The organism is uncultured Porphyromonas sp. (genome assembly GCF_938046015.1).
Classification (GTDB): Bacteria; Bacteroidota; Bacteroidia; order Bacteroidales; family Porphyromonadaceae; genus Porphyromonas.
Genome location: NZ_CALIXW010000038.1, coordinates 1 through 57,671, shown reverse-complemented (window position 1 = coordinate 57,671; position 57,671 = coordinate 1). Strand labels below are relative to the sequence as shown.

Genomic DNA, 57,671 nt, shown 5'->3' with positions numbered 1-57,671 from the left:
GCGCCAACCAGGGGGTAATCACCGACATCGAAGGGCACTTCGAGATCCAGGCCGCACCTGGCGATCAGCTCTTCGTCTCCTCGGTAGGCTATACCTCCAAGACCATCCGTGTCGAGAAGACGACCATCCTCTCCATCACCCTCTCCGAGGACGCCAAGACGCTGCAGAACGTCGTCGTCACCGCCTTCGGTACGGGGCAGAAGAAGGAGTCCGTCACGGGGTCGATCCAGACGGTACGCCCTATGGAGCTCAAGATCCCCTCGGCTAACCTCTCCAATGCCTTCGCCGGACGTCTGGCGGGGGTCATCGCCTACCAGCGTAGTGGGGAGCCTGGCTCCAACGGCTCTGACTTCTTCATCCGTGGGGTCGCCTCGATGAACTCGCAGGCGCCACTTATCGTCCTCGACGGGGTAGAGATCAGCCGCGCTGACCTCAACGCCCTCGACCCCGAGGTCATCGAAAGCTTCTCCGTCCTCAAGGATGCTACCGCCTCTGCCATGTACGGTACGCGTGGGGCTAACGGGGTGCTCATCATCAAGACCAAGAGTGGTGCCGACCTCGACCGCCCCGTCATCGGTGTGCGTATCGAGAACTACATCAACATGCCCGTCCAGCTGCCCAAGCTCGCCAACGCCGAGACCTATATGCGTCTCTACAACGAGGCTGTGACGAACCAGGGCACGGGCTCGCTGCTCTACAGCGAGGACCGCATCCGCAAGACGCTCTCCGGGGAGGACCGCTACCTCTATCCTAATGTAGACTGGTACAAGGAGCTCTTCAACGACGTCACCTACAACCAGCGTGCGAACTTCAACGTACGTGGGGGGACAAGCAAGATCACCTACTTCCTCAACGCCAACGTCAACCATGAGACGGGGATGCTGAAGGGGCGAAGCAAGGACTTCTTCTCCTACGACAACAACATTAACCTGATGAAGTACGCCTTCCAGAATAATGTTGACTTCCACCTCTCGCCCTCGGCGACCATCGCCATGCAGCTCAACGCGCAGCTCTCCAACTTCCACGGGCCCGTCACTGCGAGCAACGGGGGTGGTAGCACCAGCGCGATCTACCAGAGCATCATGGACATCAACCCCGTCGACTTCCCCGTGATGTGGCCGCAGAACGACAGTCAGTGGGTACGCTGGGGGGGCTATCGCCTGGGCTCGAACAATGCCTGGAACCCCGTAGCTGAGGCTTCGAGCGGGTACAAGGATACCTTCGAGAGCACCGTCATCGCCAACCTGAACTACACGCAGAAGCTGGACTTCATCACCAAGGGCCTTAGCTTTAAGGGGCTTGCCTCCTTCAAGAACTGGAGCACCTCGACCACCTTCCGCCACCAGGGCTACAATATCTATCAGAACAAGAGTGATAATAAGCTCCCCGATGGAGACTACGACCTCAAGATGGCTAATGGTGGGGACCCCTCGCGTCCTGTCCTCGGTACTGGTGGGTGGTCAGATGGGGACCGTCGCTTCTACCTCCAGGCCTTCCTGAACTACGACCGTACCTTCGGTAAGCACAGTGTCGCTGGGATGCTGCTCTACAATCAGGATGAGCACGTGGTGAACAGCCCCAACTCCGACCTTATCCGCTCGCTCCCGCACCGCCGTCAGGGCTACGCTGCTCGTGTCAACTACGAGTACGATGGCCGCTATATGGTGGAGCTCAACGCCGGGATCTCGGGCTCTGAGAACTTCGCCAAGGGACACCGCTATGGCTTCTTCCCCTCCTTCTCGGCTGGGTGGAACATCAGCAACGAAGCCTTCTGGGAGCCCCTCAAGAAGGCCATCAACAACCTCAAGATCCGTGCCTCCTACGGGCTCGCAGGTAACGACAAGGCTGGGAACGAACGCTTCGTCTACCTCGATGTCGTAGATAATAGCGCCAACGACCGTCCCTACTTCCAGACGGGCTTCGATGGTCAGACCGAAGGGCGCCGCGGGCCGCTCTTCAAGCGCTTCCTCAACGAGGATATCACCTGGGAAATCGCACGCAAGCTCAATGTCGGCTTCGACATCTCGGTGCTGCGTATGCTCAACCTCACGGTGGACTTCTTCCAGGAACGTCGTACCAATGTCTTCCAGGAGAAGCAGTCCATCCCCAACTACTTCGGTACGGCTGCCTCTAAGATCTATGGGAACTTCGCTGAGGTCAAGAACTGGGGGGTCGATATGTCTGCCGAGCTGAACAAGCAGCTCTCCAAGGACCTGACGATGCAGCTGCGTGGTACCTTCACCTTCGCACGTAACCGCGTCGAGAAGTACGACGAAGCGCCTAACCTCCGTCCTACGCGTCGCCAGGTAGGCCGTAGCCTCTTCACCTACACGGGTTACGTCGCCGATGGCTACTACATCGACCAGGCCGACATCGCCCACAGCCCCAAGAGCACGCTCAATAACATCGCTGTCGCCCCTGGGGATATCAAGTACCTTGACCAGCCCGATAAGGATGGTAAGTACGACGGCATCATCGATGAGAACGACCAGGTGCCTCTCGGCTACTCCACGGTGCCTGAGATCAACTACGGTCTCGGTGGTACCTTCACCTACAAGCAGTGGGACTTCGGCTTCCACCTCCAGGGTCAGGCGCACACCTCGCTCATGATGTCGGGCTTCAGCCCCTTCGGTACGAACACCCGCCGCAACGTCCTGCAGTGGATCGCCGACAACCACTGGAGCAAGGACAACCAGAATCCCCACGCGCTCTATCCTCGTCTGACGGAGTACGACAACGACCAGAATACGAAGAACTCGACGCACTGGCTGCGTGACGCCTCCTTCCTCAAGCTCCGTAGCCTCGAGATCGGCTACCGCTTCAAGATGGCACGTGTCTACGTCAACGCCAACAACCTGCTGACGCTCTCCTCCTTCAAGCTCTGGGATCCCGAAATGGGTGGCGGTAAGGGAATGTCCTACCCGCTGCAGCGCACCTTCAACCTCGGGGTGAACTTCACCTTCAAGTAGCCTGATTACGCACCTACTTACTGAATCAAGCAATGAAAAGACTATATAAGATGGTTCTGCTGGCCAGTGCCAGCGTCCTGCTCACCAGCTCCTGCTCGAGCTACCTAGATATCGTCCCTGACGAGCGTGCTCAGGAGGATGATGTCGTCAAGGACAAGAATAAGAACTGGGACTATATGTATTCCTGCTACGCGTACCTGCCGAACCCAGCGAATACGCAGAGCCTGGACCTCCTGACGGGGGACGAGGTGATCACCGCCTTCGAGCACGAGCGCTGGGCAGCCTTCCCTAAGGGTACCTACAACTCGACCGACCCCGTGATCTCCTACTGGAATACCTTCTTCCAGGGCATCCGTCAGTGCTACATGATGCAGCGCAAGATCAACGAGATGCAGGTCGATGAGGACACCAAGAAGGACTACCGCGGTCAGATCGACTTCCTCCTGGCCTACTACCACTACCTGCTGGTACGCTGCTACGGCCCCGTCATCCTGGTCAAGAGCCTCCCCGATGTCAATACTAAGGTAGAGGACTACGCCTCCCGTACGCCCCTCGACGAGTGCGTGCAGTGGATCGCCGACAAGTTCGACGAGGCGGCCAAGAACCTCCCCGCCACGCGTGAGCAGCGCCGTGTAGGGCTCGCTACGAGCACGGCGGCTAAGGGTCTCAAGGCGCAGCTCCTCCTGCTGGCTGCTTCGCCCCTCTTCAATGGGGAGGCAGAGTTCCTCAAGGATCTGAAGAACCCCGACGGCAAGCTGCTGATGCCCCAGGCCAAGGACCCACAGAAGTGGATCAAGGCCAAGGATGCCCTCAAGGAAGCTATCGCTGCAGCTGAGGCCGCTGGCCACAGCCTCTACACCAAGACGGGGCAGTTCGTCTCGCTCAATAAGTTCCCCAAGAATGCCCAGCAGCGCACCCTGCGCTACAACATCCTTGATTGGACGGGTGAGGCTAACCCCGAGGTGATCTTCGCCGATACGCGTGGCGAAGGCTGGTACGACTTGGCAGGTAAGTCCTCGCCTAAGGGCGAAGGCGGCTCGGGCTGGAACGGCGTAGCTCCTACGTGGAACATGCTCAACCGCTTCTACACCAAGAACGGTCTGCCCTGGGACGAAGACCCTGAGTTCAAGGATCAGTCCAAGCTCGAGCTCGTCACCGTAGACGCCACTCAGAGCGAGGAGGCTATGCCCGGTAAGCAGACCATCAAGTTCAACCTCGGCCGTGAGCCCCGTTTTTATGCGTGGATCGGCTTCCAGGGTGGCTACTACGAGATCCTCAATAAGGATAAGAGTAACCCTGCCTTCCCCAAGACCTACCTGGCTAACGGCGAGGAAGGCAACGTGCTCCTTGACTTCACGAAGAATGGCAATCAGGGTCGCGGCAACCGCAACAATAACTACTCTCCTACGGGCTACCTCAATAAGAAGGGCGTCTACCCAGAGGAAGGCGTAGGTAAGGGCGGCGTAGACTTCACGCTGAAGCATCACCCATGGCCCGTCCTTCGCCTGGCGGACCTCTACCTCGCCTATGCTGAGGCCTGCGTAGAGGCTGGGGATAACGCTACGGCGCTGACCTACCTTAATAAGGTACGTGTCCGTGCAGGTATCCCTACAGCTGAGGAGTCCTGGAAGCTGGCTGGTGTGACGAGCTTCTCCCAGGCCAAGCTCCGCCAGATCGTACGCCAGGAGCGTCAGGTAGAGTTCTACCTCGAGAACCAGAACTTCTGGGATATGCGCCGCTGGCTCCAGGCTGAGAAGTACTTCGGCGTCAAGGCTCAGGGGATGAACATCCAGGCTACGACGATCGCGGACTTCGCTCACCTGACGGAGGTGCCCTTCGAGCGTGCCTTCGGTAAGCACAACTACCTCCTGCCTATCCCCGTGGCTGACGTGAACCGCAACGGCAACCTCGTCAACAACCCCGGTTACTAAGCTCAACACAACGACACCAAGCAATGAAACAGATAGCATTCGCACTCCTGGCAGGGACGCTGGCACTAGCCAGCTCCTGCAAGAAGGAGGACCTCGGACCTCGCCCCACGGACCTCGATCGCTCCACGGTGACGGCTACGCCTGCTGAGGGCTCCATCCTCCTGAACTGGCGCATCCCCGAGAACGTCAGCTACCAGTACGTCCGCGTGACCTACACCCACCCCGAGACCAAGCAGCTGGTGACCAAGCTCGCCAGCAGCTACTCCGACTCGCTGCGTGTGGACAACCTACTGGCGCGCTACGGTGAGATCCAGTTCACCCTGCAGCCCTTCACCAAGCAGGGTGCCGAGGGCACGGCCATCCAGATCGCCGCTACCGCTAAGGCTAAGCCCCGCGTAGAGCAGATCACGCCCACCAAGCTCAGCATCACCGACGCCAACGTCTTCGTCAGCCACCCCGAGGCTACCGAAGGACCTAAGGCTGGCCTTGTGGATGAGGACGACAACTCCTTCTACCACGAGAACTGGCACGCACCGCTGGCGCCCATGCCTCACTACATCGTCTACAAGCTGCCCAAGGCTGTCAAGAACTTCAGCTTCTACATGAAGGGACGGAACAATGCCGGTCGCCTCAACCCCGAGGTAATGGACATCTACGTCAGCGACAGCTTCGACGGCACCTTCGATCCCGAGGCTAATAAGGCTGTGCTCGCCAAGGAGCTCACGGAGCTCCCCTCGGGTCAGGCTGCTGCCTATACCTCGCCGAACATCCGCATGGACAAGCCCTACAACTACGTTTGGTTCAAGATCAAGAAGGTCTACAACGACCGTCTCTTCGCCGCGATCGCTACGCTCCACGTCTCCGAGCTCTCCATCAGCATCTACGATCCTGAGACGGGCAAGACGACCAACGAATAAGCATCCGCTTCGTCCCCTCTAGGGGGCATCCTCACCCTTATGCACGAGCCCAAGTCGCGCTGTCAGGCTCTCCCGACAGCTCTGCTTGGGCTCTGCTGCTCGGGGCGCCCACGTCCAGCGGACGCTGCTCCCAGCTACCGAGCCTCTAGAGCACGACAGCTAAGCCACGGGCAGCTCATCTACCCCAGATCCCACTAGCAATACAGACACGTATGAGACTAAGACAACTAAGCACGCTGCTGCTGGCTGCCTCGCTGCTGAGCCTAGCCCCCAGCTGCAAGACAGCCGACGGCCCCGGCAACAAGCCCAACGGCGGTCAGGTGACCCCAGGCCAAGGAGACACGCCTCAGGAGGTAGACTTCCAGGCGGCCGCGATGACCAAGCAGATCAGCCTAGGCGGTGCCTCCGCTACCTGGCAGGTCACCAGCACGAAGACCTGGGTCAAGGCCACCCAGATCGGCCAGACCCTCAAGATCGACGTAGAGGCCAATGACGACGCCGAGGTGCGTGAGGCCGAGCTGCGCCTCACCAGCTCCGCGGGCAAGCGCAACATCAAGATCCGCCAGCTCGGGCAGGCCCCCGCTATCCTCGTGGACAAGTCGGTCATCAATCAGGTGCCCGCTGTGGGCGGTGGCATCACCTTCGAGATCACGACCAACGTCAAGGTTGAGGTCAAGCTCCCCGACTGGATCAAGAGCCCAGCTCGTGCTATGCGCCGCGAGACGCATAACTACGTAGTGCAGCCCAACACGACGGGCAAGGAGCGCATGGCCAATATCGAGATCATCCAGACGGGCGTAGCTAAGGACCCCGTCAAGCTCCTCGTTGCGGTCCAGCAGCTCGGCACGAACAACTACATCCCTGGCAGCACGGACCAGCTGCCCGAGGATGAGCAGATCAAGGTCGTCAGCGGTACGGCCAGCTCCGTCCAGCCTGGCTCGGGCATCGAGCTCAGCTTCGACGGCGACCTCTCGACGATCTATCACTCCGCCTGGGCCAACGGTGGGTCGAACTACTTCCCCATCACGCTGACCTACAACTTTGCTGAGGCTGCCGAGGTCGACTACCTCGTCTACTACCCCCGCCAGCAGGGCTACAACGGCTACTTCTCGGAGGGCGAGATCCAGAGCTCGGAGGATGGCACGACCTTCACCAAGCTGATGGACTTCGACTTCCGCGCCAGCAGCACCGCTACGCGTGTCGTCCTGCCCAAGCGCACCAAGGCTAAGAGCTTCCGCTTCATCGTCCGCAAGGGCCACGGGGACGGGCAGGGCTTCGCCAGCTGCGCCGAGATGCAGTTCTTCCGCCGCTCCACCAAGGCCTTCGACTACACGACCATCTTCGCCGACGAGGTCTGCAGCGAGCTCAAGCCCTCGGTGACGGACGAGCAGATCGCGCAGATCAGTGACCCCTTCTTCCGCAACCTAGCCTTCTACCTCAAGCAGGGTAAGTATAATAAGGAGTTCCGCGTGGCGGACTTCAAGCCCTGGCTGCTCCCCACGGTCGTCTCGGGCCCCAACAAGACCAACCCCTATTCGCTGCTCGACAACCCCACGGGGATCGCGGTAGAGAAGGGGCAGGACCTCATCGTCTTCGTCGGGGATCTCCATCAGATGGATGCCCGCCTGAGCCTGAGAGTGCAGAACCTCGACAAGCCCGGCGGTGACGGCTTCAACGACCCTGTGGTCTACCCTCTCTCTCGCGGGATGAACCGTATCAAGATGCAGAAGACGGGCCTTGCCTACGTCCTCTACCATGCCAGCGATGTCGCTTCGCTCAAGCGCTTCAAGCCCGTGCGTATCCACTTCGCCACCGGTACGGTCAATGGCTACTACGACTCGCAGGATCCCAAGCTCAAGGATCGCTGGCACGAGCTCATCAACAAGGCGCCCAATAAGCACTTCGACGTCCTCGGTAAGTACTGCCACCTCACCTTCGAGACGCAGGCCTTCCGCCAGTATACCCCTCAGGGCCGTGACATCACCAATACCTACGACAGCATCGTCTACAACGAGTGGGTACTGCATGGTCTGGTGAAGTACAAGCGTGAGCCGCAGAATCGTATGTACCTGCACGTCATGTACCATGCCTTCATGTACGCGACCTGGTACCACACGGCCTACGTCAACAGCACGCAGCAGGATATCCTCAACCCCGACAAGATGCGTAATCCCGCTTCGCAGGGTGCTGCCTGGGGGCCCTCCCACGAGATCGGGCACATGAACCAGACGCGCCCCGGCCTGCTCTGGGCAGGGATGACGGAGGTCACGGTCAATATCCCCTCCGAGTACATCACGACCTACGTCTTCGGCCAGCCCTCGCGTCTGCAGGTCGAGAAGCTCGAGCTGGGCAACAACCGCTATACGAAGGGCTTCAATAATATCTTCGTCGGCAATGTGCCCTTCTACCGCGCTGGGGACGTCTTCGTGAACCTCATCCCCTTCTGGCAGCTGGAGCTCTACTTCGGTAAGGCCCTCGGGCGCACGCCGCGCAAGCAGGCTGATGGCGTCTCGGGCTTCTACCCTGACCTCTATCAGTACTTCCGCGAGCACGATTCGCCCAGTACGGTCGGCGAGCAGCAGACGGAGTTTGCCTTCGCTGCCTCCAAGGTAGGAGGCGTGGACCTCACCCGCTTCTTCGAGCGCTGGGGCTTCTTCCACACCGTGGACAATGGCGACATCGACGACTACGGCAAGTCGAAGATCAACATCACGGCAGCCCGCGTGGCCAGCGTCAAGAGCCGGATCAAGGCCCTTAACCTCAAGCCGCTGGATGTTGCCCTCGAGTACATCACCGACCACAACGCCTACCTCTACGCGCAGAAGCCCGCTATCGTGGCAGGTGCTGCGGCCAAGGTCTCGGGCCGTACGGTGACCATCACGGGCTGGAAGCATGTCGTGGCCTTCGAGATCTACGACGGTACCAAGCTCGTCTATGCAGCTGATGCGACCCATCCTGCCGAGGGTGGTGCGGTCTTCACGATGGACTCCGATTGGAAGGCCAGCTACAGCATCAAGGCCGTCTCCGCTGGTAACGATCGTGTAGACGTGCCCAAGCAGTAAGCACTCTTTATCCTAGGCGAAGGCAGAGGCCTTCGTCTAGGCCACTCAAAAGCGGCGCCCAGCCCTACCGATCCCGAGCGGACGGTGGGGCTGGGCGCCGCGCTTGTTTATAGCCGAGCTTTGATGGGCTGCGTCCCGTGCTGGGGCTAGCTGAGGGTGAAGCTCCGTGAGCTGGCCGCCCTTAGCCCAAGCCGCCCCGAGCGAAGGGGACAAACTGCTGCCGTGAGGTGACGACCAAGGGGGCAGTGCACCTGAGGGATATTCCTCAGCGCCCTCATGGATACCCCTCACGCCGCTGACTGACGTCCCTCAGTGTGTTGACTGATATCCCTCAGGAGCCCTCCCCCGTACCCCACGGCGCACGGCTGTCCTTGTCCGAGCTCAGCTGGGACCTAAGGCGGAGGGCTTTGCATGGTCTTCTCTTCGGAGGAGAGGACTAGGGGAGTGCCGCGGGGTTCCTTAGCCGTCCGCACTGGTGCGTCGCGCCTCGCCGTGCTGCGATGTCCTTAATTTGTCCTACCTTTGCAGTAGCTAATCACGGGGATGTCTTGGCTTTGACAGCATGACGAAGTGATGTGTAAGCATGTAGTGCGCTCTCCTGTCAGCACTATAATCTCGATGAGAGAACCTTTTTAACTGGCGAAAATAACTACGCTCTCGCTGCGTAACCGAAGAACAGTAGGTTTACTGCTTAATCACGACTAAGATTGTCGTGACGAGACATCACCCAGGTAGCCCTTTGCCCCGAGGCGACTTGATACGGTGGTGCCGGAAAATCGGAGCTCGCTCTGCGACTGCCCTTGGCGCAGAGTCAGATTTAGAGGGCTAAGGTGCAGCTTTGGTGGCCTCTGCCGCTTGCTGTGCCCGACAATTGATCAGAGGCTAAACATGTAGAAAGCAGATTAGTTCCATGTTTGGACCGGGGTTCGACTCCCCGCATCTCCACAGGCTAAACGAAGCGGAGGCGAGCTAGATCATCTAGCTCGCCTCCGCTTCCTTCGTATAATGCTGCCTCGGGACTATTGCTCGTCCAGAAGGCGTAGGTATTGGGCTACGGCAGCAGGGTAGTAGCGGTGCTCCAGCTGGTGGATGCGTGCCGCCAGCGTCTCGGGGCTATCCCCAGGCAGCACTGGGCACTGGGCCTGTACCAGCGTCTGTCCGTGGTCGTAGTGATCGTCCACAAGGTGGATGGTGATGCCGCTGTAGGGGCGTCCCGCAGCCAGCACGGCCTCGTGGACATGATGCCCGTACATTCCCTTGCCGCCGAAGTCAGGCAGCAGCGCAGGGTGGATGTTGAGGATGCGCTGTGGGTAGGCCTGCAGCCAGGGCTCGGTGATGAGGACGAGGTAGCCCGCTAGGACGACGAGCTCGACGCCCAGCTCCGCCAGCAGCGCCAGGGGCTTGGAGCCCTCGCGCAGCTCTGCCGTAGGGAGGTAGTCGCAGCGCACGCCGAGGCGCCGAGCACGCTCGCGAACGCCTGCGTCGGGGCGATTGGTGAGCAGAAGCACGACCTCTGCCTCCCTGCTCTGGCGTAGGTAATGGATGATGGCCTCCGCGTTGGAGCCACTCCCTGAGGCGAGTATTGCTATTCGTTTCATATAAATTGCGTATCTTTGTGCACAAATGCGATGGATGTGTGCATGGACTACAGTCAGCGAGCTGACACCAGGGCCAGCACTCCAGCCCCCATCCCGAGGCACCATCCTTTGGTGGCAAAGGTACGGGAATGCACAGAAAGAAACTAACTCAATATTAAACAAGAACAGAATTATGTCACAGGAAATCCAGGACAAGGTAGTAGAAATCATCGTCGACAAGCTCAACTGCGAAGCTAGCGAAGTAACGCCCGAGGCAAACTTCTCCAGCGACCTCGGTGCAGACTCGCTCGACACCGTAGAGCTCATCATGGAGTTCGAGAAGGCCTTCGACATCCAGATCCCCGACCAGGACGCTCAGGGTATCAAGACCGTCGGTGACGCTGTCCAGTACATCGTCGCTAAGAAGGGCTAAAGCTACCTTAGCTAAGGAATTCGACTGATGGAACTCAAGAGAGTCGTCATCACGGGAATAGGCGCTATCTCACCCCTGGGCAATACCGCCCAGGAGACGTGGGAGGCCGTCGTAGCTGGCAAGAGCGGGGCTGCGCCCATCACGCTCTTCGATGCCTCTAAGTTCAAGACTACCTTCGCCTGCGAAGTCAAGGACTTCGACGTGGCCAAGTACATTGACCGCAAGGAGGCGCGCCGCTTAGACCGCTATGCTCAGTTTGCCATGGTGGCAGCCGAAGAGAGTATCGCCGATTCCAAGCTGGATATAGATAAGGTAAACAAGGATCGTGTAGGCGTGGTCATCGCCTCTGGTATCGGGGGGCTAGGTACCTTCGAGGAGGAGGTGCGTGGCTATGATGCCGAGGCTGGCCCTCGCTTCAATCCCTTCTTCATCCCCAAGATGATCTCGGATATCTCCGCCGGTCACGTGTCGATGAAGTACGGCTTCCACGGTCCCAACTACTCGACGGCCTCGGCCTGCGCTTCGTCTACCAACGCGCTGATCGACGCCTGCTACCTCATCCGCCTCGGGAAGGCTGATGTCATCATCGCGGGCGGTGCCGAGGCATCGATCTGCGCTGCTGGCGTCGGTGGCTTCAATGCCATGAACGCCCTCTCTACGCGCAATGACGATCCCCAGGGCGCCTCGCGTCCCTTCAGCGCTTCGCGCGATGGCTTCGTCATGGGCGAGGGGGCAGCCTGCCTCATCGTCGAGGAGCTGGAGCACGCCCTGGCTCGTGGCGCGCACATCTACGCCGAGCTCGTCGGTACGGGCCTCTCGGCTGACGCCTACCACCTGACGGCGACGCACCCCGATGGCCTTGGCGCCAAGCTGGTGATGCGCAACGCCCTCGAGGATGCTGGTCTCAGCCCCGAGGACATCGACTACATCAACGTCCACGGCACCTCGACGCCTGTCGGTGATATCTCCGAGAGCAAGGCGATCAAGGAGGTCTTCGGTGACGCTGCCTATAAGCTGAACATCAGCTCGACCAAGTCTATGACGGGGCACCTGCTAGGTGCAGCTGGCGCTATCGAGGCGGTCTTCGCCCTCAAGGCGGTCGAGGAGGACATCGTGCCTCCTACGATCAACCACGCGGACGATGACCTCGACCCCGAGATCGACTACAAGCTGAACTTCACCTTCGGTCAGGCACAGCGTCGCCCCGTGCGTGCTGCCCTATCGAATACCTTCGGCTTCGGCGGACACAATGCGAGCGTCATCTTTAAGAAGTACGTCAAGTAGTCCATACCCTAGCATTCCCTACGGATAGGAAGTATGATCCTAAGATTCCTCCGGGACAACCTCAAGAGGCTCCTTGGGCGCAGGCCCAAAGAGCCTCTTTCGCTACTCGTCGAACTCCTCGGCTTCGAGCCGCAGGATAGGGCGCTCTATGACCTAGCCTTCCGCCACAGCTCCATGAGCCGTACGGACGAGACGGGATTCAAGCTCAACAACGAGCGCCTAGAGTTCCTCGGCGACTCCGTCCTCGCCACCGCGATGAGCCACTACCTCTACCTCGAGCATCCCCACTGGGACGAGGGGGAGCTGAGTAAGCACCGCGGGGCGATGGTCAAGCGTGCCGTCAACAACGCTGTAGCCCTACGCATGGGCCTCGATCGCTTCCTGCAGATACGGCGCGACGTGCGTCAGGGCAGTAGTGACATCTATGGCAATACGCTGGAGGCGCTCATCGGGGCGATCTTCCTCGACAGGGGCTATCCACGTGCCGAGGCCTTCGTGCTGGAGCGCGTACTGCCCCTCTTCCTCGAGCTGGAGCGTAGCCTCATGGACCAGACGATGAACTATAAGTCCCTCCTGCTGGAGTGGACGCAGAAGCATCGACTGAGCCTCGACTTCCGCATGCTGCAGGAGCCGAAGCGCAGCGGTGTGCCCTTCGTCTGCGGGGTCTTCGTCGATGACAAGCGTATCGGCCTCGGGCGGGGTCTCAACAAGAAGGAGGCCCATCAGGACGCGGCGCACAAGGCGCTGCTGGCCCTCTGCCGCGCCGACGAGGCTGTCGCCCGCGAGCTCGGCATCAATCCCGCCCTCCTCGAGAGCTCCCAGAGCTAGGCACCCCGCGCGCCCTGGCCCCTCCCACGGCCAGCCAGTGGCTGCCGCTAGATAGCGCTACGAGATGAATCGATTCAAAGGCTTTTTCTTCGGGATGCTTGCCTCGGCGAGCTTCGGTCTGATCCCGCTCTTCACCCTGCCGATGATGCAGGAGGGGCTCCAGACGGATAGCATCCTCACCTACCGCATGTTCCTAGCCTCGGCACTGGTGGCGGTGCTGATGCTGCTGCGCGGGGTGAGCTTCGCCACGCGCTGGAGTGAGCTCCCGTGGTTCGCCTTCCTCGGTTTCTTCTACTACGGTTCGGCTACGCTGCTCTTTCAGGGCTACCACAGCATGAGCAGCGGGATGGCCACGACGCTGCACTTCCTCTACCCGATCGGCGTGACGCTGATCATGCGCCTGGTCTTCGGCCAGCGCACCTCGCCGTACACGATCCTGGCGATCGTGCTGGCCCTCTCGGGGGTAGCGCTGCTGAGCCTCAAGGGGGATGTCGGTATGGGGAGCTCGCCGCTGTCCTTCGTCCTGGTGCTGCTCTCGGGCTTCTCCTACGCGATTTATCTCGTGGCGATCAATAATGTCCAGCTGCTGCGTGCGATGGACAACCTCAAGCTGACGCTCTACTCCCTGCTCTTCGGCGGCATCTACTTCCTCGTCGATACGCTGCTCTCGGGTGGGCTGCAGCCGCTGCCCTCGACGGCGGCGCTCGGCAATCTCCTGCTGCTGGCGCTCGTCCCCACGCTCCTCTCCAACCTCTGCCTCGTGCGCGCCATCAAGAGCATAGGCTCGACGCTGACCTCCGTCCTCGGCGCTATGGAGCCGCTGACGGCCATCGTCATCGGCGTCCTCGTCCTCGGAGAGCAGGTCACGCCCGTGATGCTCACGGGCATGCTACTGATCGTCTCCGCCGTCACGATCATCGTCCTCTCGCCGCTGCTGGACCGCAATATCGCCGAGCGCCTACGTCGCTTTGCCCGCCGCAGCCCGAGGACTTAGTGCCTCAGCCACACATTGCGGGGCTTCCCCTTTATCTTTTGCTATCGAAGGGACGGATCAGTCCCAGCCTTCCCTATATATAGGCGAAGGGCTCCTGAGGGATGTCTGTCAGCGCGCTGAGGGACGTCCGTTACGCGCGTGAGGGCTATCAGTCAGCAGGCTGAGGGATAGTCCTCGGGAGGCTGGGATAAGGATCCCGCTGTGCTGCGCCTTCCAGCGTGCTGCACTGGGAGGATGACGCGCTCGCCCTGAGCGCCGTACCCCCGCTCCGATAAATCTAACTAACTTTGTAGTCCCGTAGCTAGGCGAGGCAGCCTGAGGCTATGGGACTATCCTTTTGTAGACTGACTGTAGTAGATCAATGAATATAGCCATCGTCGGAGTAAGTGGCGCCGTAGGGCAGGAGTTCCTCCGTGTCCTCGCCGAGCGCCCGATCAAGATCGACCGCCTCGAGCTCTTTGCCTCGGCACGTAGCGCAGGCAAGACTATTAGCTTCAAGGGCAAGGAGTACACCGTGCGCGAGCTGCGTCACGGCGACGACTTCGAGGGTATAGATATCGCCTTCGTCTCCGCTGGGGGCAGCGTCTCCCTAGAGTATGCCGAGACCATCACCAAGCACGGCGCGGTGATGATCGATAACTCCAGCGCCTTCCGCATGCAGGAGGACGTCCCCTTGGTCGTCCCCGAGGTCAATGGTGCCGACGCTCTGCTGCGCCCCCGAGGGATCATCGCCAACCCCAACTGTACGACCATACAGATGGTCGTCGCCCTCAACGCCATCGAGCAGCTCTCGCATATCGAGCGCGTCCACGTGGCGACCTATCAGGCCGCTAGCGGTGCTGGCGCGCGCGGGATGGCTGAGCTGGATGCTCAGACGAAGGCGCTGGCGGAGGGTCGTGAGCCCGAGGTATCGAAGTTCGCCTACCAGCTGGCCTACAACGTGATCCCACAGATCGATGTCTTCGGCCAAGACGACTACACCAAGGAGGAGCTGAAGATGTATCACGAGACGCGTAAGATCATGCACAGCGACATCGCTGTCAGCGCTACCTGCGTGCGTGTCCCCGTGTGCCGTGCCCATAGCGAGGCGATCTGGGTAGAGACGCGTGAGCGACTCGAGCTGGACGCCGTGCGCGAGGCCTTCCGTCGTGCCCCTGGCCTAGTACTACAGGATGATCCCGAGGATCAGGTCTATCCCATGCCGCTCTTCATCGCGGAGAAGGACCCCGTCTACGTAGGGCGTCTACGCCGTGATCTCAGCTCGGAGCGCGGCCTGACCTTCTGGTGCGTCGGGGATCAGATCAAGAAAGGTGCGGCCCTGAATGCCGTACAGATCGCCGAATACCTCATCCAGGCAGGCGACCTAGCGAAGAAGTAACCACTATCTACCATAATGAAGATTTATAAGGAGATCGAGGGACTGCAGTCCTTCGTAGCGGAGCAGCGCGCCGCAGGCAAGCGTATTGGCTTTGTCCCCACTATGGGAGCGCTACATGCTGGACACCTAAGCCTCGTCGCCCGTGCCCTCCAGAGCTGTGACCTATGTGTCGTCAGTGTCTTTGTCAATCCCACACAGTTCAACAATCCCCGCGACCTCGAGACCTACCCCCGCGACCTCGAGGCCGACGCTCGTCTGCTGGAGGCGGCTGGCGCTACGGCGCTCTTCGCCCCCGAGGTGACGACGATCTACCCCGAGCCCGATACGTGCGTCTTCGACGTCGGTGCGGTGGCTGAGGTCATGGAGGGCGCCTACCGCCCAGGGCACTTCAATGGGGTGATGCAGGTCGTCTCGCGCCTCTTCGACATCGTCCGCCCCGACTGTGCTTTCTTCGGCGAGAAGGACTTCCAGCAGATCGCCGTTATCCGCGCTATGGCTCGCCAGATCGCGAGCCCCGTGGAGATCATCGCTTGCCCTATCGTCCGCGAGGAGGATGGGCTGGCGCGTAGCAGCCGCAATCTGCTGCTCACCCCCGAGGGCCGCGCCGCTGCCCCCAGCATCTACCGTATCCTCAGCGAGAGCCGTAGCTGGGTCGGGACGCTGAGCCCCCAGGAGCTCATCGCCCGTGTGACCGAGGAGATCAACGCGGTGCCCACGCTGCGCGTCGAGTACTTCGACATCGTCGATACCGACAGTCTCCAGTCCATCCACAGCTGGGCCGATAGCCCCCGCCCGCATGGCTGCATCACCGTCTACTGCGGCGAGGTGCGCCTGATCGACAACATTGCCTACTATTAACCCTCTCCGTCCCTCTGCCTATGCCGACGAAGTATTATAGCCGTAGCCTCTCCGTGCTGAGCCTCCTCCTGCTGCTCAGCGCCTGTGGGGTACGCCGTCCCCAGCCCCAGCCCGTAGTCCCGCCCGTCAAGGTCGATACGACCTCCATCGAGCTCACCCCCTGGGTGCGCCCTACGGGGGACTCGATACGCCAGGAGATGCGCGGGGTGTGGCTGACCACCGTCTGGGGGCTCGACTGGCCTAAGGATAAGGCCGATACGCCCGACGGCATACGCCGGCAGAAGGAATCCCTATATCGTACGCTGCGCCGCCTCAAGGCTGACGGCTACAACACCGTCTTCCTGCAGGTGCGCCACAGCGGTACGACGCTCTACCGCTCGCCCTATGAGCCCGCCTCACCGGCTATCGCGGGCGAAGGCTTCTTCGAGGCTGGGTACGACCCACTGACCTACGCCGTCGAGGCCTGCCACCAGCTGGGGCTCGCCGTCCACGCCTGGATGGTGACCTATCCCCTGGTCTCACCCAAGCGCAGCCCCCATCCGCTGCTGCGTGATCATGCTGACTGGGCCATCGCCCACAAGGGCAGCTATCACCTCGACCCCGGGAACCCCGAGGTGCGCAGCTACGTGGCGCACCTGGCTACCGACCTAGCGCGGCGCTACGCCATCGACGGCGTGCACTTCGACTACTTCCGCTACCCAGAGGCCGCCGAGACCTTCAATGACCGCACGAGCTACGCGCGCTACGGCAGCAGCTTCCCTAGCAAGGCGGCCTGGCGCCGGGATAACCTCACCCGTCAGCTGCGTGAGGTACGCGACTCTCTGGCGAGCATCGGCTCGGACATCCAGGTCAGTGTCGCTCCGTTGGGCAAGCTGAAGATGATCCCCGACCTAGGCCGTAGCCACGGCTGGACGGCCTATGAGTCCGTCTATCAGGACCCCGAGACCTGGGGCCGCGAGGGGCTCGTGGACTTCGTCGTACCTATGATGTACTACCGCGGAGACCTCTATAGCCCCTTCCTGCAGGACTGGAAGGAGAAGGTCGCCCCCTATATCCCCGTCATCCCAGGCCTAGCGGCCTACCGTGTCGAGGAGAGCGGCTGGCCCAGCAGCGTCATCGCCGAGCAGATCGCCGAAGAGCGTGAGGTCGGGCTGGGTGGCGTCTGCTTCTTTCGCGAGCAGCATACCTCGAGCCGCTTCCCGCTGGTGCGTCAGGTCATCGAGGAGGCCTTTGCCTCCACGGCACTGCCGCTGGCCCTCAAGCGCGGCGAGGCTACGGCGCCCGCTGCTCCCGAGGGGCTGCACGCTGTCTTCGTGTCCAAGAAGGAGTTCAACCTCTCCTGGACGCTCCCCCGAGGCGCCTCCACGCGCGGTATCACCTACCGTCTCTGGGTGACGACGACCGACAGCCACGGCCGCCGCACGGCGACGCTGCTGGCCCAGGGGCTGCGTAGCCCCGAGTGCCGCCTGACGCTGGAGGACTTCGTCGGCGATGACTGCGCGGAGTTCGGCGTCGAGGCAGTCAATAGCTTCGGCGTGGCGACGCCCATCGCCCACGGGCTGGAGCTCAATCTAGCCGCCCTCAGACTGGAGCAGCAGCATTGAACCTCTACCTCCATATCCCTTTCTGCGCGAGCCGCTGCTCCTACTGCGACTTCTACAAGGAGACGAAGCAGGACGAGCGGCTCGCCTTCCTTCGTGCCCTAGAGACAGAGCTCAGTAGTCGCCGCTCGGAGCTGCCCGAGGGCGAGCTGGTGGAGCATATCTACCTCGGCGGCGGTACGCCCTCGCAGCTCAGCATCCCCGAGCTGGAGCGCCTCTTCGAAACCATCTGGCGCCACTATCCTATAGCTGAGGGTGGGGAGATCACCATCGAGTGCAACCCCGATGACGTGACGCCCGACTATGCCCGAGGGCTGGCGCAGCTGCCGACCAACCGCGTGAGCATGGGCGTGCAGAGCTTCCACGAGGCGGATCTGCGCTTCCTCAGCCGCCGCCATAGCGCCGAGCAGGTCACGGCGGCTGTCGACGCCCTACGCAGCGAAGGCCTCACGAACCTTAGCCTCGACCTTATCTACGGCCTGCCCCGACAGACGGAGGAGCTCTGGGAGGCCAATATCGCGCGCTTCCTCGAGCTCGACGTGCCGCACCTCTCCGCCTACCATCTGATCTACGAGGAGGGGACGGCGCTGATGCGCCTGCTGCAGGCGGGCAAGGTGCAGGCGGTGGACGAGGAGGCCAGCCTACGCTTCTTCGAGCTGCTCATCCAGCGCCTCAAGGCCGCGGGCTACGAGCACTACGAGATCTCCAATTTTGCTCGCCCTGGCTGCTATGCCCAGCACAATACGGGCTACTGGCAGGGCGTGCCCTACCTCGGCTTCGGCCCCTCGGCGCACACCTATGACGGGGAGCGTCGCCGTAGCTATAATGTCGCCTCGCTCCGCGACTATATCGCAGGTATGGAGCGCGGCGCGCGTGACTACGAGGAGGAGCTGCTGGGGGCGGAGGAGCTGCAGCACGAGTACATCCTCACGCGTATGCGTACCCAGTGGGGGATCGTCTATGCCGACTATGCCGAGCGCTTCGGCGCGCAGGCCCTTGAGGCGCTTCGGCGCGCTGCTGCCCCCTACCTCGCAGCTGGGCGCCTCACGGATGTCGGCGGCGTCCTGCGCCTCACCGAGCGCGGCGTCTTCGTCTCAGACGGCATCCTCGCCGACCTCTTCGTCTAAGCCCCAAGGGGGGCTGAGCTCTGCACGGCACTTCTTCCGCCCCCGCTTTTCCTTACTTCTCCTTCCCTTGATTTCCCCGTCCTATCTACCTCTCTAGGGGGTGGGGTAGAAGGCCTCCTTATGCCTTAGCCCAAGACGCATAAGTCCCTCCCGCCGCTGCCCCTTAGCCCTTAGCCTGCTGATGGATATCCCTCAGAGGCCTGACTGATAGCCCTCACGGCGCTCATGGACGTCCCTCAGGAGGCTGATGGATATCCCTCAGCTGTGTCCCGTACGAGGGTAGAGCAAGGACCTATAGCGCGTGGCGCGATCTCGCTGCGAGCGCTGGCGCGGTGTCGGATAATTGCGTACCTTTGGTCTAGAGCTCTGATCTATTCACTCTAACTACTTACGGCTATGCTACTCGAGACCAGTTGGGAGGTATGTAATAAGATGGGCGGTATCTACACCGTCCTAGCGTCACGTGCGGCCACCATGACGCGCCGTCATCCCCAGGACATCATCTTCGTAGGCCCACTCCTCGCCGCAGAGGGGGATACACTTCCGCTAGACTTCATCCCTACAGCCGTCCCTGAGCTGGCAGCTTGGCAGCGCGAGGCCTCGGCAGAGCTTGGGCTGCGCCTGGTCGTAGGGCGCTGGGCGGTAGCGGGCGAGCCCGCCGTCGTCCTCGTCGACTTCAAGCCCCTGTGGCAGGAGCAGGGTGAGCTCTACTTCGAGGCCTGGAAGGAATACGGCATCGAGGGGGATAAGGGCTATGGCGACTACGACGAGTCCTGCCTCTTCGCTGTGGCCGCTGCACGCGTCATGCAGAGCATCCTCGGCTACTACCAGCCCAAGCAGCAGATCGCGCTCTTCAACGAGTGGCAGACAGGGCTGGGACTCCTTTGGCTGCACCTGCACGCCCCTGAGGTTAAGACTATCTTCATCACCCACGCCACCACCGTGGGGCGCTCCATCGCGGGCAACTACAAGGAGCTCTACACCTATATGGATGCGTACCAGGGCGATCAGATGGCACGCGAACTGGGGGTAGAGGCCAAGCATACCCTCGAGAAGCGTGCCGCGCATACGGCCGACGTCTTCGCCACCGTGAGCCGCCTGACGGCCCGCGAGGCGAAGCAGCTGCTGGAGCGCGAGCCCGTAGTGCTGCCCAACGGCTTCCACGTCGGTGCCTCGCCGCTCAGCTCGAGCCTTGCTGCCAAGCGCCGTAAGGCTCGCCGCCTGCTCGCCGCCGTAGCGAGCAAGCTCTACGGTACGCCCATCGACGAGCGCGCCTACTTCATCTCCCTCGGCGGCCGCTACGAGTACCGCAACAAGGGGATAGACCTCTTCATCGAGTCCCTCTACCGCTTCGCCCAGCAGTACCAGGGCGAGCGCGAGATCGTCGCCTGCCTGCTCGTCCCCGCCTGGGAGGCTGGGCCACGTGCCGAGCTGCAGTACCTGCTCTCGCACCCCGAGGAACCCGCACAGCAGCCCCTGCAGCATCCCGAGCTGACACACTGGCTCTACAATACCGACCACGACCGCGCCGTGGCGCACATCCGCCACCGTGGGCTGGACCGCGCCGAGGGTAAGGTGAAGCTACTCTTCGTCCCCTGCTACCTCAATGGCATCGACGGCATCTTTGACCTTAGCTACTATGACCTGCTCGTGGGGATGGACCTCACCATCTACCCCAGCTACTACGAGCCTTGGGGCTATACGCCGCTGGAGAGCATCCGCTACGGCGTCCCGACGATCACGACGACGCTGGCGGGCTTCGGCCTCTGGGCAGAGGAGGAGCAGCAGACCAAGCCTTTCGCCGAGCTCAAGCACCAGCCCGTGCACATCGTGCCGCGTGACGACCGCAATGTCGATGAGGCCATCGGGCGTATCGCGGAGCTCATCGGCGAGCAGCTGGCTCTGACGCCCGACGAAGCGAAGGTACAGCGCCGCTCGGCCTACGAGCTGGCCAAGCGTGCCGACTGGGAGCTCTTCTACCGCCACTACGAGGACGCCTACCGCCTCCTCGGCTGAGGGCTCCCCGCCCTGTCGGCAAGCCTCCCTGCTTCCTTGGCTAAGGCCGCTCCGCTCTGTCAGCAAGCTCTCCCAACTTTATCGGTAAGTCTTTCCCGCTGTTTCTACTAGCCCTCTCAGCTTTTTCGGCTAGTCCTTTCAGCTCCTCCGACTTGTCCTCTCGACCCCACCTAAAAAGCTAGGGGGCACAGCACCATCGCGCTGTGCCCCCTGCTTTTTCTTGTCCTTCGGCTTGCCTTTCCCCCTCCCTCTGCTCCTCCGAAGTTAAAAGTGCCCCTCGCTCCGAATTAAAAGTGGGTGCTGTCGAGGTGGTGTGTAAGGAGCTGTGATACTATTGTTTAATGCTGCCTCAAATTAAAAGTGGGGTGTGGAGCGAATTAAAAGTCAGCTTTGTCGGAGCGGGGTGAGGCTACTCGTTTGGGCGTGGGGGAGGGCTGCTCGGATAAGGCTGGGCCTGAGCTCTGATGAAGGTGGAGGAGGAGTAAAAGTAAAGCGAGCACATCGGCTATCGATGTGCTCGCTTTGCTTAATCGCCTGTGGGAGCGCTCTAGAGCGGAAGACGGGGCTCAAACCCGCGACCCTTAGCTTGGAAGGCTAATGCTCTATCAACTGAGCTACTTCCGCAGTCCTTGCATTGGAGTAGTGGGCAGTGATGGATTCGAACCACCGAAGGCGTAAGCCAGCTGAGTTACAGTCAGCCCCATTTGGCCACTCTGGTAACTGCCCTTTCCGTTTGTTTGCAGTGCAAAGATACAGACTATTTTCCAATTACGCAAATAGGCCGGCACATCTTTAGCGCCGTCTCGGCAGCCTCCGCACCCTTATTGCCTAGCTTGCCGCCTGCTCGGTCCTCGGCCTGCGCCATGGTCTCCGTGGTCAGCACGCCGAAGATGACGGGCGCCGTGGAGGGCTTGGTCTCGGCATTGAGCAGCGCGAGACCCTGGGTCACGCCCTGACAGATGTAGTCGAAGTGGGGAGTATCCCCGCGCACGACGCAGCCAATGGCGATGATGGCATCGTAGCCCTCGGCCTTGAGGCGTGCCGAGGCATTGATGAGCTCGAAGGCTCCAGGGACGCGCATCGTGCAGATCTCGGCCGCACCCTGACGGCGGAGGACCTCGACGGCACCCAGATAGAGGGGCTCGGTGATGTTGCTATTCCACTCGGCGACGGCGATGGCCACGCGAAGCCCCTCGGCTGAGGGGACTTCGCTGTGGTAGCTCGCCTTGATATGGTCGATGGTAGACATGCCGCGGGCGCTTACTTAGCCTGAGCGGCCTGAGCGCGGATCAGGTCGGCCTCTACACGCTCAGCGTCTGCCGTGTTGGTGTAGTACTTGTCCTTGACCTGCTGATAGGCGGCGATGGCCTTGTCGTACTTACCGAGCTTCTCGTATACGTGGCCAGCCTTGATGAGGCAACTGGGGGAAATGGCTTCGCTGTCGGCGAGCTTGGCAGCGCTCTCGTAGGCCTTGACGGCGTCCTCGTACTTGCCGAGCTGCACGTAGCAGTCACCCATCATGCGCTGGATGGAGGGAGCGACGAGCTGGTCGTCCGAGGAGAACTTCTGCAGCTCTGCGAGTGCTTCCTGATACTTGCCCATGTCGTAGAGGCAGATGCCGCTGTAGGCGTGTGCGAGCTTGCCTGCGTCCGTGCCGGAGTAGTTCTTGGCGATGGCTTCGAAGCCTGGGCTAGCAGCGCCAGCACCCTTGAGGGCTAGACTGTCCTGTCCGGCGATGAACTGGGACTCGGCGACGTAGAGCTGGTTGGCAGCCTTGATGCCCTTGGGCTCGTGCACGAACTTGTAGTAGGCGAAGGCACCGAGAGCAAGGAGGATGACGATGCCGAGAGCGATGAGGAGCTTCTTGCCGTGACGCTCGAAGAAGTCCTCACCCTGTAGGATCTTCTCGTCGATGGTGTCCAGGGCGTCCTGGCCACGATGTTCCTGTAGTGACATAGCTGTCTTATCTAGTTATTATTGTATTCAGTTGATTCAGCCTCGCAAAGATACGACTTTTGGGGCTATTGCGCGGTATAGGGAGCTGCCCGCGCCCTGCCGTGCATCCTGCGCTTCGAGCTGGGGCGCCGAGGGGCTAGGCTTGCCCTTGGGCTAAGGCTCCCTGAGTGGCGCTTCTCCCTCAGTCGGCTCGTCTTGCTCCCTTAGCTGCTCACGTGGCGCCTCGGGGGAGGAAGCTCGGCCGCCAGGGCTCGGGCAAAAAGCAGCCCGCCCTCGTGACACAGGGTCGCGAGGGCGGGCGCTTGCTTTTATCTAGTGTGCGACTAGGTCTACACGACTAGCGACGGATGCCGAGCTCCTTGATGATGGCACGATAGCGCTCGATGTCTACCTTCTGGAGATAGTCGAGCATACGGCGGCGCTTACCGATGATCATCTTGAGCGCGCGCTGCGTGCTGTAGTCCTTACGGTTGGACTTGAGGTGCTCCGTCAGGTGAGCGATGCGGAAGGTGAAGAGCGCGATCTGGCTCTCGGGGCTACCCGTATCGGTGGCACCCTTACCGTGCTTGGCGAAGAGTTCGGCCTTCTTCGCGGAATCGATATAAGACATGACTTATAACTGTATGAAATGAAACAAAATACCGACATCGCCAGCGGGGCGCCTCGCTTACACGGGGCTGGTCGACAGACGATGTGCGGATCGACGCCGCAAAGATACGAAGAATCCGCGGCACCGCCAGCGTCCCCTGCCGAGCCCTCTCCTGCAGCCCCGAGCCTAGCCCCGCGGGTAGGGTAGGGGTGCTCGCCCGGGGGACGGCGCTTGGCCTCCTCGGCAGGGCACCTAGCGCGCAGCGGCTGAGAACAAAGATGAGGCTAAGGGAGGACGTCTGCTGAGGCTTATCCGTGAGGACTGCTGAGGGATATCAGTCAGGCGGCTGAGGGTCGTCAGTCAGCGCCGTGAGGGATATCGGTCAGCGAGCTGAGGGATAGGTCGGACGGAGCCCCCACGAGGATGAGGGCAAGCTTGCGCCTTGGGACGGGACGAAGGGAGCATAAGATGAGGAGAAGGGCGGGCCTAGGACGCCGCAGGCTGCGGCGGGCACACCATCGCGGGTGCAGGCGAGGAGGGGATGTACACACAAAAACACTACTTGCAGTCCAAACGGGCACTCCATCGCGGGCACAGGCGAGGAGGGGAGGCGTGGCGAGCGGACGGGGGACGACCTTTAGAGACGGGCGGGGGCGCGTCCCCCGGTGGGCTTAGCCCTTGGGCTGCTGGTTGCGCGGATGGTAGCGCTCTACCTGCTCGCGCAGACGCGTGCGGTCGATATGGGTGTAGATCTCCGTGGTGGCGACATCTTCATGCCCGAGGAGCAGCTGGATGGCCTGCAGCCCAGCGCCGCCCTCCAGCAGCGCCGTGGCGAAGCTGTGGCGGAAGGTGTGCGGGCTGATGTTCTTCTCGACGCCCGCCGCGGCCGCGGCCTCCTTGATGTAGACGAAGACGGTGATACGCGAGATGGCCTTGCCCCGGGCGCTGAGGAAGATGTATTCCTCCTCGCCGCGCTTGGGCGTCGGGCGGTCGGGATGCGCCAGATAGCGCCGCAGCTCCTGGGTGGCGGAGTCGCTCAGCGGCACCAGACGCTGCTTGCTCCCCTTGCCCAGTACGCGTATGTAGCCTTCGTCGAGGAAGGTGTCGGCGAAGCGTAGGTGGCAGGCTTCACTCACGCGTAGCCCGCAGCTGAAGAGGAGCTCGATGAAGGCGGCATTGCGCAGGCCCTCGATGCCGCCTCGGCTGCGCGCGGCCTCGATGATGCGGTCGACCTCCTCGGTGGTAAGCACCGTCGGTAGGTAGCGCCCCTTGCGCGGCACCTCGAGCAGTGTCGTAGGGTCGGCCGCGACGTAGCCCTCCAGCTCCAGCCATCGACCGAAGCTCCGCACACCCGAGATGATGCGGGCGATCGAATTGGGGTGTATGCCCAGGTCATAGAGCTGGGCGACGAAGTGCTGCAGCTGGCTGTAGTCGAGCTGCTCCAGCGGTAGCGCTTCACGCTCCATCCACCCGAGGAGCTTGTCTACATCTGCCAGATAGGCAGCGCAGGTATTATCCGAGAGACTGAGCTCGAAGCGTAGGTAGCCGAGGTACTTAGCGCGTAGATCCTGTGACACTATAGGGGCTGCTTATTTTTAATTATCTTTGCAAAGATAAGAAGTCAATGGATACCGTCTCGAAGGAACAGATGTGGATAGAGATCATCAACGGCCCTAACCTCGCTAGGCTAGGGCAGCGGGAGCCTGTACTCTACGGTCGAGAGACGATGGAGGATTGCCTAGAGCGCCTCCATGCAGCCTACGACGAGCGTCTCCGCTTGACCTACTTCCAGTCCCACCATGAGGGCGGCCTCATAGAGCGCCTCTACGAGCTCCAGGATCAGCGTGTCTCGGGCATCGTACTCAATGCTGGCGCCTACACCCACACCTCCCTAGCCCTTGCCGACGCCCTGCGCGCGACTCAGCTCCCCGCCATCGAGGTGCACCTCTCGCAGGTCTATCAGCGCGAGCCCATACGCCAGAGCTCCCTCATCGCCCCCGCCTGCCGTGGGGTCATCACGGGACTCAGCATGGATGTCTACCGCCTCGGCATCGAGGCCCTCATCCCGCTACTTAGCCCTAGAGCCTAAGACCACAGCACAGCCACAGCAAACCCATATATTATATAGGAATTATGAAGAGAACTAAGATCGTAGCCACCATCTCCGACCTGCGTTGTGACGTAGAGTTCATCCGTCCCCTCGTAGAGGCTGGTGTCAATGTCGTGCGTATGAACACGGCACACATGAATTTCGAAGGCATCTCGCGCGTCATCAACAACACGCGTGCTGTCTCGCCCAACGTCGCAGTCCTGCTCGACACCAAGGGTCCCGAGGTACGTACGACCGTCCTCGAAGGGGACTCCGAGGTCAAGCGCGAGTTCAAGGCTGGGGATAAGGTCGTCTTCATGGCGAACCCCGAGGCTAAGACCAACAACGAGACGATCAATGTCAACTACGTGAACTTCGTTAAGGATGTTCCCGTCGGCGCACGTATCCTGGTCGACGACGGTGCCCTTGCCTTCGACGTAGAGAAGAAGGAAGGCGACAAGCTCTTCACTACCTGCCAGAACAACGGTAAGCTCGGCAGCCGCAAGAGTGTCAACGTCCCCGGCGTCCGCATCGACCTGCCCTCGCTGACCGAGAAGGACCGCAACAACATCCTGCACTGCCTCAAGAACCACGACATCGACTTTATCGCGCACTCCTTCGTCCGCAATAAGAAGGACATCGCTGAGATCCAGACGATCCTCGACGAGTACCAGAGCAAGGTCCAGATCATCGCTAAGATCGAGAACCAGGAAGGTGTCGACAACATCGATGAGATCATCGAGAACTGCGCCGGTATCATGATCGCTCGTGGTGACCTCGCTATCGAAGTGCCCGCAGAAGAAGTGCCCGGCATCCAGCGCATGATCATCAAGAAGTGTGTCGATGCTAAGAAGCCCGTCATCGTCGCTACGCAGATGCTCCACACGATGATCGACAATCCCCTGCCTACCCGCGCAGAGGTCAGCGACATCGCCAACGCCGTCTACTACCGCACCGACGCTGTCATGCTCTCGGGCGAAACGGCCAACGGTAAGTACCCCCTCGAGGCTGTACAGACCATGGCTCGTATCGTACGTAAGGCAGAGGCCGACCTGGCGCTCAACTACGACGATGAGGTGCCCTACTCCAAGGAAGTTAGCACCACGACGGCCTTCTTGGCTAAGCAGGCTGTACGTAGCGTCCGCGACATCAACACCGAGGCGATCATCACCGACAGCTTCTCTGGCCGTACGGCGCGCTACCTCTCGAGCTTCCGTGCTACGGTACCTGTCTGCGCTGTCTGCTACGATGCTACACTCTCCCGTCAGCTGGCCCTCAGCTACGGCGTGACGGCTCACTACGCTGGCGAGACCAACTGCGAGCGTGAGCGTCTGGCTGCTGGTATCAAGAGCTTCATCGCCTCTGGCCTCATCAAGGAGGACACGCAGGTGGCCTACATGAGCGGTACGATCGGCAACACGGGTGCTGCACACAGCCTCGAGATCGAGACCGTCAAGGTGCTCCTCGACGCTTGCTCCAAGAAGTAAGCCCCGCCTGGGCCTAGCCCTCTAACTAAAGCCGAGCGCCCTACGATCCTAGTGACCGTGGGGCGCTCGCTGTATTTAGGGATGTCAGGGATTCAGCGGGGAAGGACTTCGGGGCGTGGGGGAAGGAGCTCGCTGCAGTCGGAGGGCAAGGCTGCGGGCAGACTCGGAGCAGCGCTGGGCCTTAGGGCGGAGCGGGGGCGCTAGAGGCGCGTCTTGCTCATGTAGTAGCTGAGGAAGAAGTTCTGCCAGGCGATGTAGCCCGCGATCCCTGGGGCAGCGAGCGGAGGGAGGAAGGCGATGCAGAGCCACAGCACCAGAGCGGTATTCTTCTGCCCCATCGCTTGGCGGAAGGCCACGACATCCACCCCGAGGCGTGGCCCGAGGAGGCGACCGAGGTTGAACTGCAGGGCGCAGGCCACCAACCCCACGGCGAAGGAGGCCACGAGGCGCCCCAGGTCCGTCTCCGCGATGCCCCCCGAGACGAAGGCCACCGCCTTGCCGAGGATGAAGATGAGAGAGCTCAGCCAGAGCCAATAGGTCAGCCGTCGCTGCGGCTGAGGCTGGCGTCCGCGGCGCGCCATGAGGTAGCGCACCAGCTGCGCCAGAGCGATCGGTAGCAGCACCATGCGCGCCACGAGCATCCCTACCTGAGCCGAGAGCGCCCAGAAGGAGACGCTGGCCTGTGGCTCCAGCAGGGGCAGCAGGATAGGCGCCACGAGGCAGATCAGCCCGTGCGTCAGCAGCGTGTAGGCCGTCGCGAAGCCCGTGTCGCCGCCCATGAGGCTCGTCATCGCCCCCGCGGCCGTCGCAGCTGGAGCGAGAAAGCACATCAGTAGGCTCAGCCCCACCTCGTGATCCCACAGCCGCAGCAGGCTATAGAGCACAGCCCCCAGCCCCATCTGGATGAGGTAGATCACTAGGTGCTCGCGCCGTGGACGCAGCCGACTCAGCGGCATCGTCAGCACGGCGAAAAAGAGCATCGCCGCGATGATCCACGGCAGCACCGCCGAGAGCGGCGCCGTCCACCGCCAGAGGAGAATACCCGTGGCGATGAAGCAGAGCGGCGCGTAGCCCTTGAGGCGCTCGAGGTTGAGGGACATCAGCGAGGGCTCAGAAGGTCAGGCTCGGCGACGAGGCGCGCTACGGCCTGGCGTATGGACTGTAGGCCGAAGTCCTCAGCGCGGAGCTCCTCGGGCGCGACGACGACCAGCTCCGCGACGTCGTCCATCGCGACGGCACCCTCGAGGCTGGTGACCTCTACCTCGTAGAAGAGGTCGGCCGTATAGACCTCCACCCCCGAGTAGGGGTAGATGTTCGGCAGGGAGAAGAGCAGGCGCTGCCTCAGGGGCACCAGCCCCGTCTCCTCGCGCAGCTCGCGTACCACGGCCCCGTCGACGGTCTCCAAGGGATCGACGAAGCCCCCAGGAAGGTCTAGGGTGCCCTTGGCCGGCTCACGGCCACGGCGCACGACCAGCAGGCGTCCCGCGGCGTCCCGCACGAAGCAGGCCACGGCCGCCGCTACGTTGTGAAAGTAGGTGAGCTCACAGGCAGCGCAGTGTATGGCGCGCCCGTGGACATGCTCTAGCCCCGAGCTGCCGCAGCGGGGGCAGTAGCCGAAGCTCTCTAGAGGGTGCTTCATCGTCCTATGTGCTATGGGGGTGAATAGCGAGAGCTCCACGGAGGTGCACTCGGCGCCTCCAGTGGAGCTCTCTATGCTTAGGCTAGGGGACTAGTCGAGCTCCTTAGCCTCCCAGCCGAGGGCGCTGGCGCCGAGGACGGCGGCATCGCTTTCCTTGAGCTGCGAGAAGAGGAGCTTGGTCTTGCCCTTGTAGACGTTGAGGATGTTCTTCTCCATGTGGTGGCGGATGGGGTTCATCAGGAGATCGCCCGCCTTGGTGAGGCCGCCGAAGAAGATGATGGCCTCAGGCGAGGAGAAGGTGACGAAGTCGGCACAGGCCTCCCCGAGGATGGCCCCCGTGCTCTCGAAGATCTCGAGGGCGAGCTGATCGCCGTTGGAGGCGGCGTCGAAGACATCCTTGGACGTGATCGTGTCGATATCGAGGGCACGGAGCTGGCTCTCGTCGGAGCGGATGGTGAGGTACTCGCGCGCGGTGCGTGCTACGCCCGTGGCGGAGGTATAGGTCTCGAGGCAGCCCTGGCGACCACAGCCGCACATACGGCCGTTGCGACGTACGATCATGTGCCCGAGTTCGCCTGCGAAGCCGTCATGGCCGTAGACGAGCTGGCCACCGACGACGATGCCGCTACCGACACCCGTGCCGAGGGTGATGACGATGAAGTCCTTCATGCCACGTGCTGCGCCGTAGGTCATCTCGCCGATGGCTGCGGCGTTGGCGTCGTTGGTCAGCGCTACGGGGATGCCGAGGCGATCCTGGATCATCTTCGCCAGGGGGAGGACGCCCTTCCAGGGGAGGTTGGGGGCGAACTCGATGGAGCCAGTGAAGTAGTTGCCATTGGGGGCACCGACGCCGATCCCACGGATCTTGTCCTTGCCGCCGACCTGCTCGATGAGCATGTTGAGGCCTGTGGTGAGGTCGTTGAGGTAGAGCTCGACGTCATTGTGCGTCGTGGTCTTGATGGAGGCACTGACGACGACGTTGCCGCGCGCATCGACGACACCGAAGACGGTATTCGTCCCGCCGATGTCGACGCCTAGCACATAGGGCTTTTCCATAATGTCTTTGTGTTAGCTTTATTAAATTAGTTTGTAAAGCAAAGATAGTAGTTTCTGCGCAGTCCTACGCGCCGCGTGCGCGCTACGTCCTCACACGCCCGCGATACGCCTCCTCTCGCGCCCTCTAGCACTGCCTCCAGGAGGTGCCGAGCTCGCTCCCGATAGCACGCTCCTAGCGGCACGCTGAGCCCCCACAGAGCTCTGTCTCAGCAGGAGCTGGGGCGAGACCTAGCTCCCGCCTCCGTGAGGGATATCCGTCCGTGCTCTGAGGGATATCCCTCACGCTCGCCACTGCCGTCCCTCAGCCCTCTGACCGATATCCCTCAGCGCCCCTCCCCCGCTAGGCGGTGCGGCGTCCCAGCCTAGAGGAGAGCACGGGGGAGGACGGGGGAGGGCGGCGGGCGATATTTGTCCGTGTCGCTTTTTTGTTGTTACTTTGCAGCGCAGTAATGCGAACTAGGGTTCCTTGGCCGAGTGGTTAGGCGCCGGTCTGCAAAACCGTTTACAGCGGTTCGAATCCGCTAGGAACCTCGATTGAGCCCCGTACTCCTCGACACAGCAGGAGTACGGGGCTTGGTCTTCCTAGCCGCCTCGGGACTCATCCACCGCCTAGTCGGCACACTGCCTAGCTCGGATCAGGATCAGGCTCTAGAGATAAAGCTGTATCTTTGTCCAGCTATTAAGCCCGGAAGCAGAGAAGAAGAGAAGCAATGTCCCAGCAATATACCATAGCGCAGATCCTCCAGGCGGAGATCGCTGCGCTGAGTGCCATCCCCCAGAGCAATGATTACGAGGCCGCCATCGCGCTCATCCTCGAGCGTGTGCATCGTGGCGGGGGGCGGCTCATCACCTCTGGTATGGGCAAGGCGGGACAGATCGCGCACAACATCGCGACGACCTTCAGCTCTACAGGGACGCCCGCCTACTTCCTCCATCCCAGCGAGGCCCAGCATGGCGATCTCGGTATGGTCTGCGCGGGGGACCTGATGCTGCTGATCAGCAACTCGGGTAAGACGCGTGAGGTCGTGGAGCTCGTCGAGCTGGCACGCCGCATGCATCCCTCCATCCCCTTCATCCTCATCACGGGCAATGTCCAGAGCCCCCTGGCGGCAGAGGTCGACGTCGTCCTCTCCACGGGCAATCCCAGTGAGGTATGTCCCCTCGGGCTGACGCCCACCACCAGCACGACCGTCATGACCGTGCTGGGCGACCTCCTCGTGGTCAGCGTCATGCAGCGTATAGGCTTCACCTACCACGACTACTCGCTCCGTCACCATGGGGGCTACCTCGGGGGGAAGAGCCGCGAGCTGCAGGACGAGCAGCCTAAGGCCTAGCGTCCGCTAGCTTCGGGCAAGTACTCATTATTTATAGACGTGTGTCGCGCTGGGTCGGAGGCGAACCAGGGATACACACGACGGCTTGGGGGAGCCCGTACGCTCGGCGTGCGGCTGTCCCCCCAAGGTAACTCGAATCATCATCCAATGACATTTGAATCCCTGGGAGTCTCCGCTCCCATCTGTCGCGCCGTAGCCGAGAAGGGCTACGAGCAACCCATGCCCGTGCAGGAGGCAGTGATCCCGCACCTCCTCGGTGAGCCTATGGACCTCATCGCCCTGGCCCAGACGGGGACGGGCAAGACGGCGGCCTTCGGCCTGCCCCTCCTGCAGAATGTAGCCCGCAGCCTCGAGGAAGAGGGCGGCAAGCCCTCGGGGCTAGCACGTGCCCTTGTCCTCTGCCCTACGCGTGAGCTCTGCCTGCAGATCGCCGACGACCTCACCGACTACAGCAAGTACCTCCCCTCGGTACGTATCCTCCCCGTCTATGGCGGCTCCTCGATCGAGGCGCAGATACGCACGCTGCGCCGTGGGGTAGAGGTCATCGTCGCTACCCCTGGACGCCTCATCGACCTGATGGAGCGCGGCGCTGCCTCGCTGGACGAGGTGCATACGGTCGTCCTCGATGAGGCCGACGAGATGCTCACCATGGGCTTCTCTGAGAGCCTGCAGACCATCCTCAGCCAGGTCCCCGAGGAGCGTCACCTGCTGCTCTTCTCCGCGACCATGCCCCGCGAGATCAGCTCCATCGCAGCCTCCTACATGCACCAGCCCAAGGAGATCATCGTCGGGACGAAGAATCAGGGCAACGCCAACATCAAGCATTACTACTACGTGGTATCGGCGCGGCACAAGTACCTTGCCCTCAAACGCATCGCCGACTACTACCCTGACATCTACGGGATCATCTTCTGCCGCACGCGCAAGGAGACCCAGGAGATCGCCGACCAGCTGATCCGCGACGGCTACAATGCCGACGCACTGCACGGCGAGCTCTCGCAGGCGCAGCGTGACTACGTGATGCAGAAGTTCCGTATCCGCAACCTTCAGCTCCTGGTGGCTACCGACGTGGCTGCCCGCGGCCTCGACGTCAACGACCTGACGCACGTCATCCACTACGGTCTGCCCGACGACATCGAGAGCTACACGCACCGCAGTGGCCGTACGGCTCGCGCGGGCAAGATGGGGATCTCCATCGCCATCTGCCACAGCCGCGAGCGTGGTCGCCTGCGCGACATCGAGCGTATCTCCCATGCTACGATCGAGCGCAAGACGCTGCCCTCAGGGGCGGAGATCTGCGGCAAGCAGCTCTTCCACCTGGCCGAGCGCATCGAGCGCGTCGAGCTGACGGAGGACGCTACGCTGGAGGCGCTGCTGCCCGAGCTGGCGCGCAAGCTCGAGTGGATCGACCACGAGGAGCTGCTCAAGCGTGTGATGCTCCTTGAGTTCCGCCGTATGCTCGACTACTATGAGCAGGAGGAGACCATCGAGGAGGCTGACGAGCGCGGCCGTCTGCAGGGCGACGGTGAGGGCAAGAAGCGCGATAAGCGCAACGCCGTCGCCGAGGAGGGGATGAAGCGTCTCTTCATTAACTTCGGTAAGCTGGACCGTATGTTCCCCAATAAGCTCATCGAGCTGATCAACAAGTGTGTCCCCGGGCGCGTCAAGGTCGGCAAGATCGACCTCTTGCCTCGCTTCGCCTTCTTCGAGGTCGACGAGCGTGAGGCCTCGGAGGTCATCCACAGTATGAGCAGCTACGAGGTCGACGGCCGTCGCATCGTCGTGGACTATGCCGACAAGGTCGGTGAGGGTGGCGGCAAGCGCGAGCGCCGTGGCGCCCCCAGCAAGCGCCGCGACTACGACAAGCCCGCGGGGCGTCGCGATGAGGACTTCGGCAAGCGTGGTGGTGGCTACGGCAAGCGCTCCCGCAGCTATGACGAGGGGCCTCGCAGCAAGAAGAAGCGTTGGTAGCCGCCGCACCTCGCAGCCCCGTCGCCGGCCGCTCCTAGCCGGTAGTTCAATGAGCTCCTAAGCGGGGCCGAGCCCTAATAAAGCCGCCGCCCGAGCTGTCCACGGACAGATCGGGCGGCGGCTTTGCATTTGGTCAGGGCGCAACAAAAGGGAGCCAGGAGGCGTTATAATGATTATTTCCAGTAGCGGATCGCTGTCCTCATGACAGGAAGAGGGCGAGCTCGTAGACAAGCGCTGGGAACTTCGCCCTATTTTTAGTAACTTTGCTCTGAGTAGTATCCTACTCTAGCTTATTTTGGTAACAGGGTGTGCCCGGAGGCCCGTGCATGTAGAGCGTACATCAGCGGGGCGCAAGGCAGACAGAGAGAAAGCACACCCGTCTCATTTGTCCACAGCAAAATCATTCACCGCATGAGACTAACGACCGTACTCTTCGCCGGAGCATGGCTCGCCAGCTCGGTATTGACGGCACAGGCGGCCTCTATGCCCGCCCCCAGTGCCACACCGCAGCAGCAGAGTCAGAGCTCGACCTATGGCGTCATCAGCGGGACGATCGTCGATGAGCAAGGCCAGCCCCTGATCGGCGTATCCGTCCAGATCGTAGGGCAGCAAGGCGGCTACATCACCGATGTCAATGGACGCTTCGAATTCCGCACGCGTAACAGCAAGGAGACGCTCCGCCTCTCCTACATCAGCTACAAGACGCAGACCGTAACCTTCGTCGCTGGGACTCCGCAGCGCGTCACCCTCCAGAGCGAGAGCCAGACCCTGGAGGGCGTCGTCGTCACGGGCTTCACGAAGAAGGATAAGCGTAGCTTCACCGGCTCGCAGACCACCGTCAAGGCTAAGGACCTGCTCTCCATGGGGACGAAGAACGTACTGCAGAGCCTCGAGGCCTTCGTCCCAGGGCTACAGGTCGTCACCTCCAATGACCTCGGGTCGGACCCCAATGCGCGCCCCGAGCTGAACCTGCGTGGACGTGCGACCTTCTCCGGGGCAGCCAACCTCCCGCTCTTCGTCGTCGACGGCGCCATCGTGGATGTCAACTACATCTACGACATGGATATGAATACCATCGAGTCCGTGACGGTGCTCAAGGATGCCTCGGCCTCCGCCCTCTACGGGTCTAAGGCTGCTGCTGGGGTCATCGTCATCACGACCAAGCCCATCTCGCAGGGGAATATCCGCATCAATTATAATGGGACGCTCCGCCTCTCGGTGCCTGACCTCTCGGGCTACAGCCTCCTCAGCCCTGAGGAGAAGCTACGCTACGAGGACCTGGCGGGCGTGTACACCGACAAGGCTGGGGGCGAGCATCAGTGGCGTCTCGATAATGAGCGCGAGCAGGTGCTGCGCAAGGTACGCCAGGGAACCAATACCAACTGGCTGGCCAAGCCGCTGCGCACGGGCGTCTCGCAGTCCCACAGCCTCAGCGCTGAGGGGGGAGACAACTTCGTCCGCTACGGCCTGACGCTGCGCTATAGCAATGATGATGGGGTGATGATGCAGTCGGGGCGTGAGCGTATCTCAGGCGCCTTCAAGCTGTCCTACAACAAGCCCAACCGCCTCTTCATCTCGAATAACCTCACGGTCAACAAGATCTCCAGCCAGGATCCCAACTACGGGAGCTTCTCTGAGTTCTCGCGTCAGAATCCCTACAATAGTCCCTACGACGAGTACGGGGATCTGATCCCGCGCTTCACGCCCTCGCAGTTCAACCCGCTCTACGAGGCCTCGCTCTCGAGCTTCAGTAGGAGCAACTCTATGGACCTGCTGAATACGACGACGCTGCAGGTATGGGCGGGCAAGTTCCGCATTGATGGGGACTTCTCCTTCAGCTCGGGCACGGGGCTGCGTCGCCGCTTCCGTTCGCCGCTGGCAGGGGAGTTCTACCGTCGTCCCATCGCGGAGCGCGGCTCGCTGACGGAGTCGCAGGACCGCTCGCTCGGCTTCCTAGGTAAGCTGATGGTGTCCTACAATGAGACCTTCTTCGAGAAGCTCTACGTGACGAGCATGTTCGGCTCCAGCCTTGAGGGTACGACGACGGACAACTCCAGCTTCACCACGCGTGGCTTCTACTCCGACCAGCTGGGGCACCCCCGCTATGGTCTGGGCTACGATGGCGGCGCACGCCCCTCGGGCTCCGAGGCACAGGCACGCGGCGCTGGCTTCTTCTTCAACGGGAACGCGATCTACGATAACCGCTACTCCCTTGACGTCGTCTATCGCTACGAAGGCTCCTCACGCTTCGGCCGCAACCAGCGTTTCGCTCCCTTCTGGTCCCTCGGGGCTGGGTGGAACCTCCACAACGAGAAGTTCTTCAAGGGCAACAAGAACGTCCAGATGCTCAAGCTGCGTGCCAGCATGGGCTACCTGGGGAATGTCTCCTTCGAGCCCTACCAGGCTCTGACGACCTACGACTATAATAAGGGGATTGACTACATGGTCGGTGCGGGCGCTGTGCCCATCACCATCGGGAACCCCGACCTCAAGTGGGAGCGTACGCTCAGCATGAATACGGGGATCGACCTGACGCTCTTCAAGAGCCGCTGGGACCTGACGCTCGACGTCTACCGCAAGCTCACCGACAACCTCCTCCTGGATGTCTCCAAAGCGCCCTCAGTAGGGGTGCCGGGCGGCACGGCTAAGGAGAACGTCGGGGAGATCGAGAACAAGGGGATCGAGTTCCAGACCCGCGTCGTGCCCATCCAGGGCAAGGACCTGCAGTGGTCCCTCTCGCTGAACTACTCCTACAATAATAATAAGGTGCGCAAGATCAGTGACGCGCTGCGCAAGATCAACGAGCGTGCCGTCCAGGCCGACTCGATGAGCACGCGCTCCACCACGCCACTGCCCCTCTACGAGGAGGGCGAGTCGCTCACCGCGCTCAAGGTCGTGCCCTCGGCTGGGATCGACCCTGCTACGGGACGCGAGGTGTACATCAAGCGTGACGGCAGCTACACCTTCAACTACGACCCCAATGACCGCCGCGTCTTCGGCGACACGAGTCCGCTGGGCTACGGGACGCTGACGTCCTACCTCTTTTGGAAGGGCTTCTCGCTCAACGCTAGCTTCGGCTACTCCTTCGGGGCCGTCGTCTACAACGGGACGCTAGCCACCCGAGTCGAGGGGGCCAACCCCGCCTACAACGCCGACAAGCGCGTCTTCAACGACCGCTGGCGTCAGCCAGGGGACGTGGCTAAGTACCGCGACATCGCCGATACCTCCAGCCCCTACCAGACGAGCCGCTTCGTGCAGCGCGAGCACTTCCTGACGCTGCGCTCGCTCTCCTTCGGCTACGAGACGGATGCTCCCTGGGTCAAGAAGCTGCTGATGCGTCGTGCACGTGTCGAGCTGCTGGCCAATGACCTCTTCTACCTCTCCACGGTCAAGCGTGAGCGCGGGCTCGACTATCCCTTCGCTCGCAGTGTGGAGATGAGCCTTCGCCTGTCCTTCTAAACCCTCTAATAGCGCATACGAATATGAGCAAGATCCGATCATACACGCTCCGCGCCGCTGGAGCATGTGCGGCACTCGCGCTGGGGCTATCGTCCTGCAACAAGTTTCTCGACATACAGCCTAAGGGTACCCTGCCCGCCGACGTCCAGTTCTCTACGCTCAAGGGCTATGAGGACGCTATGTACGGCGTCTACGGCACGCTGGCTGGCTCTGACCTCTATGGCAAGGCACTGACCTTCGGCCTGGCGGACCAGCTCGGGCAGATGCTGGGGCAGCTGGGGCAGGTAGACCGCGAGGCCTACAACACGCTGAACTATGTCTATGACGATGCCGCGGTACGCTCCCGCATCGAGACGACCTTCAGCCAGCTCTACATCGCCATCAGCAATGTCAACTCCGTGCTCAGCCACGCCGTTAGTCCCAGCTTCGAGAACCGACACCTGGCGACCATCCGTGGCGAGGCCCTCGGCGTGCGTGCCTTCCTGCACCTGGAGGTGCTGCGCCTCTTCGCCCGCAACTATAGCCTAGCCCAGCAGGCAGGCGGCGTCACGGAGGGGATCCCCTACTCCTACGACTATGACCTGAAGAACAAGCAGGTCTTCACCCTCCAGGAGTCCTATCAGCGCGTGCTGCGCGACCTCGACGAGGCCGAGGCGCTGCTCGCGTCGGACGAGAGCATCCAGCCCTCCAACCCCGAGCAGACGGACTTCTATGCCAACCGCACGACGCACTTCAATAAGTATGCCGTCTACGCGATCAAGGCACGTACCTACCGCCTGATGCGCGATTATACCAATGCCGCGCGCTATGCCCGCCTCGTCACGGAGCACAAGGCAGACTTCGCCCTCGTGGATCGTAATAGCTATACCTCGCGTGCCGTGACCTTCCCCGCGACGGGCGAGATGATCTTCGGCCTCTGGGCGCCACGCCAGATGCAGCTGGTCGCTGACTACCTGCTCTCTCAGGCTGGCTCGGGGAATATCGTCGAGGGCCGCCGTGCTGAGTTGCTGCAGAGCCTCTACTCCTCCAGTGCTGGCGGTGCAGGGGCTACGGACCTCCGCCTAGGAGCCTTCTACCGCAATGAGTCGGGCGCGATGCGCTTCATCCGCTTCCTCGCCGATGCCTCCACGGTCAATAATGTAGAGGCACGCTACCGCGGTATCGCCCTCCTGCGCCTTCCCGAGATGTACTACATCCTGGCCGAGGCGCTCTACGACAGCGACCGCAGCGGAGCCTACGCCGCGCTCAATGCTGTGCGCCTCAGCCGCGGGCTGGACGAGTACAGCGGCACGGAGTTCGCCTCACGCGAGGCCTTCGAGGAGGAGCTGATGAAGGAGTACATGCGCGAGTACGCTGGCGAGGGCCAAGTCTTCGCCTCGCTCAAGCACTACAACCGTCCCTTCGTAAGCATCACGGGCGACCGGACCTTCCAGCCCAGTGACCAGATCTTCGTCCTGCCCTGGCCGCTCTCGGAGCGCCAGCTCGGCAACCGAATCGTGACACGCTAAGTACGCAGCTAAGATGATGAACAAGCATAGAACCTATAGCCTCCTGGCCCTCATCGGCGGGCTGAGCCTGCTGAGTGCATGCTCCCGCGAGATGTATGATGGCGAATTCAGCGCCAAGGGCTTCTACGAAGGCGCCCCACAGGTCTACTTCGATCAGTCGAGTGATGTCGACACCATCGAGAAGCATGACCTAGGGCTCATCTCCAGTGACCAGACCGAGCTGACGCTACAGCTGCCCGTGCGCTATACGGGCTATGTCTCCAAGCAGCCCGTGCCCTACGCCGCACGCGTCGTCTCCTTCTCGGGCGACGGCTCCTACCTCAAAGCGCTGGAGAAGACCTACTACATCCCCGCCGACTCCATCCGCAGCAGCCTGCCGATCAAGCTCGAGCGCTCCAAGATCTCCGTGGCCGACACCGAGGGCAATCTGATCGCCGTGCTGCGTGACGGTAAGCGCGTGCTCGTCGACCCCAGCAAGACCTACGGCTACGAGCCTAATCCCGACGAGGATGTCCAGCTACCGACCGATGTGCCCATCTCTAAGTACGACACGGTGACCATCGAGCTGCAGCCCGTGGGCGATACGCAGACGCGCTTCACGCGCCGTATCCGTAAGCAGCTGATCTTCACCAACGCCGTGGCCCAGCCTACGTGGTGGAACTACTTCACGGCCTACTTCGGCGCCTTCTCTGCCGACAAGCTGCGCTACCTCATCGCAGGCTTCCCAGGAGGGGATGTAGATACGATCTACCGTATCCTCTTCCGCCAGGGGAACTATACGACCATGGATATCTACAAGGTCTATGTCCGTATGCAGCAATACTTCCAGTCGCGTGGCGAGACGGTACCGCCAGCGCTCACCTCTTACCTAGCACGATACATCCAATGAAGCGCTATCAAGATATCGTCAAGCTAGGCCTCCTTGCCCTAGCCCTGACTGCAGGCCTCAGCGCCTGCTACAAAGATGACTCGGTCGACCCCCGCCGTACGCTCGCCCTGGCTACGCCTAGCGAGCAGATGGCTGAGAACTACGATGTCATCTACGGTCGCGAGCTGGTCATCCCCGCGCCCAAGGTAACACTCCCTGCGGGCACCTCGGCCGAGCTGCACTACGAGTGGAGTATCGACTACAAGGTCGTCTCCAAGGAGGCGACGCTGCGCTACACGCCCTCCAGCTACGGGACGCTGCCTGCCCGCCTACGTATCTATACGGAGGATGGGTCCTATACGCAGCAGTTCAAGGTGCGCGTGCTCTCGCCCTACAGCCAGGGGCTCTTCGTCCTGAGCGGAGACCAGAGTAAGGGCTATATCTCCTACTTCCCTAAGGGGGAGCAGGCGGACTTCGAGCAGGATGTCTTCGCCAAGAACAACCCTAGCCACTCGGCACTGCCTGCTGCGCCGATTGCCCTGCACTTCTTCACTGGAGGGCCCTCGGCCTCCAATCAGGTCTACGCCACGCTGGCCTTCGGCTCGCCCAGCCGTGCCTACCGCCTCCATGCCAATCGCATGCAGGTAGACGCCCCCGTCATCAACTTCGGCTCACAGACCGTGGGTTCGATGGCGCTGGTACCCTACCCAGAGTTCACCGAGGCCTACATCACGGGGGGCTCGCTCTACCGTCTGGCTCGTGAGTCGGATGTGCTGCCCGTCCGCGACCAGGATCAGGCGCTGCGCCGAGCACTCAGCTCGGGGGCTACGATCAGCCTAGCGAGTGTCGCTACCTCCTGGGTCGACGGGACGAGCCGCGTCGGTATCGTCCGTGATCAGACGACGGGGAAGCTCGGCCCGGTCTACCGTACGGCGCGTGCTGCGGGGCTGATCCTCTTCAACGCTGCGACCTCTGAGCTGCTCGTCAACTCGATGTCCGCCAGCTCTAGCTCCATCGTCTACAAGCGTGTCCTCGTCCCCTCGCTGGGCTCACAGCCCGATGTGAGGAACCTCTGGCTACAGTTCGCCGAGAACCCCTTCCAGGGGGCGACGATGCTGAGCATGCAGCACACGGATGACAATCATAATGTCGTCCTGCTCTACCGTACGAGCTCGGGGGACCACAAGCTCCTACTCCTGCACCCTGCGGACTACTTCGCCGAGACCGTGGTCGGGGCGAATACCGACCAGCCTCGTGCTGTGCAGGCGGTCTATCCTAGCCTCAACCCCGTCAGCTACAAGCAGAGCGAGACGCCTACCAAGGCCATCTCCTACGACGGAGCCCGTGCCTTCGTCGCCGCTGGGAGCAAGGTCTACTTCTACAACCTCCAGACGGGCAGCAGCACCGATTACCTGGCGGGTATCGCTGCGGGCAGCAAGCCTGCTAGCGGGGAGACCATCGCCGACATCCTCCAGCCCGACGCACGCCGCCTCTACGTAGCAGCCAACGACGGTACGAAGGGCTATGTCTACTGCTACGACGTGTCGGCCGTGACGCCTCAGCTGCTGTGGAAGAGCTCGACCTTCAGCGTACCCATCACGGGGCTCAGCTACCGAGCTAACTAAGCTCAGCTCCCCCATGAAGGCTCCGCCCTCTCCTCACAGACGGGACTCCGTCCACGCCACTGTCGGGAGGGGGCGCTGAGCTTTGAGCCCGCGCTGCCTGAGGGCACAGTACCTCACGCAGCGTAGGCCTTCCCTCCCCAGCTTAGTCCAGGGCTATCCCGAGACGAGCACTCGCCTCGGACTAAGGCCTCCTCGAGCTCCCCTAAGGGAAGGGGCTACGAGGCGATCCCCTGGTAGCCCCTCTCTGATGGATATCCCTCAGCACCCGCCACGGATACCCCTCAGCGGCCTCACGGACGTCCCTCACGGCGCTGACTGATATCCCTCGGCGGCGCTCCCCCTAGAGGGGCGCTTCGTGGAGACCGCAGTCGCAGTGCTCGTCCAGGCAAAAAATGGCTATCTTAGCGCCCTTGGATAGGCACGCCCCTAGGCTGGGGCAGACAAGCAAATTAGAACCCAACAAGAACATAGACTACATGCACAAGAGAAGCATCCGCTATCTGCTGACAGCTGGCCTCGCACTAAGCTCCTCGCTGGTGCTGGTGGCCTCGCCCAAGGTAGACAGCCTGGCGGCCAAGGCTGCTAAGCCTGCTGCGAGCCAGCAGGACACCAAGCCCGCGCCCAAGAAGGAAGACAAGAAGAAGGAAGACAAGAAGAACGATCCCTACACCCGCTTCTTTAAGGACAAGAAGGTCGAGACGGTGAGCGGGAAGTTCGTCACCCTGCATAAGATGAATGGGGAGGTCTACCTCGAGCTGCCTACCAAGTACCTCGGCAAGGAGCTGATCATGGGGGCGACGATCACCTCCACGACGGACCCCGACTACCTGCCCGTAGGCTCGCGTAGCTCGGAACCCTTCGTCTTCCGCTTCGAGCGCCAGGACAGTGTGCTGGTGATGAAGACTCCCAATACCATCGTCTACCGCCGCGACGCTTCGCGTCAGCTGCAGGAGGCGCTGGATCTGAACTACCGTGACCAGACGGTGGAGTCCTTCCGCCCCGAGGTCTACAAGTCCGATAGCTCGGCCGTGGTGCTCCGTATCTCCTCGCTCGTCGGCGGTGGGAGCCCCTTCTTCAAGGTTATCCCCGAGCAGCAGGGTGCCTTCCGCATCTCGAGCTCGCAGAATAGCTCGCTGACCTTCGTGCGTGGGATCAAGGCCTTCGATACCAATGCCTCGATCAAGGTCGAGCAGGCACACGCGCTCACGATCAGCCTCATGGGACTGATGACCGTGGCGCGTGATATGCCCGTCACGACCGAGGTCACCTATACCATCATGCCCGCTACGGCCTCGACGGCTATCCCCCGTCTGGCCGATGCACGTGTAGGCTACGAGACGAGCCGTCAGGTATCCTTCCCCGATCACCTCGACCAGAGCGAGCCTGTCTACCTAGCCCATCGCTGGCAGCTCGTGCCTCGTGACAAGAAGGCCTATGCCAAGGGCATCCTCACCGAGCCCGAGCGCAAGATCACCTTCTACATCGACCCCAACATGCCTGCCGGCTGGTCGGCACCCATCCGCCAGGGCGTACTGCGCTGGAACAAGGCCTTCGAGGCCGCTGGCTTCAAGAACGTCCTCGAGGTCCTCGACTACCCGAAGGATAAGAACTTCGACCCCGACAACATCGAGTACAACTGCATCCGCTACGTGCCCAATACGCAGGCTGATGTCACCACCAGCACCTGGGTCGACCCCCGTACGGGCGAGATCACGGGCGCTACCATCGCGGTATTTAATAATGTAGAGACCACCCTGCACAAGCAGCGCTTCGTCGCTACGGCTGCCGCTGACCCCGCTGTACGCTCGGCGCGCCTGTCGGATGAACTCTTCTTCGAGTCGCTCTCCGCGCTGGTCACGCAGCGTCTGGGGAAGGTGCTCGGGCTGCTGCCCAACTATGCCGCTTCGGTTGCCTACACCGTAGATCAGCTACGCTCGGCCTCCTTCACGCAGGCCAATGGCCTCAGCGCCTCCGTCCTTGATGGTGCACCCTACAACTTCCTAGCGCAGGCTGGGGACAAGGGGCTGCGCCTGGTCAATAGCGAGGTCGGTCCCTATGACCTCTATGCCGTCAACTGGGGCTACCGCTACTACGATCAGCTCGGGGGCGACCCCGCCCGCGAGGCCAAGGAGCTGCTGGCGATGGTGGATAAGAAGGCAGGCGATGCCCGCTTCCGCTACGCCCCCGAGCAGCGCTACTCCGTCGACCCCACCGTACGCGTCGAGGACCTCGGCAACGATCCCCTGCGTGCGGCTTCGCTCGAGCTGAAGAATCTCGCCTACATCCAGGCGCACCTCTCGGACTGGATCAAGAACGATCCCGACAGCCGTAAGAAGACCGCCCTGTATCTGGCCCTCGCACAGCGCCACTACCTGGTGTTCAAGAATGTGATGGCCCTGGTGGGCGGGGTGGTCTGCCGTGAGGAGCGCGTCGCTCCTGGCACGCCACGCTACCAGGTCGTCCCCAAGGCCAAGCAGCGTGAGGCCTTCCTCTGGGTGCTGAACGAGGCTAAGAACTTCCAGCGCTACGCCGATCGTCAGCTGGAGCGTCGCCTCTTCATCAACGTCAGCTACTACGACCAGCTCCTGGAGTTCCTCAATAACGATCTCCTGAACCTCCGCTCGCGTGTCATCATCGCCGCGCAGGTGGATCCCAAGAGCTACAGCCTCGGGGAGTACTTCGCCGACTTCTATCAGGCTGTATGGGGCAGCACGCTCGCAGGCCGTCCGCTTAACCACATGGAGCGCCTCATGCAGGCCTCCTACATCGACAAGAGCATCGCCACGGTCAATAATCCCCGTGCTGCAGCCCCTGCGATGACGACGGGCTTTGCCTCGCCCCGCGCTGAGCTCAAGGCCCTGCAGCTCGTCGGCGGCCTACCCTCCGAGCTCGACTACACGGCAGCGCGCTCCAGTCAGTCGAGCTACGGCGGCAGTAACCCCTCGGCCAGCATCTATCCTATGGCCAACGTCCCCACCCTCGATAAGTCGGAGCTCTACTACTACGACCAGCTGCGTCGCCTGCGCCCCGTCCTCGAGCAGCGTGCGGCCTCGACCACGGACCAGGTACTCAAGGCCCACTACCAGACCCTCGCCTTCAAGGTGGCTCGTTTCCTAGACGCAAAGAAGTAATCCGATGATCAGACATAAGCAACTATCCCTCCTAGCGCTGGCGGCCGCCCTCGTGGCAGCGCCGCTCAGCGCCCATGCGGGGATCTTCGACTTCCTCAAGCGGAAGAAGAAGGCCAAGACCGAGCAGACGACCCCGCCCCAGAAGAGCGCCTACGAGCGTATCGTCGGGGCGGAGAAGATCGAGTCTGCCCGCGGCTCCTTCCTTACCCTGCACAAGACCGACAACCAGCTCTACCTCGAGATCCCCACCAAGACCATCGGGGAGGAGATCCTCATCGGAGTGACGCTCTCCTCGATCTCCAACCCCCAGCTCGGCATGGTGGGCTTCAAGAACAGCAACCCCGTGCACATGCGCTTCGCCCAGCGCGACAGCGCTATCGTCCTCGAGGCGGTCAATAGCGAGCCCCATCTGATCTCCCCGCATCAGGGGAAGGCAGAGCGCGCACGCCTGCAGCAGAGCTACACGGATCTGGCGCTGTACAAGTTCCCCATCCGTGCCTGGAACAAGGACAAGACGACCGTCGTCGTCGACGTGACGAACCTCTTCACGACGGACCAGAAGTACTTCCGCCTCCTAGCGCGCAGTGTCGGGCGCTACAGCATCAACGCCCGTCCGCTGGGTGAGCTGACGCATATCCGAGAGGTGAAGAGCTTCGACGACAATGTCTCCATCAAGGTCGACCGCAGCTACCGCCTGACGCTCTCGGCGCAGGGAGGCGGCAGTCCGCTCAAGGACTACCCCGTGACCCTTGGGGCGACCTTCACCATCCTACGCCTGCCGAAGGAGCCCATGACGCCTCGCCTCAGTGATACGCGCATCGGCGTCTTCCAGACGAGCAAGAGCGGCTACGACCCCGAGACGCGCCAGTTCGAGACCATCCGCTTCGCGCACCGCTTCCGCCTCGTGCCCTCTGACATCGCTGCCTACAAGCGCGGTGAGGCCGTGCGACCCGTCAAGCCCATCGTCTTCTACGTCGACAACGCCTTCCCCCCGATCTGGAAGGAGGCTATGAAGGAGGGGACGCTGCGCTGGAATGCGGCCTTCGAGCGCATCGGCTTCAAGGACGCCCTCGAGGTACGCGACTTCCCCAAGGACGACCCTAGCTTCGATCCCGACAACCTCAAGTACAACTGTATCCGCTATATCCCCATCGCCACCGAGAATGCTATGGGCCCCAGCTGGACGGACCCCCGCAGCGGCGAGATCATCAATGCCTCGGTGCTCGTATGGAGCGATGTCTCCAAGCTGAACAATAACTGGCGCTTCATCCAGACCGCTCAGGTAGACCCCGCTGTACGTGCCGTCAAGCTCCCCGACAGCCTCATGGCTAAGAGCCTCAAGTACGTCATCGCCCACGAGATCGGGCATACGCTGGGCTTCATGCACAACATGGGTGCCTCCGCCGCCTATAGCGTCGACTCGCTGCGCTCAGCTACCTTCACCGCCGTGCACGGCACGACGCCCTCGATCATGGACTACGCGCGCTTCAACTACGTAGCGCAGCCAGGCGACAAGGGCCTTACCCTCGACCCGCCCACCGTAGGCACCTACGACAAGTACATGATCGACTGGACCTACCGCTACTTCCCCGACAGCAAGGGCGACATCCTAGCCGAGCAGGCCGAGCTGAATAAGCTCATCGATCAGCACGCCCATGACCCCGAGTACCGCTACGGACTGCAGCAGGTAGGGGAGGAGCGCTATGACCCCTCGTCCATCGAGGAGGATCTGTCCAACGACCCCGTAGCTGCCAGCACGCTGGGACTCAAGAATCTCAAGTACATCGTCAGCCACCTAGGCGAGTGGTTCCCCCAGCCCGAGCAGGCCGAGCACCGTAGCCAGCTCTACCGCGGCATCGCGGATCAGGCGCTGCGCTACGTCAATAATGTCTTCATCAACGTCCCTGGGATCTACCTCTACCAGACGGATGAGGCCAGCGGTCTGCCACGCTACAAGGTCGTCCCACGCGACAAGCAGCGTGCCTCCGCCCTCTGGCTGCTGGATCAGGCGCTCAGTATCGACAGCCTGCGCAACGAGGCGCTGGAGCAGACGATGACCGATGTCGTCGGGGATTCGCCCTTCGTACGCCTCGGTGCTATGGCACGTGCTATGGCTATCCGCAATATCAATTCGCTCAATCTCTCCTACTACCTCGACTCGACCTCCTACGCTCCGCAGGACTATGCCGACGAGGTCTTCGCTCGTGTCTTCGCCCCCACACAGGCAGGCCGTGAGCAGCTGACGCCCGCCGAGCTCCAGCTCCAGGAGTACTACGTGCGCTACATCAGCGCCTACACCTCCGAGCTGGCGAGCAAGAGCGCGCCGCCTCGCGTCTCCGTCCCCGCTGGGCTTGCCGCCCTCACGGGCTACGAGGCAGAGCGCCCCGAGCGTAAGGAGGGGATGACGGATGAGGAGTTCATCGCCCTGCTCTCCCAGCAGTCGGGGGGGAGTCATCAGTGCAGCTTCGACCGCCAGCACGGCACGGAGGAGCACGCTGAGGGGCTGGGTAGCCGCGGCTTCCTCAACTTCGGGGTTAGCTATGGCGAGCCAGCCGACCTCTTCACAGCCGCCATCAACAATACCGATGTGCTCTATCTGCCCCTGCAGTACCGCCTCGAGGCACTGCTGCGCAAGGTCATCCCCACGACCAAGAACAGCGAGCTGCGCCTGCACTACGAGCTGCTCCTGCGCAAGCTCGAGGCCATCAGCAAGCCTAAGTAAAGGCCTTCCTCCCGAGGCGCTAAGCCTCTAGCAAGCGTCCCCCACAGCCCCGAATCACTGGATCGGGCTGTGGGGGACGCTTTTTGTGGGCTAATAGTTGTAAAAAGGCTCAAGCCTTTGTAGCCCGAGCCGCGCCTTACCTCTGCCCTGTGCCCCGCCCCAAGGGGCTAGGCCTTAGCTCCTTAGCTCTGAGAGCTTGTCCTAGTCCCTTCGGGCGGGGCGCTCTTTGCCAGGGGACGGGCGGTAAACCTTTGTTAAATCTCCCTTCCAGAGCTATTTAGGCTTGGTCTTCTCCTAGGAAAGAGAGACCTTTGTAGTACCAATTCGAAGCAATCATTCGTTGACCTTAGATCACACAGTGTAGTATCAATACCAGAGATACACATACCTGTCTGCGCAGCCTCAGCCCTCCTCCTTTCGGGCTGGGGCTGATCGCTTAATGTAGCGCGCCCCTCATCTCAGCCTGGAGATGAGGGGCGCGCCGTCATGTGGGAGGCTAGCCGTGTGGCTGCCCGGGATAGACCTTAGAGGCGGAAGGTGGCGCCAAGCGTCGTGTAGGAGATCCCGTAGCCGAGTTCGGCGAAGGCGCCGATCTTGTCGGTGAAGAAGTAGCGGGCCCCGATGAACACGTTGTAGCCAAAGCTGTCGTAGCTATAGAAGCTAGCGTCGTAGCCCGTCTTCCAGTTCACGTAGTTGTAGCCCAGCATGAGCCCTGCGTAGGTGTCGAGCTTGGAAGCGAACTGGTAGTGGAAGGCACCACGTGCACCGACGAGACCGATGTTGGCATACTTCGAGCCAGCGAACCCGACCTGCGCACCGACAGAGATCGAGCCGTTGTCCCCGTTGATGAGGTTGTCAGCTACACCGTAGTCGAAGCTAGCGGAGATGGGGGGGAGGCTCAGGGAGCCGAAGCTGGAGCCCAGGCCGAGGCCGAGGTTGATCATCTTATCACCCTTGCCAAAGACGTCCTGCGCCTGCGCTAGGCCCGTAGTGCCGAGGAGTGCAAGCACTCCGAGTACAAATTTCTTCATCTGCTATATGATAATTAGTTTGTTAAGCGGGGGAGGCTCCGAGGAGTTCCCGAGGGCAAAGATAAACAAAGCTGCACAATTCCTGCATTTCGGTGCAGGTTTTTACACTTCGCGCCTCGGACCGCCCTCCCGAGAGGAGCGCGGTAGCGCTGCTAAGGGGCTTGCAGTTCAGGATCTTTTTACCTACCTTTGAACTGAAGGTATGAGGGGAGCGCCCCGTACCTTGTCCACTATGGTCTCACCTCCCCTACGGGGGACTAACTACGCTACAACTATGGACATCCGCATTCAAGCCCTGCATTTCGATGCTAGCCTCCAGCTGAAGGAATTCATCCACAAGAAGCTCGAGAAGCTCAACCGCTTCGCCGACGATATCCAGCGCGCTGAGGTCGTGCTCAAGGTCGTCAAGCCCGAGGTGTCGAACAATAAGGAAGCCTCGATCAAGCTCCAGGTGGGTGGACCCGATCTCTTCGCCGAGAAGACGGGCAATAGCTTCGAGGAGGCCGTCGACCTCTGTATCGACGCCCTCAAGCGCAAGCTAGAGAAGCATAAGGAACAATAAGCCCCAGAGCACTACATACAGCATCAGCCCTCCGGGGTAAGGCAAAGCGCGGCCTAGCACACACGGTGCTAGGCCGCGCTCGTCTTTTACCCGCCCCGCTTGTCCCCCTGGCCTCAGGCAGCCGCCCCCACCTCGCCTGCGCGCGTGCGTATGTATATATAGGAGGGAGTACGGGCGCTGTGTCGGGCGATGCTCGTCGGGCGGGTAGGGCAAGCAGCTGCGGGCTGGGACGCTTTGGCCTCCTTAGCCCGAGGCGTGCGGACCGATATCAGTCAGTGGACTGAGTGCTATCCGTCAGCAGGCCGATGGGTATCCGTCGGCGCGCTGAGGGATATCCCTCAGCTTAGCCTCCAGGCAGCGGGGAGCTTGGCCCGCCTTGGGGTGCAGCGCCCGCCTTCCTTCGCCTGCCTGCCAGCCTGAGCCCGACACAGAGGCCACGAGACGGCCGCGATGACAGTGTGAGGAGCTGTAGGGGAGGGACAGAGCGGACACTTTGGCAGACAGTGCGTCAGGCGGCTCGCTGGCACAGCCTTTGCCTTAAGTAGGGTGTGAGTGTGAGTTTAGACTCCTATAGATGAAGCCCCTCACCGCCTCCCGCTGTGGCGCGACAGCACCCGCGGGAACTCAGGTGAAGCGGGCGACATCATGGAGCCGCCGCCCCGCTCGCAAGACCTAACAACGTAAATAGACAAACAAAAAAGAATAGAACATTATGGGAAAGATTATCGGAATTGACCTCGGGACTACTAACTCCTGCGTCTCTGTACTCGAAGGTAACGAGCCTATCGTTATCGCCAACAGCGAAGGCAAGCGCACGACGCCCTCTGTCGTAGCCTTCATCGACGGTGGCGAGCGTAAGGTCGGTGACCCTGCCAAGCGTCAGGCCATCACCAACCCTACCAAGACCATCTACTCCATCAAGCGCTTCATGGGTGAGACCTTCGCTCAGGTGAAGGACGAGATCGCTCGTGTGCCTTACTCCGTCGTCCGTGGCGACAACGACACGCCCCGTGTCGACATCGACGGACGTCTCTACACGCCTCAGGAGATCTCGGCCATCATCCTGCAGAAGATGAAGAAGACGGCCGAGGACTACCTCGGTGCTGAGGTCACCAACGCTGTGATCACCGTACCTGCCTACTTCAACGACGCTCAGCGTCAGGCTACCAAGGAGGCTGGTGAGATCGCAGGGCTCAAGGTCGACCGTATCGTCAACGAGCCTACGGCTGCCGCTCTGGCCTACGGCCTCGACAAGGCCGACAAGGACATGAAGATCGCAGTCTTCGACCTCGGGGGTGGTACCTTCGATATCTCCATCCTGGAGCTCGGTGACGGGGTCTTCGAGGTACGCTCGACCAACGGGGACACGCACCTCGGTGGGGACGACTTCGACCACGTGATCATCGACTGGCTGGCCGACGAGTTCAAGGCCGACGAGGGTGTAGACCTGCGTGAGGATCCTATGGCCATGCAGCGCCTCAAGGAGGCTGCCGAGAAGGCCAAGATCGAGCTCTCTAGCTCGACCAGCACGGAGATCAACCTGCCCTACATCATGCCCGTAGGTGGGATCCCCAAGCACCTGGTGCGTACGCTGACGCGTGCTAAGTTTGAGCAGCTTGCCGACCGCCTCATCCAGGCCTGTGTCGCTCCCTGTGAGAGCGCACTGCGCGACGCTGGCCTCTCCAAGAGCGACATCGACGAGGTCATCCTCGTAGGGGGCTCGACGCGTATCCCCGCGATCCAGCAGATCGTAGAGAAGATCTTCGGCAAGGCTCCCTCTAAGGGTGTCAACCCCGACGAAGTCGTCGCCGTAGGTGCTGCCATCCAGGGTGGTGTCCTCACCGGTGAGATCAAGGATGTCCTCCTGCTGGACGTCACGCCTCTCTCCCTCGGGATCGAGACGATGGGTGGTGTCATGACGCGCCTCATCGATGCCAATACGACCATCCCTACCAAGAAGAGCGAGATCTTCACCACTGCGGTGGACAATCAGCCCGAGGTAGAGATCCACGTCCTGCAGGGCGAGCGCTCGCAGGCCAAGGACAATAAGAGCATCGGTCGCTTCAAGCTCGAGGTAGCCCCTGCTCCTCGTCAGACGCCGCAGATCGAGGTCACCTTCGATATCGACGCCAACGGTATCCTCAACGTCACCGCCGTCGACAAGGCCACGGGTAAGCAGCAGAAGATCCGCATCGAGGCCTCCAGTGGGCTCTCCGACGCAGAGATCCAGCGCATGAAGGACGAGGCCGCAGCCAACGCTGAGGCCGACAAGAAGGAGCTGGAGCGCATCACCAAGATCAACCACGCCGACAGCCTGATCTTCCAGACCGAGAAGCAGCTGAAGGAGTTCGGTGACAAGCTCTCGGCCGACAACAAGGCCAAGGTAGAGGCTGCTCTTGCTAAGCTCAAGGAAGCCCACGCCGCACAGAACCTCGAGGGCATCGACGCCGCGAGCGAAGAGGTGCAGGCTGCCTTCCAGGCCGCTAGCAGCGAGATGTACGCTCAGGCAGGTGCCGCTGAGGCTCAGCCCGGGGCAGGCTCCGCACAGCAGCCCTCCGGCAGCAGCCAGCAGCCCGGCCAGGACATCAGCGACGCCGACTTCGAGGAAGTGAAGTAAGCACCCTTCCTCCCCAATTCCCCTAAACGACCGCTCGCAGTAGGTGCATGCCTACTGCGAGCGGTCTCTTTTATCTCTTCCGAGCTGCGTCCCTCCCCCTTAGGGGAGGCTGTCCTATCGTCACGCACGGCATCGCTCCGCGACACTCCTTCCCCGCTGCGCTCCTTGCTTGTAGCTGCTTCGCTCGGCTTTGGGCTGCGCCGCTCTCCTATATGCTCTGTGGGGTAGTAGGCCTAGTTGCTTCGCTTTGCCGCAGTGCGCGCTTTGTTGCCGTAGCTACTGTAGTCGGGCTCTTCGCGCAAAGGGGAGCGGCTAGTCGGAGCTTTCTCGCGGGGCTCTTTGCTGCTTGATTTGGATATTCGCTGATTTTTCTCTACCTTTGCATTCGATTTGTGACGGAGACCTCTTCCCGCCAAGGTAGGACGAGGGCAAGCGCCAACCTAAATGACTCTGTAGCTCAGTTGGTAGAGCAAGTGACTCTTAATCACTGGGTCGTGAGTTCGAGCCTCACCGGGGTCACCACTTCCGCTCACAAATCATTTTGACTCTGTAGCTCAGTTGGTAGAGCAAGTGACTCTTAATCACTGGGTCGTGAGTTCGAGCCTCACCGGGGTCACACGAGCGGGACGCTATCCTACGGATGGCGTCCCGCTCTACTTTTGGCCCTCCCGTCGTCTCGCCCCATTCTCGTTGTCTTCCCCTTCGCTTTCGCTCCTAGTCGAGCTCTTGTCCTTGACGCTGACCTCGCCTACCCTTAGACAGCAGCCTCCCCATTTGTTCCGCTCACTGCTCCGCCAGCTCGGCGCTGTTCTCTATAGATAGGGGGAAGGTCGGGCGAAAAGGAGCGGTGAAATCGAGGAAAAGGAGGGGCTGCGTCGAGGCTTAATTTTGCTTGCGATTTGGAGACAGGCGAAATAGTTCTTATCTTTGCACTCGCAAAGCATTAAAGCGGCCTTGTGTAAGGATTGGCTCCGTAGCTCAACTGAATAGAGCATCTGACTACGGATCAGAAGGTTACAGGTTTGAATCCTGTCGGAGTCACTCTCTTAGTCTCGCGCCGCCCTGCTCGGCAAAGGGTTCCGTAGCTCAACTGAATAGAGCATCTGACTACGGATCAGAAGGTTACAGGTTTGAATCCTGTCGGGATCACTAGCTCACCCCAGTCACCGTCGTGGCTGGGGTGAGCTTTTTTATTGCCCTTCGGGAGGGAGGGTGGAGGCAGGGGCGATGGCACGATTATGCGGCAGGGGCGGCGGCGTGTGGGGGCGATGGCTGGCGGCTGGGGGCTTTTTCGTACCTTTGCCTCGCAATAGGCAAGGCTCTGAGCTGGGTAGCTCGCCTTGACCGCAAGGAACAAGTATCACTCTATAGACTAGCGTATGGACGACTCCCTCCCTCCGGATGAGCGCATGACGATGCGCCTGCTCCTGGTCGTCTGCACCCTATAGAGTCCCCCGACACGCTCGAGCTCATGTAGGGACAGCCCGCCCAGAGAGACCACCGCCCCAGCCCGTCTGGGGCTCCGTCCCATGGACGATCCCCCTGTACCCTATATCCCCACCCAACTACATATATATAGTAGCGCAGCACTTCGCCACGAGGTGCTGGCTCGCCCCGAGTATATGAAGAGCTTCCTGAGCCTAGCGGACGGTCTCCCCGAGATCAGCCAGTACCAGCCCCAGTGCTGGGTCAATGTAGAGTGCCCCGACGAGGAGGACTTCCTCTTCCTCACTAAGGAGCTAGGCATTCCCCGCGAATTCCTTTCCGACATCGCCGATATCGACGAGCGCCCCCGAGCGGAGCGCGAGGATGACTGGCTGCTGACCATCCTCCGCATCCCCATGGACGGCGGCGGGCAGGGCATGCCCTACCAGACGGTGCCTATAGGGATCATCTCGGGCCCCAAGGCCATCGTCTCGGTCTGCTACCGCCGCACGCAGATGCTCCCCGACTTCGTCAATCACATCCGCCGCAAGGGGATCGCCATCACCAACCCCACGGAGTTCATCACACGCATGATCTACTCCTCGGCCGTCTGGTTCCTGAAGTACCTGAAGCTGATGTACCTCGAGATCAACCGTGCGGAGAAGGAGCTAGAGCAGAGCATCCGTAATGAGGACCTGCTGCGCATCATGCGCCTGCAGCGATCGCTCGTCTACTTCAGCACCTCGATCCGTGGGAATGAGGCCATGCTGGGGCGTCTGCGCACGACCTCGCGCAGCAGCCAGGTCGACCCCGACCTCTTCGAGGACGTGAGTATCGAGCTAAGGCAGGCCTACAACACCATCAATATCTACACCGACATCGTGACCAGCATGATGGACGCCTCGGCCAACATCATCTCCAACAATGTCAATACCATCATGAAGCGTATGACCAGCATCTCCATCGTGCTGACCATACCGACGATGATCTCCAGCTTCTTCGGGATGAACGTTGATGTCTACCTAGGGGACTGGCACTGGGCCTTCCTCTTCATCTTCTGCGTCTCGGCCATGATCTCGGGGATCGCCTTCTTCCTCTTCCGTAAGATCAAGTGGTTCTAGTCGTGGCCTCGTACCCCGACCGTAACCCTTAGCCTAAGAGCCCCCTCTTATGATCCGCCTACGTACGCTCCTGGCCCTGGGGGCGCTCCTCCTCAGCCTCCCGCTGGGGGCGCAGAACCCCTTCCTACGGCCTAGCCTCGAGCTCGGGATGAGCTCGGCGAACCTCCGTATGACGCAGCCGGGTAGTTCGGGCCCGCTCGGCGGCATCCAAGGGCTAAGGGCTGGTGCAGGCCTTGAGCTCTCACTCGGGCCCTTGACCTACGTCTCCGCGGGACTCTACTATCAGCAGCTCGGGGCCAATAATGAGCTTAGCCGTAGGGGCAGCCGTCCGCTGGAGCTCGGGGCGCAGGGGCTCACGGGTACGGAGCAGCTCCGCCTGCAGTACCTCAGCATCCCCGTCGCGGTGGGGATGCGCCTGGCAGTGCCCTTCGTTGGGGCGGGCGTGAGTGGGGAGCTCGGTCTGTCCTACAATAGCGCCCTCGGTGGCAGCTACAGCTACCACGCCGCCTCCCACAGCGAGCGGACTGCCACGACGGACTACGATCCCTATCGGCTCCCCGAGGGGCAACGCCCGAGCCTCAGCCTCAAGGAGCGAGACCTCGCCCTACACCTAGCGGCGAAGCTCGAGCTGGGGAGCTTCTTCCTGCGCCTCGGCATCGAGCAGGGCCTCACCAACATCTGGCAGGACGCGCCTCGCAGGTCGAGCCTGCGCACGACGTCCTCTTGGCTTAGCCTCGGCTATACGCTCTTCTAGGCTTGGCCCGAGCGGCGCCTTAGCTCGGTGAACATTCTCCGCGCGCGAGCTGTCTCTACTACGGAGGAAGCCTAGCGCTAGCATCTCAGTGTAGCATATATTTGTTATCTTTGCGCCTATTTCGAGCCCAGCGAATCGGTAGGCGCTAGCCTGACCTATCCCCACCGCTGGGGCCTCCATTACTTTAGACGAAGACATATAAGACATAGAGATACACGATGAGACAGATCAAGATCGCAGCGACCATCACCCGCCGTACTGAGGACCTAGACCGCTACCTGCTGGAGATAGGGCGTGAGGAACTACTGACCATAGACCAGGAGGTAGAGCTCGCCCAGAAGATCAAGCAGGGGAACCGCCGTGCTCTGGACCGTATGGTGCGTGCCAACCTCCGCTTCGTCGTCTCTGTCGCCAAGCAGTACCAGAACCAAGGCCTTGAGCTCGTCGACCTCATCGAGGAGGGCAACCTAGGGCTGATCAAGGCGGCGGAGAAGTTCGACGAGACGCGAGGCTTCAAGTTCATCTCCTACGCTGTGTGGTGGATCCGTCAGTCTATCCTCCAGGCCATCGCTGAGAACGCCCGTATCGTACGTCTCCCGCTCAACCAGGTGGGGACGCTCAATAAGATTACCAAGGCCATCGCCCGCTTCGAGCAGGAGCACCAGCGCAAGCCTAGCCCCGAGGAGCTCTCCGTCGAGCTCGACATCCCCGAGGAGAAGATCTCGGAGGTACTGAAGATCTCTGGCCGCTCCATCTCGGTGGATGCACCGCTAGCCGAGGGCGAGGATAATACGCTGCTGGACACGATGAGCAGCGACGACATGCCCAAGACCGACCAGGCGCTGATGCGCGAATCCCTCTCCCGCGAGATCGACCACGTCCTCTCGAGCCTGCCTCAGCGCGACGCCGAGATCATCAAGCTGGCCTTCGGCCTACACGGCGGCGGCGAGATGACGCTGGAGGAGATCGGCCTGAAGTTCGGCCTGACCCGCGAGCGCGTCCGTCAGATCAAGGAGAAGGGTGTCCGCAGCCTCCGCCACGGCACCAACTGCGAGGCGCTCAAGCAGTACCTCTAGCCCCATCTCCGCGAGGCGCCTGCCTTCATCCGCAGGCCGCTCGCCTCACGCTCTAAGCACCTCTAAAGGCCACGCCCCGCAGCTCGTATCAAGCTGCGGGGCGTGGTCTTTTTTTAGCTACGAGGCGCGAGCGAGGACTATCCCCAGCGAATCGAGGAAGGGCTGTGTCGGTGCAGCCCTTCAGCTTGTCCTCACTGCTACACCGATTGCTGCGCCTTCTTTTGTGTAGCAGTTTCTGTAGCAGATCTTGGCCGAAGACTGGCGCTTAGCCCCTAGTGCTAAGCGCCCGGATCTATTGCTGGGATATAAAGCAGAACCCTTGTAGGGCCTAGTCCTACAAGGGTTCTGCTTATTCTGAAGGCTTCTCTGACGACCATTTTGCAGCCACTTTGAAGCCTCTTTGCGGAGAGGGCGGCTCTTTCTCTTGAACCCTCACGACTGATCGAATGTATTCAATATGCTATATATCAGTTGTTATTCTCCCACTCTGGGTAAAGCAGAGTATCATGGGATCTCCCTTGTCGTATCCATATTTGGGTGTATCTTTGGGTGTGTAAACTATGCACCCGAGAATTATGAATATCAAGCGTAATATCATCTTTGCTCTGGAGAGCCGGAAGAAGGACGGTGTTCTGATCGTGGAAAACGTCCCTATCCGCATGCGAGTGAACTTTGCTTCCCAGCGAATAGAGTTCACTACGGGCTATCGTATCGATGTGGCTAAATGGGATGCTGACAAGCAACGAGTAAAGAACGGATGCACGAACAAGCTTAAGCAATCAGCCTCGGAGATCAACGCTGCGCTCTTGGGTTACTACACCGAGCTACAGGAGGTCTTTAAGCGCTTTGAAGTGGTGGAGGTCATGCCAAGCCCCGCCGATGTTAAGAGCGCCTTCAATGCCCGTCATAGGTCTGACAACGTAGAAGCGGAGCAGACTTCCGATAAGCCTGATGCTTCGGCAGAGTTCTACAAGTCCTTTGATGAGTTCGTACGTGTCTGTGGCCGACAGAACGACTGGACGCACGCTACCTATGAGAAGTTTGCTGCGGTGAAAAATCACCTTAGAGCCTTCCGAGTAGACCTTAGCTTCTCCTTCTTCAACGAGGCTGGTCTGACGGAGTATGTGCGCTACCTCCGAGAAGTACGCGAGATGCGCAATAGCACGATCGGGAAGCAGCTCAGCTTCTTGAAGTGGTTTCTACGTTGGAGCTTCAGCCAGGGAATGCATAGGAACAATGCTTACGATACCTTCAGACCTAAGCTCAAGGATACGCAGAAGAAGATCATCTTCTTGACTTGGGAGGAGCTGACGAAGCTCCGAGAGTTCGAGATCCCTCCAGCAAAGCAGTCGCTTGATCGTGTGCGTGATGTCTTCCTCTTCCAGTGCTTTACCGGACTGCGATACTCAGATGTCTACAATCTCAGAAGAAGCGACATCAAGGAAGATCATATAGAAATCACTACGATTAAGACTTCTGATAGCCTGGTTATCGAGCTCAATAAGCACAGCAAGGCTATCTTGGAGAAGTATCAGGATGTGGTATTTGAGCACGACAAGGCACTGCCCGTGATCACTAACCAGAAGATGAATGAGTACCTCAAGGAGCTTGCTGAACTTGCTGGTATCAACGAACCTATCCGCCAGACCTACTACAAGGGGAACGAGCGCATCGATGAAGTGACACCTAAATATGCTCTGCTTGGTACGCATGCTGGTCGTCGGACCTTTATCTGTAATGCGCTTGCCCTCGGCATCCCTCCTCAAGTCGTGATGAAGTGGACAGGGCACAGCGACTATAAGGCGATGAAGCCCTACATCGATATTGCGGACGACATTAAAGCGAACGCCATGAATAAGTTCAATCAATTGTAAGCAGAAGCAGATTGGCTCTAAGCCTAGCTCTCGGTGTCGATATTCATGACAATCAGCTTTTCTATTCATCCAATCAGACCTTGGTCTATAGCTATACCTGCAAGCCTATGCGGATAAGCATCTTATATGCCAGCACCCTTCTCTCGCTCGGGCTATCGTGTTCCTCACAGAAGGGCTCAGGGCAGGAGAGAACTCTTCGCTCCAAGTCCCCCAATACCTACTCCATCGACGAGCTGGATCAGTTCTACAGCCCCTTGAGACGGGATAGCTTCATCCTCTCCGAGGGGCACGATGAGTTTAGGGCGCCGATAGAAGATCTGTTTTCGGACGAAGAGCGCAGGGCGCATCGGACGCAGATCCTAGAGTTCACCTGGAGCTTGAATGAGGATAGCCTGCTGACAGTCTGGTATCTACCCCTCCGAGATTCACTGAAGGTCCTCGGGAAGTTTAGCTATCCACGCGACGCGATCTTCTGAAGGCTTTGATCTCGTTTGCATTGAATAAGCATGGAGAGGCTAGTTATCATGCTCTAGTTTTGCCTCGAAGATGGGAGGGAGCCCTAGCCACGCTTGTACCCCTTGGGCTGACGAAGCTACACGAAGCGCAGCTAGAAGGTACGGCGGTTATTGAGCGTTCGAAGCCTTCACATAAAGGTTTTACTTCGCTCTTATAGGCGAAGACAGAGGAGTTAGAAGGCCCTCCCGACGGAGGTTTAGGTACTCTAAGGACAAGGTTACTAATCTTCCCAGAAAAAGTGGCTAATCTTTTGCGCAAAAGTTTAGCCACTTTTTCCGAAAAGATT

39 protein-coding genes, 7 tRNA genes and 1 other RNA gene (1 of these 47 running past the window's edge) are annotated in these 57,671 nt (G+C 61.0%); 36 read left to right on the top strand and 11 right to left on the bottom strand.

From position 1 onward, the window contains the following. From Q0248_RS05035 to ssrA, 5 genes are all read left to right on the top strand, one after another. Positions 1–2,969: the 3' portion of a TonB-dependent receptor gene (locus tag Q0248_RS05035; protein ID WP_299320423.1), read on the top strand. 238 nt of this gene lie to the left of the window's left edge; only the last 2,969 of its 3,207 coding nucleotides appear in the window; the start codon falls outside the window, past its left edge; it ends in the stop codon at positions 2,967–2,969. Between the two features lie 32 nt (positions 2,970–3,001). Next, complete coding sequence (locus tag Q0248_RS05030) at positions 3,002–4,900, top strand: RagB/SusD family nutrient uptake outer membrane protein (RefSeq protein WP_299320421.1); 1,899 nt, start codon at positions 3,002–3,004, stop codon at positions 4,898–4,900. A gap of 23 nt (positions 4,901–4,923) precedes the next feature. Beyond that, positions 4,924–5,817: a chitobiase gene (locus Q0248_RS05025; protein WP_299320418.1), complete on the top strand. Its 894-nt coding sequence runs from the start codon at positions 4,924–4,926 to the stop codon at positions 5,815–5,817. A gap of 212 nt (positions 5,818–6,029) precedes the next feature. Next, on the top strand, positions 6,030–8,879 hold the full coding sequence (locus tag Q0248_RS05020) for a M60 family metallopeptidase (RefSeq protein WP_299320416.1): 2,850 nt from the start codon (positions 6,030–6,032) through the stop codon (positions 8,877–8,879). Between the two features lie 539 nt (positions 8,880–9,418). Continuing rightward, positions 9,419–9,827, top strand: a transfer-messenger RNA (tmRNA) gene (gene ssrA / locus Q0248_RS05015). 71 nt (positions 9,828–9,898) lie between these two features. On the opposite strand, the gene purN is transcribed toward ssrA, so the two are convergent. Next, on the bottom strand, positions 9,899–10,477 hold the full coding sequence (gene purN / locus Q0248_RS05010; protein ID WP_299320413.1) for a phosphoribosylglycinamide formyltransferase: 579 nt from the start codon (positions 10,475–10,477) through the stop codon (positions 9,899–9,901). Between the two features lie 172 nt (positions 10,478–10,649). Here purN and Q0248_RS05005 point away from each other — a divergent pair, with 172 nt between their 5' ends. The 9 genes from Q0248_RS05005 (at position 10,650) to Q0248_RS04965 (ending at position 20,975) form a co-directional block, all read left to right on the top strand. Then, positions 10,650–10,889: an acyl carrier protein gene (locus Q0248_RS05005; RefSeq protein WP_211788704.1), complete on the top strand. Its 240-nt coding sequence runs from the start codon at positions 10,650–10,652 to the stop codon at positions 10,887–10,889. 27 nt (positions 10,890–10,916) lie between these two features. Continuing rightward, complete coding sequence (gene fabF, locus Q0248_RS05000; RefSeq protein WP_211788705.1) at positions 10,917–12,173, top strand: beta-ketoacyl-ACP synthase II; 1,257 nt, start codon at positions 10,917–10,919, stop codon at positions 12,171–12,173. A gap of 33 nt (positions 12,174–12,206) precedes the next feature. Beyond that, complete coding sequence (locus Q0248_RS04995) at positions 12,207–13,001, top strand: ribonuclease III domain-containing protein (protein WP_299320408.1); 795 nt, start codon at positions 12,207–12,209, stop codon at positions 12,999–13,001. Between the two features lie 64 nt (positions 13,002–13,065). Beyond that, positions 13,066–13,995, top strand: coding sequence for a DMT family transporter (locus tag Q0248_RS04990; RefSeq protein WP_299320406.1), 930 nt, complete (start codon positions 13,066–13,068; stop codon positions 13,993–13,995). Positions 13,996–14,356: 361 nt separating this feature from the next. After that, entirely contained in the window at positions 14,357–15,373 is a 1,017-nt protein-coding gene (locus tag Q0248_RS04985; protein WP_299320404.1) for an aspartate-semialdehyde dehydrogenase, read from the top strand. Positions 15,374–15,388: 15 nt separating this feature from the next. Further along, positions 15,389–16,231: a pantoate--beta-alanine ligase gene (gene panC / locus Q0248_RS04980; RefSeq protein WP_299320403.1), complete on the top strand. Its 843-nt coding sequence runs from the start codon at positions 15,389–15,391 to the stop codon at positions 16,229–16,231. A gap of 20 nt (positions 16,232–16,251) precedes the next feature. After that, a complete protein-coding gene (locus Q0248_RS04975) occupies positions 16,252–17,835 on the top strand; it encodes a family 10 glycosylhydrolase (protein ID WP_299320401.1) in 1,584 nt (527 codons plus the stop codon). Beyond that, positions 17,832–18,959, top strand: a complete 1,128-nt coding sequence (gene hemW / locus Q0248_RS04970; protein ID WP_299320400.1) for a radical SAM family heme chaperone HemW — start codon at positions 17,832–17,834, stop codon at positions 18,957–18,959. Before Q0248_RS04975 ends, hemW begins: the two co-directional genes overlap by 4 nt. A 396-nt stretch (positions 18,960–19,355) precedes the next feature. Then, positions 19,356–20,975: a glycogen/starch synthase gene (locus Q0248_RS04965; RefSeq protein WP_299320398.1), complete on the top strand. Its 1,620-nt coding sequence runs from the start codon at positions 19,356–19,358 to the stop codon at positions 20,973–20,975. A gap of 551 nt (positions 20,976–21,526) precedes the next feature. Here the strand turns inward: Q0248_RS04965 and Q0248_RS04960 are convergent. The 6 genes from Q0248_RS04960 to Q0248_RS04935 all read right to left on the bottom strand — a co-directional run bounded on the left by Q0248_RS04960 (position 21,527) and on the right by Q0248_RS04935 (position 25,100). Further along, a tRNA-Gly gene (locus Q0248_RS04960) sits at positions 21,527–21,599 on the bottom strand. 19 nt (positions 21,600–21,618) lie between these two features. Beyond that, positions 21,619–21,701 (bottom strand) — tRNA-Tyr (locus tag Q0248_RS04955). Between the two features lie 31 nt (positions 21,702–21,732). Beyond that, the gene (gene ribH / locus Q0248_RS04950; RefSeq protein WP_299320397.1) at positions 21,733–22,224 is read right to left on the bottom strand and encodes a 6,7-dimethyl-8-ribityllumazine synthase; all 492 of its coding nucleotides are present in this window, start codon (positions 22,222–22,224) and stop codon (positions 21,733–21,735) included. Between the two features lie 11 nt (positions 22,225–22,235). Continuing rightward, positions 22,236–22,931 carry a tetratricopeptide repeat protein gene (locus Q0248_RS04945; RefSeq protein ID WP_299320394.1) on the bottom strand — a complete coding sequence of 232 codons (696 nt, stop codon included), beginning with the start codon at positions 22,929–22,931 and terminating at the stop codon, positions 22,236–22,238. A 337-nt stretch (positions 22,932–23,268) separates the two neighbouring features. Next, positions 23,269–23,541, bottom strand: a complete 273-nt coding sequence (gene rpsO / locus Q0248_RS04940; protein WP_211788716.1) for a 30S ribosomal protein S15 — start codon at positions 23,539–23,541, stop codon at positions 23,269–23,271. Between the two features lie 650 nt (positions 23,542–24,191). Continuing rightward, positions 24,192–25,100, bottom strand: coding sequence for a tyrosine recombinase (locus Q0248_RS04935; protein ID WP_299320498.1), 909 nt, complete (start codon positions 25,098–25,100; stop codon positions 24,192–24,194). Between the two features lie 44 nt (positions 25,101–25,144). Between Q0248_RS04935 and Q0248_RS04930 the strand changes: the two genes are divergently transcribed. Together Q0248_RS04930 and pyk are read left to right on the top strand one after the other, a co-directional pair. Continuing rightward, positions 25,145–25,609: a type II 3-dehydroquinate dehydratase gene (locus Q0248_RS04930; protein ID WP_299320390.1), complete on the top strand. Its 465-nt coding sequence runs from the start codon at positions 25,145–25,147 to the stop codon at positions 25,607–25,609. Between the two features lie 41 nt (positions 25,610–25,650). Beyond that, the gene (pyk, locus tag Q0248_RS04925; RefSeq protein WP_299320496.1) at positions 25,651–27,096 is read left to right on the top strand and encodes a pyruvate kinase; all 1,446 of its coding nucleotides are present in this window, start codon (positions 25,651–25,653) and stop codon (positions 27,094–27,096) included. Between the two features lie 200 nt (positions 27,097–27,296). On the opposite strand, the gene Q0248_RS04920 is transcribed toward pyk, so the two are convergent. The 3 genes from Q0248_RS04920 to Q0248_RS04910 all read right to left on the bottom strand — a co-directional run bounded on the left by Q0248_RS04920 (position 27,297) and on the right by Q0248_RS04910 (position 29,791). After that, positions 27,297–28,196, bottom strand: coding sequence for a sodium Bile acid symporter family protein (locus Q0248_RS04920; protein WP_299320387.1), 900 nt, complete (start codon positions 28,194–28,196; stop codon positions 27,297–27,299). Beyond that, a complete protein-coding gene (locus tag Q0248_RS04915) occupies positions 28,196–28,735 on the bottom strand; it encodes an NUDIX domain-containing protein (protein ID WP_299320384.1) in 540 nt (179 codons plus the stop codon). The genes Q0248_RS04920 and Q0248_RS04915 overlap by 1 nt, the downstream gene beginning before the upstream one ends. Before the next feature lie 90 nt (positions 28,736–28,825). Continuing rightward, the gene (locus tag Q0248_RS04910; protein WP_299320382.1) at positions 28,826–29,791 is read right to left on the bottom strand and encodes an ROK family protein; all 966 of its coding nucleotides are present in this window, start codon (positions 29,789–29,791) and stop codon (positions 28,826–28,828) included. 460 nt (positions 29,792–30,251) lie between these two features. Between Q0248_RS04910 and Q0248_RS04905 the strand changes: the two genes are divergently transcribed. The 9 genes from Q0248_RS04905 (at position 30,252) to Q0248_RS04865 (ending at position 46,409) form a co-directional block, all read left to right on the top strand. Then, positions 30,252–30,322, top strand: a tRNA-Cys gene (locus Q0248_RS04905). 179 nt (positions 30,323–30,501) lie between these two features. Further along, entirely contained in the window at positions 30,502–31,125 is a 624-nt protein-coding gene (locus Q0248_RS04900) for an SIS domain-containing protein (RefSeq protein ID WP_299320379.1), read from the top strand. Positions 31,126–31,272: 147 nt separating this feature from the next. Then, positions 31,273–33,096: a DEAD/DEAH box helicase gene (locus Q0248_RS04895; RefSeq protein WP_299320378.1), complete on the top strand. Its 1,824-nt coding sequence runs from the start codon at positions 31,273–31,275 to the stop codon at positions 33,094–33,096. Positions 33,097–33,507: 411 nt separating this feature from the next. After that, complete coding sequence (locus tag Q0248_RS04890) at positions 33,508–36,555, top strand: SusC/RagA family TonB-linked outer membrane protein (protein ID WP_299320375.1); 3,048 nt, start codon at positions 33,508–33,510, stop codon at positions 36,553–36,555. 23 nt (positions 36,556–36,578) lie between these two features. Continuing rightward, positions 36,579–38,063, top strand: coding sequence for a RagB/SusD family nutrient uptake outer membrane protein (locus Q0248_RS04885; RefSeq protein WP_299320372.1), 1,485 nt, complete (start codon positions 36,579–36,581; stop codon positions 38,061–38,063). 16 nt (positions 38,064–38,079) lie between these two features. Next, the gene (locus Q0248_RS04880; protein WP_299320369.1) at positions 38,080–38,952 is read left to right on the top strand and encodes a hypothetical protein; all 873 of its coding nucleotides are present in this window, start codon (positions 38,080–38,082) and stop codon (positions 38,950–38,952) included. Further along, positions 38,949–40,556: a hypothetical protein gene (locus Q0248_RS04875; RefSeq protein WP_299320366.1), complete on the top strand. Its 1,608-nt coding sequence runs from the start codon at positions 38,949–38,951 to the stop codon at positions 40,554–40,556. The genes Q0248_RS04880 and Q0248_RS04875 overlap by 4 nt, the downstream gene beginning before the upstream one ends. A gap of 476 nt (positions 40,557–41,032) precedes the next feature. Then, on the top strand, positions 41,033–43,687 hold the full coding sequence (locus Q0248_RS04870) for a zinc-dependent metalloprotease (protein ID WP_299320364.1): 2,655 nt from the start codon (positions 41,033–41,035) through the stop codon (positions 43,685–43,687). A gap of 4 nt (positions 43,688–43,691) precedes the next feature. Next, positions 43,692–46,409, top strand: coding sequence for a zinc-dependent metalloprotease (locus Q0248_RS04865; RefSeq protein WP_299320361.1), 2,718 nt, complete (start codon positions 43,692–43,694; stop codon positions 46,407–46,409). Positions 46,410–46,933: 524 nt separating this feature from the next. On the opposite strand, the gene Q0248_RS04860 is transcribed toward Q0248_RS04865, so the two are convergent. Then, entirely contained in the window at positions 46,934–47,440 is a 507-nt protein-coding gene (locus Q0248_RS04860; protein ID WP_299320360.1) for a hypothetical protein, read from the bottom strand. 274 nt (positions 47,441–47,714) lie between these two features. Here Q0248_RS04860 and raiA point away from each other — a divergent pair, with 274 nt between their 5' ends. The 11 genes from raiA (at position 47,715) to Q0248_RS04805 (ending at position 57,345) form a co-directional block, all read left to right on the top strand. Continuing rightward, positions 47,715–48,002 (top strand): ribosome-associated translation inhibitor RaiA, encoded by a 288-nt coding sequence (gene raiA, locus Q0248_RS04855; protein ID WP_299320357.1) that lies wholly within the window; start codon positions 47,715–47,717, stop codon positions 48,000–48,002. 712 nt (positions 48,003–48,714) lie between these two features. Beyond that, positions 48,715–50,619, top strand: a complete 1,905-nt coding sequence (gene dnaK, locus Q0248_RS04850; RefSeq protein WP_299320354.1) for a molecular chaperone DnaK — start codon at positions 48,715–48,717, stop codon at positions 50,617–50,619. A 446-nt stretch (positions 50,620–51,065) separates the two neighbouring features. Beyond that, positions 51,066–51,141 (top strand) — tRNA-Lys (locus Q0248_RS04845). A 21-nt stretch (positions 51,142–51,162) separates the two neighbouring features. Continuing rightward, positions 51,163–51,235 (top strand) — tRNA-Lys (locus tag Q0248_RS04840). A 351-nt stretch (positions 51,236–51,586) separates the two neighbouring features. Then, positions 51,587–51,660, top strand: a tRNA-Arg gene (locus Q0248_RS04835). A 34-nt stretch (positions 51,661–51,694) separates the two neighbouring features. Next, positions 51,695–51,768 (top strand) — tRNA-Arg (locus tag Q0248_RS04830). Between the two features lie 473 nt (positions 51,769–52,241). Next, positions 52,242–53,165, top strand: coding sequence for a magnesium transporter CorA family protein (locus Q0248_RS04825; RefSeq protein ID WP_299320493.1), 924 nt, complete (start codon positions 52,242–52,244; stop codon positions 53,163–53,165). 49 nt (positions 53,166–53,214) lie between these two features. After that, positions 53,215–53,919, top strand: coding sequence for an outer membrane beta-barrel protein (locus Q0248_RS04820; protein ID WP_299320351.1), 705 nt, complete (start codon positions 53,215–53,217; stop codon positions 53,917–53,919). A gap of 218 nt (positions 53,920–54,137) precedes the next feature. Next, positions 54,138–54,995: a sigma-70 family RNA polymerase sigma factor gene (locus Q0248_RS04815; protein ID WP_211788684.1), complete on the top strand. Its 858-nt coding sequence runs from the start codon at positions 54,138–54,140 to the stop codon at positions 54,993–54,995. A gap of 575 nt (positions 54,996–55,570) precedes the next feature. After that, on the top strand, positions 55,571–56,869 hold the full coding sequence (locus Q0248_RS04810) for a site-specific integrase (RefSeq protein WP_299320347.1): 1,299 nt from the start codon (positions 55,571–55,573) through the stop codon (positions 56,867–56,869). Between the two features lie 107 nt (positions 56,870–56,976). Next, positions 56,977–57,345, top strand: coding sequence for a hypothetical protein (locus tag Q0248_RS04805; protein WP_299320345.1), 369 nt, complete (start codon positions 56,977–56,979; stop codon positions 57,343–57,345). Positions 57,346–57,671: the final 326 nt, after the last annotated feature.

Coding starts and splice junctions, on each gene's coding strand:
- Q0248_RS04880 (WP_299320369.1), top strand. CDS start 38,080: ATGAACAAGCATAGAACCTATAGCCTCCTGGCCCTCATCGGCGGGCTG.
- Q0248_RS04890 (WP_299320375.1), top strand. CDS start 33,508: ATGAGACTAACGACCGTACTCTTCGCCGGAGCATGGCTCGCCAGCTCG.
- Q0248_RS04920 (WP_299320387.1), bottom strand. CDS start 28,196: ATGTCCCTCAACCTCGAGCGCCTCAAGGGCTACGCGCCGCTCTGCTTC.
- Q0248_RS04900 (WP_299320379.1), top strand. CDS start 30,502: ATGTCCCAGCAATATACCATAGCGCAGATCCTCCAGGCGGAGATCGCT.
- Q0248_RS04910 (WP_299320382.1), bottom strand. CDS start 29,791: ATGGAAAAGCCCTATGTGCTAGGCGTCGACATCGGCGGGACGAATACC.
- Q0248_RS04945 (WP_299320394.1), bottom strand. CDS start 22,931: ATGTCACTACAGGAACATCGTGGCCAGGACGCCCTGGACACCATCGAC.
- Q0248_RS05030 (WP_299320421.1), top strand. CDS start 3,002: ATGAAAAGACTATATAAGATGGTTCTGCTGGCCAGTGCCAGCGTCCTG.
- Q0248_RS04895 (WP_299320378.1), top strand. CDS start 31,273: ATGACATTTGAATCCCTGGGAGTCTCCGCTCCCATCTGTCGCGCCGTA.
- fabF (WP_211788705.1), top strand. CDS start 10,917: ATGGAACTCAAGAGAGTCGTCATCACGGGAATAGGCGCTATCTCACCC.
- panC (WP_299320403.1), top strand. CDS start 15,389: ATGAAGATTTATAAGGAGATCGAGGGACTGCAGTCCTTCGTAGCGGAG.
- rpsO (WP_211788716.1), bottom strand. CDS start 23,541: ATGTCTTATATCGATTCCGCGAAGAAGGCCGAACTCTTCGCCAAGCAC.
- Q0248_RS04885 (WP_299320372.1), top strand. CDS start 36,579: ATGAGCAAGATCCGATCATACACGCTCCGCGCCGCTGGAGCATGTGCG.
- Q0248_RS04805 (WP_299320345.1), top strand. CDS start 56,977: ATGCGGATAAGCATCTTATATGCCAGCACCCTTCTCTCGCTCGGGCTA.
- Q0248_RS05020 (WP_299320416.1), top strand. CDS start 6,030: ATGAGACTAAGACAACTAAGCACGCTGCTGCTGGCTGCCTCGCTGCTG.
- Q0248_RS04815 (WP_211788684.1), top strand. CDS start 54,138: ATGAGACAGATCAAGATCGCAGCGACCATCACCCGCCGTACTGAGGAC.
- Q0248_RS04985 (WP_299320404.1), top strand. CDS start 14,357: ATGAATATAGCCATCGTCGGAGTAAGTGGCGCCGTAGGGCAGGAGTTC.
- Q0248_RS05025 (WP_299320418.1), top strand. CDS start 4,924: ATGAAACAGATAGCATTCGCACTCCTGGCAGGGACGCTGGCACTAGCC.
- Q0248_RS04810 (WP_299320347.1), top strand. CDS start 55,571: ATGAATATCAAGCGTAATATCATCTTTGCTCTGGAGAGCCGGAAGAAG.
- Q0248_RS04820 (WP_299320351.1), top strand. CDS start 53,215: ATGATCCGCCTACGTACGCTCCTGGCCCTGGGGGCGCTCCTCCTCAGC.
- Q0248_RS05005 (WP_211788704.1), top strand. CDS start 10,650: ATGTCACAGGAAATCCAGGACAAGGTAGTAGAAATCATCGTCGACAAG.
- Q0248_RS04930 (WP_299320390.1), top strand. CDS start 25,145: ATGGATACCGTCTCGAAGGAACAGATGTGGATAGAGATCATCAACGGC.
- Q0248_RS04870 (WP_299320364.1), top strand. CDS start 41,033: ATGCACAAGAGAAGCATCCGCTATCTGCTGACAGCTGGCCTCGCACTA.
- Q0248_RS04860 (WP_299320360.1), bottom strand. CDS start 47,440: ATGAAGAAATTTGTACTCGGAGTGCTTGCACTCCTCGGCACTACGGGC.
- purN (WP_299320413.1), bottom strand. CDS start 10,477: ATGAAACGAATAGCAATACTCGCCTCAGGGAGTGGCTCCAACGCGGAG.
- Q0248_RS04915 (WP_299320384.1), bottom strand. CDS start 28,735: ATGAAGCACCCTCTAGAGAGCTTCGGCTACTGCCCCCGCTGCGGCAGC.
- ribH (WP_299320397.1), bottom strand. CDS start 22,224: ATGTCTACCATCGACCATATCAAGGCGAGCTACCACAGCGAAGTCCCC.
- Q0248_RS04825 (WP_299320493.1), top strand. CDS start 52,242: ATGAAGAGCTTCCTGAGCCTAGCGGACGGTCTCCCCGAGATCAGCCAG.
- Q0248_RS04990 (WP_299320406.1), top strand. CDS start 13,066: ATGAATCGATTCAAAGGCTTTTTCTTCGGGATGCTTGCCTCGGCGAGC.
- Q0248_RS04975 (WP_299320401.1), top strand. CDS start 16,252: ATGCCGACGAAGTATTATAGCCGTAGCCTCTCCGTGCTGAGCCTCCTC.
- Q0248_RS04865 (WP_299320361.1), top strand. CDS start 43,692: ATGATCAGACATAAGCAACTATCCCTCCTAGCGCTGGCGGCCGCCCTC.
- dnaK (WP_299320354.1), top strand. CDS start 48,715: ATGGGAAAGATTATCGGAATTGACCTCGGGACTACTAACTCCTGCGTC.
- Q0248_RS04965 (WP_299320398.1), top strand. CDS start 19,356: ATGCTACTCGAGACCAGTTGGGAGGTATGTAATAAGATGGGCGGTATC.
- Q0248_RS04995 (WP_299320408.1), top strand. CDS start 12,207: ATGATCCTAAGATTCCTCCGGGACAACCTCAAGAGGCTCCTTGGGCGC.
- Q0248_RS04875 (WP_299320366.1), top strand. CDS start 38,949: ATGAAGCGCTATCAAGATATCGTCAAGCTAGGCCTCCTTGCCCTAGCC.
- raiA (WP_299320357.1), top strand. CDS start 47,715: ATGGACATCCGCATTCAAGCCCTGCATTTCGATGCTAGCCTCCAGCTG.